Origin of the sequence: Halovenus carboxidivorans, assembly GCF_009831575.1 — an archaeon.
Lineage (GTDB): Archaea > Halobacteriota > Halobacteria > Halobacteriales > Haloarculaceae > Halovenus > Halovenus carboxidivorans.
In genome coordinates this window covers 54,780-109,324 of the sequence record NZ_WUUT01000005.1, presented here as the reverse complement: position 1 = coordinate 109,324, position 54,545 = coordinate 54,780, and the positions used below count along the sequence as shown (strand labels likewise).

The window sequence follows — 54,545 nt, the reverse complement described above, 5'->3', positions numbered from 1 at the left end:
TCCTTTCTGGCCGAGGTACTCGACCATCCCGAACGCCTCGGGCGAGAGCACGCCCGTGTGCGCGAGGACGACCGCACCGATGGCACCGCCCGTGAAGTTTCCAAGCGCGACGACGGTCCAGTTGCGAAAGAGCGCGGGGAAGGACGCGAGTCGTTCGAGCGTGAGCGCGACCGGGGGCAGCGTGTTCTCGGTGTACAGCTGGTAGCCGCCGATGATGATGTAGATGAAGCCGATCGGATAGAGCAACGCCGAGAGGACCGGGGCAGCGTCGCCGAACTTCCCGGTCGGGGACGTTCTGGCCAGCAGGGACGCGTAGATGAGCAGCGTGATCGTAATTGCGAACCCGCCGGCGACGGCACTGAAGAACAACTCCCGTCGCCCCTCGGTGATCTCCTCCTCCGCCGCGGCGATGATCCGCTGGAAGATTTCGTCCGAGGAGAACCGGTCACGGACGACCGATCCCTCCGACGGCGCGGCCGGTCGCTGTGGGTCGGGATCGGCGGCTGCACTCTGCTCTCCGGTCTCTGGTGGGCCGTCGTTCGACATTCGTTCGGCCCGATGTTTCCCCGTCGGGGTTGGTAATGCTTTGGGTTATCCTCGTTCAGGGGTCGAGATCGCTGACGGTCCCGACACCTTTCGATTGGCCTTCGCGGAAGACGAATCGCTGGCCCTCCTCGACGAGATACGGGCGGAACTTGAACCGAACCGTCGCCGTCCCGCTGTCACCGGGCAGTAGCTGTCCGTCGTCGGGATAGATCGCCGCCGCCTCGCTGACCGTTTCGAGGTGGATCACCGGCTCGTACCCTTCTCCGATGGTCGTCGGATGGTTGAGTACCATTATCTCGGCCTCGAACTCTCGAACCGGTTCGGGGTCGGCCTCCCTCGGAAGCAGCGCCATCCCGCGTTCGATCTCCTCCTCGTCGACGCCTTTCAGCGCGATTCCGACGATTCGGCCGGCCGTCGCCTCCTCGACGCGGTGGTAGTGCATCTCGATACTGCGGACTTCGACGTCCCGAAAGGTTCCGTCGGGCATCGGTCCGAGGCTGAGTTTGTCGCCCGTTTCGACGGTCCCGGTGCGGATGGTTCCGGAGGCGACCGCACCCACGCCGGTGACGTTGTACGTCCGGTCGACGTACATCTGAAACGATTCCGTTTCGGGCGTCTCTCCGGTCTTCGGCAACTGCTCGAAGAGCGTGTCTAACGTCTCTAATCCCCGCTGTGTGACGGCGCTGGTCGTGACGATTGGGACGACCGTCTCGCTGATCTCGTCGATGGCCGCCTCCACCCCGTGTCGCTCGATCCGCAGCGGCGAGCGGTCGGCGTCCCGAAGCAGGCGTTCGATCTCGCGTTCGACCTCGGCGAGTCGGTCGTCGTCGACCAGATCGGCCTTCGTGATCGCGACAATCGTCGGGAGTTCGGTCGCGAGCAGGATTCCGAGATGCTCTCGCGTGGTTTTGGTCGGCCCGTCGTCGGCCGCGACGGTCAACAGCCCGTAATCGAGTTTCTGGCCGACCAGCCCGCGGATCGTCGTTCGGAGCCACGGCTCGTGACCCACCGTGTCGACGAACGAAACCAGCCTGTCGGCCTCCTCGACGATCCGCGCGCGGTCGCCCTTGCGGTGCGGGTTGTCCATCCGGACGGCACCCTCGTCGTCGAAGCCGTAGACCCCGTAGGAGAGGTCCGCCGAGAGGCCGCGTTCGATCTCGTGTGGTCGGACGTCGAGAAAGCCCCGGGTTCCGCCCTGGCCGTCGTCGGCATCGCCGGTGACGAGGGAACCGACCAGCGTCGATTTCCCGTGGTCGACGTGGCCGGCCGTGCCGATGACGATGTGCTCGTCGTCCTCCATGACTGCGCCTTCCTCGATGGTCGCCAGGCCGACCAGTCGCGTCTCGTCGCCGTCTCCGTCGCGCCAGTCGACGCCCCAGGTCTCGACGTCGGCGATGTGTGCATCGGCTTTCTCGGCGAGCAACGACAGCACGTCCATCGACTCCGAGAAGGTCTCCTGTTCGATCCCGGTGATCGTCCCGTCGTCGCTGACGCCGATGACGTACGTTGCGGTCCCGTCGCCGGACAGTACGCGGTGGCGTAGCTGTGCAACGAGGCTGTCTAACCGATCATCCGAGAGATGAAGATCCTTCGTGAGCCGTTCTTTGAACTCGACGCTGCCACCCTCGCGTTCGCCACGCTCGACGACGCGTTCGAGCGCGGCGGGTTGCGGGCCCATGGGGTGGGGTTACATGCCACTGTAAATAAGCCTTCCCCGGCCGTGAGAGCTGCTACCAAGCCACTGTGGTCGCCCGCCGGCAAACACCTTTATATTTAGGAGCATCCTACCGCCGACAATGCGGTTTCTCTCGGACAGCAGGGCTCAATCGGTCCAGATCGGAGCCGTGTTGCTGTTCGGGATTCTCATCATCCTCCTCTCGACGTGGCAGGCGTTCGTGATTCCGAACCAGAACCAGGAGGTCGAGTTCAATCACAACGAGCGAGTCCAGCAGCAGATGACCGACCTCCGAAGCACCGTCATCTCGATGCCGGGTGCGGATACGCCCCAGTCGGTCACGGTCGATCTGGGGCTCCGGTATCCCTCCCGAACGATCTTCAGGAATCCGCCGCCAGTGAGCGGCACGATACAGACACTCGACACGACGAACGAGTCGTTCAACGTCACGATTCGAAACGCCGAGGCACAGAACGACGACTTCGGTCAACTCTGGGCGCGCGACGGCGCGACCTACAACACCGGCGCGATCGAGTACCGCCCTTCCTACAACGAGTACGAGAGTGCGCCCCGAACCATCTACTCGGGGACGGTGCTGTACAACGCTTTCGACCGGGAGAACCAGCAGTTGCCGGTCAGCGGACAGTCGCTGGTCCGGGGCAATCGGATCTCGGTCGTCGCGCTGAACGGCTCGCTGAGCGAGAACGGCGTCCGGAGCCGATCACTCGACTTCGAGCCGCTCAGCACGCAAACCCGCGAGGTCGAGATCGAGCCGGAACCGGGCGAACGGATCGTACTCGAACTCCCGACTCGGCTGGGGGTGAACCGCTGGCGGACGCTTTTCGAGAGCGAACCGAACGTCAACAGTTCGGCGGTCACGCTCGATCAGTCCGCCTTCGGTGACGAGGGAGTCGGTCTGCTCCGCGTTCCGCTACGTCCCGACCCCGTGGGCAGTCAGGACTTCTATCGGCTACAGCTCGCGAAAGTCGGCATCGGGACCGGTACGACGACACCGAACGCGGCGTATCTGACTCCCGTCGAGGGGAACGGCACCGAGATCCAGCGCAGCGAGTCGGTCGAACTGACGCTCGAAGTGCGGGACGCGTACAACCGGCCGGTGAGCGGCCAGCGGGTGTTCGCCGACGCTGAGGCGGGTACGATCACCAACAGCGAACCGACGGACACCAGCGGGCAGGCGACGTTCACCTACCAGACGGACAGCACTACCTCGACCGGGACGACCCGGATCAACTTCAGCATCGACGGGCCGATCGGGGCCGGCTACGACAGGAATTCGCCGACGAACGTGACGATGGAGGTGGCGGTGACGAGTTCGCAGAACGGCGGGGGCGGCAACAGTGCCTACTCGACGACCTGGCAATCGCCATCCGGAACTGGCGACAATACCGGGAGCAGCCTCACGAACTGCGACGCCGAGGATTGCACGTGGGATGTCGGGGCGAGTGGAGACGACACGCTGACCCTCCGCGCAGCAACTAGCCCGACCATCGAGGGTGCAAGCCTCGATTTCTCGGTCGACAACAGCACGGTCGGCAGCATCACGCCCGGAGAGAATACGACGACGGCCGCGGGCGAAGCCACGACCGAGTTGACGGCGAAGGAGAACGGGACCGTTGGTATCTACACGGCGAGTGGTGGGTCGAGTGACGTGATCAACGTCACCGTCGAGAATGTCACTGCTGCTGCCACGACGGACATCGCCATGCGGGTCGACGACCTCACCAACCGGCGGGCGAACGAGCCCAGGTTCTACGTCTCGTACGACGTTGGCGTCTCCCACGACAATGTCGAGATCATCGCCGAGAGCACGGAGAGTTCTGCAAGCGCCCAGGCGACCGGTGCGGTGGGCCGTGACGGTCGTCTGCTCGCTCCCGGATTCGGGAACGGGGAAGAGTTTGAGATTACCGTTCGAGCTTTGGAAAGCGGTAGCACTGTTGCAGAACGGACCTTCGTGACAAACGCAGATACTCAGAACCCCGCCGAAAACGACGACCTGAGTCGCTCGTCCAGTGCACAACTCCTCTCCTCCGATATCGTTGACCGGTCGAAGCCTAACCAGAACGAGGTCATCTACCGATTCGATTGGGACGTCTCCAGCGGAGACTTCTCCGAAGTCGAACTGCTGGTCCTTAACCGGAACGGAAACGGGGCATCGACGACGCAGACCACGAATGTCCGACAGAACCAGAACGTCGACGTGGAGCCCGGCGATGGCACCAACACAGTATACAAGGTCGGACTCCTCGTCCGTGACTCCGACGGCGTCGTCGTCGACAGCCGAACCGTCGAAGACACGGCCGAAGGGAACGGCCCGTGACGCAGTTCGACAATTGACGAACTGACAGTCGACAGAGACTTATAGCTATTCACCGACAGTAGGTGTATGACAGAAGTGGGAATCGACGGCATCGAAATCTGGGCAGGAAAGCTCGAACTGGATCTCGCGGAGACGTTCGCGCCCGCGCAGGACGACGACCCCGGGAAATACACCAAGGGGCTCGGCCTCTATTCGTCCTCGCTGCCGGACGTCTACGAGGATATCGTGACGATGGCGGCGAACGCCTCGAAACGACTGCTCGAACGGAAAGGCCTCACGCCGGACGACATCGGCCGGATCGACGTGGCCACGGAGAGTTCCTTCGACAAATCGAAGCCGATTTCGACGTACGTCGCTGGCTGTCTCGAACAGACCTTCGAGGGGGACTTCCATCACGCGAACAAGGGCGAGCGGAAGTTCGCGTGTGTGTCGGGGACGCAGGCGCTCGACGACGCGTACAACTGGATTCGAGCGGGCCGGAACCGCGGCCGGAAGGCGCTCGTGATCGCGACCGACACGGCGCTGTACGAGCGTGACGACCCCGGCGAGGCGACTCAGGGTGCCGGTGCCGTCGCGATGCTGATCGACGAGGATCCGGACGTGACCGCACTGAGTGACGCACAGGGCTTCGGCAGCGCCGACGAGACGGACTTCCTCAAGCCGAACCAGCAGTTCCCGAGCGTCGACGGCAAGCGCTCGATGCAGGTGTATCTCGCCCGGATGCGCGAAGCGATGATGGACTTCGAGCGCAACGGCGGCGACACCCACCCGGACAACTTCGAGCTGATCCCCTTCCACACGCCGTTCCCGGGGATGGTCCGGAAGGCGGCCGTCCTCGGCTACCGACACTGTATCCGCGACACCGAGATCGAGGACGAACTCGCCGAGGAGATCGGCCGCCAGCCCCGCCCCGAGGCGTTCGACGACGAGGAGGAGTATCTGGACGCGGTCAAAGAGTACACTGAAGCCCTTGGCGAGACCGACGCCTACGCCGACTGGTACGAACGGACGGTCCAGCCGACGCTCGCCATCTCGGAACAGGTCGGCAACTGGTACACCGGCTCCGTCCACATCGCCCGGGCCGCCGGACTCGCGGAGGCGCTCGAAGAAGGGCGTGAGCTGAGCGGACGGGATCTACTGGTCGCTTCCTACGGCAGCGGTGCCCAGGCGGAGATCCACGCCGAGACGGTCCAGCCCGGCTGGGAGGACGAAATCGCGCAACTGAACATCCAGGAGCAGATCGAGAGCCGCGAACCCATCGACTTCGAGCAGTACGAAGCGATTCACGACGTGCACAACCACGACGCCGAGACGGACATGGAACCGCTGACGACGCCCGAAGGCGAGTTCGTCTTCGACGGCTGGGGCCGGATGGGTGAGCGCAAGTACACCTACGTCGAATGAAAACCTCCGCGCGAACGGAGTGAGCGCGGTTCACTCTGCCGGAGCGTAGCGACGGCAGAGACCGTTTTTCAAGTTTTTGCGAGGAGTGGTGCGCGAAGCGCACTCGACGAAATAAAAAGTGGTGGGTCAGGGCAGATCCTGGTGGCGTTCGAGCATCGTTTCTAAATCGAGATTCGTGACGGCGAGTGAGAACCCGTCGACGCGGGCCAGGTCGGCCGCGTGCTCCCACACGTCGCTCTCTTCGAGACCGTGTAAGACGACCGCGTGCGGCGTCGGCTTGACGACTCGCAGAGCCACGAGTGGGGATTCGCCGCGCGTGACGTTCGTAAAGACCAGCGCGCGATTCGTGCTCTGCCCGTAGAGATTGTAGAACTCGTCACTGGAGAGTCTGCGAATCGCCTCGATGCTGTCGATGATCGTGTGTCCCGCGATGGTGTCGCGGCTCCCCCGTACTAGCTCGGTCGCCCCGATGGCCTCGTAGTACCGATCCAGCGGGATGTTCGCCGGATACTCTCTGAGGTCGTGGACGACGGCGCTGTCGAACCCGGCGGAGAGGACGCGTGCGAACTGGCGGATGTGTCGGCCGCCGCTGCGTTCGTCGATCTCCAGGAGGGCTTGCACCGCCCGACGAACGATCCCGATCCCCGGATTGTCCCGGCGGCCGCTCTCGTAGTCCGAGACGACCGACGGGGAGACACCGAGTTCGTCGGCCAGATCGGTCTGTGCGACCTCGAAATCGGTACGCCACTTCCGCAGTGTCGCCCCCGGATCGTCGCTCAGCGTGATCTCACCCGCCATCTTCTCGGCGAGTCTGTTCCGATCCTCCCGAGCCATATGCTGTCACGGAGAGGATCTGAAATAAGCCTGCCGGATGGCTCAGCGCAACGCCGACGGCTCGGGGAGGTGCTCGGTGAGAGCCGTCGCGTCCCTCGGCACTTCCAGTTCGACTGTCGGCACCGTCCAGACCGGACACGAACACATCCGTTCGAGTTCGTCCGGGTTCGTCCGCTCCGCGACGGTCTCGCCGTCGTACTGATTCAACACGACCCCCTCGACCGGAACGTCTCGCCTCCGGAGTGCCTCGACAGTCAGGGCGGTGTGATTCAGCGTTCCGAGCCCGGAGCGGGCCACGACCACCGCCGAGACCGAGAGGTCGGCTACCAGATCGACAATCTCGCGGCGGGGCTCGTTTGACAGCGGAACGCGAAGCCCGCCCGCGCCCTCGACGATCCCGACCTCGCTTTCGGCCAGTGCTTCCCGCGTGTCCGCGAGCAGTGACTCGTAGCTGATCGGGTCGTCGGCCCGCCGGGCGGCGACCGCGGGAGCGAGCGGTTCCGGTCTGGATCGGAGCCGGACCGCCGCCGACTCCTCGCCGCAGGCCGCCGCGACGTAGGCCGCGTCGTCGTCCTCGGGAAAGGCCGTCTGGGCGGGCTTGATCGCCCGGGCGTCGTATCCCGACTCCCGGAACGACGAGACGAGTCCGGCCGTGACGACAGTTTTCCCGATGCCGGTGTCCGTGCCGACGACGGCGAGACTCACAGCAGACCGACCTCCTCGCCGGCGGCCTCGAAGGCCGCCAGACAGCGTTCGATCTCCCGGTGGGTGTGTGTCGCCTGCGGCGCGACCCGGATCCGACTCGTCCCCTCCGGAACGGTCGGGGGTCGGATCGCCGGGGCGACGATACCCGCCTCTCGAAGCCGGTCGTCCAGCGCGACGGCGTCCTCGCGCGTCCCGACCAGTACCGGGAGGATGTGTGTCTCCCCGTAGACCTCGTAACCCATCGATTCCAGTCCGTCCCGGAGCAGTTCGACGTTGGCCCACAGATCGTCACGCTGTGCAGGTGCGCGTTCGAGCGCGCACTCGGCCGCTGCCGCGGCGGGCGGGGCGAGTCCCGTCGAGAAGACGAACGAGCGGGCGGCGTTGAGCACCCACTCGATCAGCGTCTCGTCGCCCGCGATGAACCCCCCCTGCGCGCCCAGCGCCTTCGAGAGGGTCCCGAGTTGCACGTCGATCCGATCTTCGAGCCCTCGCTCACCGACGATGCCCCCGTCGTAGACGCCTGTCGCGTGGGCCTCGTCCGCCATCACCCACGCTCCGTACTCCTCGGCAACTTCACAGATTTCGGCCAGGGGAGCCACGTCGCCGTCCATCGAGAACACGGAGTCGGTGACGACCAGCCAGGACTCCCCGGGCGCGGCAGTCACTGCTCGCTCGGCCATCGCGTCGGCGAGCGCGCTCGCGTCGCAGTGGTCGTACACCTCGACATCGGCCGCGGAGAGCCGTGCCCCGTCGATGATGCTCGCGTGGTTCAGTTCGTCCGAGAAGATCACGTCCGGATCGAGCGCGGTCAGCGTTCCGACGTTCGCGGCGTAACCCGAGGAGAAGACCAGCGCACGCTCGGAGCCTTTCCGCTCGGCCAGCGCACGCTCCAGGGACCGATGCGCGGGCGTGTCGCCGACGACGAGACGCGACGCGCCCGCACCCGTTCCGATCTCTCGGGCCGTCTCGGCGGCGGCTCGGATCACCTGTTCGTCTCCGGCCAGTCCGAGGTAGTTGTTCGCGGCGAAAATCGTCCGTCGGTCGCCGAAGGCCGGTTCGTCGCCGCCAGGATCGGCGGCGACGCGGCTGGTGGCGGCGACGGAATCGACTGGCGTGAGATCCCGCCGTAGCCCGTCGGCTTCCCGTTGCTGAAGCCGCTCGTCGAGCCCGAATCCGAACCCGGTTTGTAGCGACATCTCAGAAGCCGGGCATCAGCTCCGCCGGCCCGAAGACGCCGTACTCGCCGGCGCGGTTCCGCCGGACGCCGGTTTTCAGATAGCCCAGCGCCGGACCGTTGACGTTCGCCTCCATACTCGTCGCGTCGTCGAGTTCGAAAGTGTTGGTCCCGCGTTCGCCATCGAAGGTCCGACCCGTGACCCGGACGGTCGTCGTCGTCGGCTTCTCGTCGGAGCGCACGTCGAGGATTCCGCCGACGGTCACGTCCTCGGCGTCACAGATCCCGGCGCGTTCGAGGAGGACGTCGTCAGCGTGTTCCATGTCGTTGAACTCGATGACGCCGTCGTGGTCGTCGACGATCGCTTCGATCTCCTCGTCGGTGAGATCTCTGGCCGTCTCGATGTCGTAGCCGTCGAGGTGAGCGATGTCTTCCCGGACGGTGCCGCGGTTGTCCTCGTAGCCGGACTTGAGTCCGACGCCCCACCAGATCTCGACCTCCTCGATTTCGACGAAGGACTGTGCGGCCAGCGCGGCCGCTCCCGTGAGGAACCCGGGCGTCGCGCCCGCGCCACAGATGAAGGTGATGCCGCTGTCTTCGAGCATCTCCGCCCGGTCGTCGAGCATCCCGATCACACGTGATCGTTTGAGGACGTCGACGAGAACCCCCTCGTAGTCGGCCTCGGCAAATCGCTCGGCGACCCGCGGGATGAAATCGTGTTCGAGATTCGGCAGTGCGATCAACACGGCGTCGATGGCGTCTGACTCGGCGATGATGTCGTCGATGGGCGTCTCCGTCGGTGTAGCCTGTGCCGAGGCGACGACGCCCTGCTGTTCGCCGGTCTGTTTGACTGCGGTCGCGCCGCCGTCGGAGGCGATGTTGCCCTCCGTCGCCGCGAGCAGTTCGTCTCCGTCGAGACCCTCGTGATCGATGGCCACGCCGTCGCGGTCGCAGGCCGCGACTGGAACGAGGTGGTCTTTCGAGCTCGAGTATTCGATTGCGCGTCGGCCGATACCTCCGGTGCCAAGTACCGCAAAGTGTATGTCGTCCATTGTCAGTCGTCGATGTTTGTCGCGTTGCTCGTGGCCGTTCCCGCGGCCTTGCCGGGGTTCGGTTCACGGTGTCGGTCCTTCACCGCCTTCGGATCGAACGAGTTCGACGAGCGGTTCGGTTCGAGTCCCGCCCGCTGAATGATCTCGATGTCGTCGCCGGGGTCCTGGCCCTCCGTGGTCAGGTAATCGCCGGTCAACAGCCCGTCGGCACCCGCCTCGAAGGGCAGGTGTTGGTCCTCTGGCGCGAGGTTCGCCTCCCGCCCACCGGTCAGTCGCACCCGCACGTCGGGGTGGAGGAACCGGTAGACGGCGATCGTCTTCATGATCTCGGATCTGGTGATGTCGGCGTGGTCCTGGTCGCCCAGCGGCGTCCCGGCCACCGGGTTCAGGATGTTCACCGGCAGCGAGGAGACGCCGATGTCCTGCAACTCGACGGCGGCGTCGATCCGATCAGTCGGTGACTCGCCCATGCCGAGAATGACGCCGGCACAGAGATCCATCCCGGCGGCCTTCGCCCGACGGAGCGTCACCAGTCGGTCCTCGAAGTCGTGGGTGTTGACGATTTCGTCGAAGTAGCGCCGGGAGGTCTCGATGTTGTGGTTGTAGTGGTTGAGGCCGATGTCTGCGAGTTCCTCTGCCTCCTCCTCGGTGAGCAGACCGAGCGAGGCGTCGGCCTCGACGTCGGTCTCGTCGCGGATGAGTCGGATCGACTCACAGATCTCCGCCCACTCCTCCGGGCGGTTCTCCTTGGAAACGCCCTTCTCGGCGACGACGATGCCGAACCGCTGGGCACCGTCTGCCTCCGCTCGTTTCGCGGCATCGAGGACCTTCTCCGGGCCGAGAAAGTCGTAGGTGTCGATACCGGTGTCGAAATGAACTGACTGTGCACAGAACCCGCAGTCCTCCGCGCAGTTGCCGGCTTTGGCGTTGACGATACTACAGGCGTCGACGGTCCCGTCGGAAAACTGCTGGCGGACGAGATCCGCGCCGGCGGCGAGTTCCTCGACTGGCTGTGCGTACAGCGCCAGTCCATCGGTCCGGTCGAGCTGCTCGCCGTCGAGCACTCGCCGGACCGCGTCGTCGATTGTCTGGTTCCCCGTCTCGTAAACCACGTCCACAGTAGCGGTTGACAACATCATAAAGGTAAGGGGTCGGCGCCGGTGGCGGCCTCGGGCCGAACCCGGCATTTTCGGGCTCTCTGCCTTTCCTCTGCAGTCGGAGTCAGTCGGACGCGATACCCGTCGAGACCAGCGTCGTCGCAACTCCGCCGAGTAGCAGGACGAACCAGTAGGTACAGAGCCGGACACAGAAAGCAGTCATAGCAGCAGTGGCGACCTCGACGCCCGCGAACACGACGAGCAATACCGTTATCGCGACCTCGACGCCGCCGATCCCGCCGGGGATCGGGAGCACGTTGAGCAGATCACTCGCTGGCATCACGACGCACGCGACGCCGAGCGGAACTGCGACTCCCAGCGCGGCCCCGGTGGTAACCAACGCCGCCGAGAGCAACACCCAGGCCACGATAGACCAGACGACCGCGGCGACGATGCGACCCGGACTCTCCCGAATCAGCCGTCTCGCGTCCCCGAACCTCGCGAGCCACTCCGAAACGGGTTCGCGAGCCGTCGCCCGCGCGACGGTCGCGGAGACGCGCCCGAGACTCCGGTTGAGAGCCGTCGCGATCCACGCTACCGTCCGGTCGATGCCGAACCCGGCGACGAGCGCCCCGAGTACGACGACCCAGGCGATGCAGACGAGCGCGAGCGCACCGACTACGGGGAGTAGAGCGCGATGCCCGCGGCCGAGGAGGAGCACGGAACCAGCGAGTGCGACGAGGCTCAGTCCGAGAAAGCTCACGGCCTGCGAGATGAGCGCCGCGGGGAGCCCCTCCTCGGTCGAGAGTCCGGTCGATCGCCGCATCGAGTAGACGATCAACACCGGTCCGGCGACGCTTCCGGCGGGCAGGAGCTGTCTGGCGTAGACCCCGCGGAGATACGCTAACCCGGAATCCGAAGCGGGGGGAATATCCAGCAGTACGAGCAACCCCCGATACTGTGCGAAAAGCGCACCACTCACCGCCAGAAAGCCGAGGCTGTACGGACCGAGTCGGAGTTCGGACAGTGCCGCCAGTATCTGTCCCGGGCCGACGAACCAACCGAACAGAGCCAGTGCCACTGCACCCGCGAGAAATCCGGCCGCGATACTGGCTCGTCCGCTCGTCCGTGACACGTGGGTTAGGTGTCCCGGTCGGACAATAAATGCGCAGGCAGATACCGGAGCAACCGATTCGGCAGGAGCGGTTCGAGCACTCGCTGGACGACCTGCTGGCCGAGCGTGGGGAGGCGCCGCCGGACGGCGGTGTAGACGACGGCGACGACGACAGACGCGACGACGGGCCACCGCAACGCTCCGTCGACGACTGTCCACAGCACCGCGCCGAGCAGCAGCGTCAGCACCAGTCCTTCGGGGGAGCCGTCGTAGCGCACCCACCGCTTGGGTGCGTACCAGTGCTGGCGGTAGTGATCGTAGACGGCGCGGTCGGACGTGGCTTCCCACGGCCGAAGTGAGAGCCCTCCGCCGAGGATATCCATGACGCTGTGGACGGCCGCGCCGACGAGGGCCGCCATCGCGGCTACCGTCAGCGCCGTCGGAACGAGGAGGGCAAGGACGACCGATCCGCCGGCCAGCACGGAGTAGTAGGTCGGGAAATGGAGCGTTTTCCGGTGTGCAACGACCATATCGAGGTCGGGGACCACCCCGCCGACCAGTCCGCCCCAGAGCGCAACACCGGCGAACTCCGGCGCGACGGCGCCGACGGGGATCATGAGTACCATGCCGACGAGGGCATGGACCGGAAGCATCATCGTATCGACGGAGGACGCCCAGGCGTTTGAGGATATCGGCTCGACAGTTCACCCGTTGACACCAACTACTAAGAGACGGACTCACATACCACTACGTATGGATTTTGCGACCGAGGAGACCCACAGCCTGATCCAGTCGACTGCGACCGAGATTGCGGGGGAGTACGGACCGGAGTACTGGCGAGAGAAAGAGCAGAAAGGGGAGTTCGCGGCCGACTTCTGGGACGAACTCGCGGCGGCCGACTTCCACGGGCTGCTCGTTCCCGAGGAGTACGACGGTGCCGGTATGGGGATGCAGGAGATGGGGGTGGCGATGGAGACGCTCTGTGCCGAGGGCTGCGGGATGGCCGGCACGTGGTATCTCGTCCTCACCGGGGGGATGGCGGCGCTCGGCATCCGCGATTACGGCACTCCAGAACAGCGGGAGCGCTACCTGCCGGACATCGCCGCCGGCAACCGGAACTTCTCGATCGGAATCACGGAACCGGAGGCCGGAACGAACACGCTCAACGTGGCAACGCACGCAGAGCGCGACGGCGACGAGTTCGTCCTCAACGGCGAGAAGGCGTGGATCACCTTCTCCGACATCGCTGACAACATGATTCTCGTCACCCGCACGACGCCGAAATCCGAGGTCGAGCGCGGGACCGACGGCATCTCGCTGTTCGTCGTCGACATGGACGACCCCGGTATCGAGACCTCGCCAATCGAGAAACACGGGATCAACTACTCGAACTCCTGTGAGGTGTTCATCGACGACGTGCGCGTACCCGAGGAGAACTTGCTGGGGGAAGAAGATGGTGGGTGGGAGCCGCTGGTCCACATGATCAACCCCGAGCGGATCGGGTTCGCCGCCGCGGGAACCGGAATCGGAACACTGGCGGCCGACGCCGCAATCGAGTACGCGAACGACCGCGAGGTGTTCGGCCGTCCCGTCGGCGAACACCAGGGCGTCTCGTTCCCGATAACGAAAGCATACGCGCGCATGGAGACGGCGTCGGTGATGCGAGAGAAGGCTGCCTGGAAGTTCGACAACGGCGAGGACTGTGCGTACGAGACCAACGTCGCCAAGGCCACCGCCGTCGAGGCGGGGATCGAGGCGGTCAAACAGTCGATGCAGGCCTTCGGCGGGTGGGGCTACGCAAAGGAGTACGATGTCGAGCGGTGGTGGCGCGAGATCAACCTCACCCGCCTCGCCCCCGTGACCCAGCAGATGGCGTACAACCACATCAGCCAGCAGATCGGCTTCCCCAAGTCCTACTGATGAAGATACGCGTACAGCCGGAGACGACCGAGCAGGACGCACAGATCATCGCAAAGGCGCTCGCACAGCACCTCGAAGACGACATCGAGGTGTACGCCCGCGGCGGGGACACTCCGCTGGCGACCGTCGAACGGGCGAGCACGAACGGGGCCAGCGCCCCCGAGACCGACGACCTCGGCCCGACCGACCGCGAGCGGAACCTGTGGAAGGAGATCGAAGACATCGAACGGGGCGGTCCGGAGAAGTACCGAAAACGGCTCGAAGAGCAGGGTAAACTGTTCGTCCGAGACCGTCTGGACCTGTGGTTCGGGGAAGACGGACTCGCCTTCGAGGACGGCAAGTTCGCGGAGTTCGACGCCGAGGAGCGACTGCCCGCGGACGGCCTGATCACCGGCGCGGCGGAGTTCGAGGGGCGGGACGTTCACTTCATGGCCAACGACTTCTCGGTCAAAGCCGGCTCGATGGCCGAGAAAGGCGTCGAGAAGTTTCTCCGGATGCAACACCGCGCGCTCAAGACCGGCCGTCCGGTGCTGTATCTGATGGACTCCTCCGGCGGGCGAATCGACCAGCAGACCGGCTTTTTCGCCAACCGCGAGGGGATCGGCAAGTACTACTACAACCACTCGATGCTCTCCGGTCGAGTCCCGCAGATCTGTGTCCTCTACGGCCCCTGTATCGCCGGGGCCGCCTACACGCCGATTTTCGCCGACTTCACGATCATGGTGCGGGACGTGAGCGCGATGGCGATCGCCTCCCCGCGGATGGTGGAGATGGTCACCGGCGAGGAGATCGATATGCAGGAGCTAGGCGGGGCGGAGATGCACACCAGCGTCTCGGGAAGCGCCGACCTGATCGCCGAGGACGAGGAGCACGCTCGGGAACTGGTCGCGCAGTTGCTGAGCTATCTGCCTCGGAACAGCGACCACGCGCCACCCCGGAGCGACCCCGTCGGGCCGGCGAAGTCCCCGGACGGAATCGACTCGGTCGTTCCGCAGTCCCCGAACAAGGGCTACGACATGCGCGACGTGATCGAGCGAGTCGTCGACGCCGACTCGGTGCTCGAACTCCGGCCGGAGTACGGCAGCGAGATCATCACCGCGTTCGCGCGGATCGACGGCCGACCGGTCGGGATCGTCGCCAATCAGCCGGCCAACCGTGCGGGTGCGATCTTCCCCGACGCGGCCGAGAAGGCCGCGCAGTTCATCTGGACCTGTGACGCCTACAACGTCCCGCTGTTGTATCTCTGTGACACGCCCGGGTTCATGGCTGGCTCCGCCGTCGAGAAGGAGGGCATTCTCGAACAGGGCAAACGGATGATCTACGCCACCTCCTCTGCGACAGTTCCGATCCAGTCCGTGATCGTCCGGAAGGCCTACGGCGCGGGTGTCTACGCGATGGCAGGCCCCGCCTACCAGCCCGAGTCGACGATTGCGCTGCCCTCCGGCGAGATAGCCATCATGGGACCGGAGGCGGCGATCAACGCGGTGTACGCGAACAAACTCGCAGAGATCGACGATCCCGACGAGCGCGAGCGGAAAGAGCAACAACTCCGCGAGGAGTACCGCGAGGACATCGACGTACACCGGATGGCCAGCGAGGTTGTCATCGACGAGATTGTCCCGCCGAGCACGCTCCGAACCGAACTGACCAACCGATTCGCGTTCTACGAGGACGTCGACAAGGACCTGCCCGACAAGAAACACGGGACCGTTCTGTAGCGATTTTTCGTTACCTATCGAAGTTATACACTTTTTCGGTGACGAGATCTCGAACTGTACACTATTTCGCCCTTAGAATCTTGGTTCGTATTCGATTTTCAGACTTTTGTGATTGTACAGGCAATTTCTAGGGCGACACCTATCTGTTTATCCATTTGTCGCGTACGAGAGAGCACGAATGCTCAGACAGATCATCATCGTCGGTGGTGGGCGCGTCGGCCGACACAGCGCCGCGAAACTCATGGACGACGGCTTCATGGTAACGGTCATCGAGAAAGACGAGGAGATGTGCGAACGGTTTCCGGATCCGCTCGCCGGCCGGATCATCGAGGGAGACGGGACGGACATGGAGGTGCTGCAGGAAGCAAACTCGGAGACGGCAGACATCGTTGCGGCGCTGACCGACGACGTGGAGACGAACCTCCTCGTCTGTGAGTTGGCCCGGGAACTCGCGCCGCAGGCCGAGACCCACCTTCGAATCGACGACGACGGTCAGGAAGCGTACGCTCACCTCAACCACGTCGACCACGTCGTCTATCCGGCGGCGCTGGCCGCGGAGCGGACGGTCGAGCAGATATCCGAACCGATTAGCTGATCTCAGCCCCCGCGCTCCTGCTTGGCGATCAGCACTCGCGTTCCGTCTTCCCGTGCGAACACCGAGGGCGTCCCGTCGGTTCGTTCGGTCTCGAAACTGAGCGACCCGACGCGGGCCGAGTCGTTTACCGCCGGGATTGCTGTCGTGCCGAGAACGGTATCTCCGCGCGTCACGTTCAACCTGAACTGCCCGTCGCCGGGTTCGACGGCGACGGTCTTGTTCGCAATCTCCGCGCGGGCCGTCGACCGCCCGGAGCGGAACGCCTGGACCGTCTCGTCGCCGTGGCTCACTTCCACGGTGTACGCGGAGTCGTTCCCGACGACGTTCCAGCCTCGTCGCGTCGCGGTGACGGTCTCGCGCCACCCGATCCCGCCGACCGGAACGGTCACTGTCCCGCTGTTTTTGAGGTCGCTCTTGCCGGCGGCGGCGATCCATATCTGGCGCTGTTCGTTGACGACGATGAGGCCGCTCTCCTCTGTCCCGATCCGTCCGTGTCTCGTTCCCTCAGCGTAGGTGACCTCGTATCCGTCGACCGTGATGCTCTCGCCGTCCGGGACCGGATCCTCGGCCATCCGCGCGTTGTTGGTGACGATGCTCGGGAGGGCGACTACCGCGACGACGAAGGCGAGCGAGAACACGAACAGGTCGCGTCGGGTGAGTTGGGTTCCGATCCGGGACGGCCGGTGCGACGGAAAGAACGGATAGAGCAGCAGTATCAAAAGCACCGGGATTGTTCCGATCCCGAACGGGGGTACTGATCCCCTGCTGAACGTCCCCGACCAGGCCGCCCAGATCAACACCGCGACCGATCCGATCCAGAGCACCGACACCAGTCGCATCCTCGGCACCCAGGAAATCTCGCTCACGCGGTCCGGGAGCGGCGATTCGTCGGCCGCCACCGCCGCCGTGACGAGTACGCTCAGCCCGAGCACGAAGATGACACCGACCCCCCGTAACTGGAGAAAAACGTCCTCCTCGGGCGAATCTGCGAAGACGTATAGCTGCCGAGAGAGACCGAACAGCAGTGTCGCGAAGAAGACGAGCGCGGGACGACGCGACTCGTTTCGACGGTGCAACAACACGAGCGCGAGGAGGACGCCGAGCAGGAATCCGAGCAGGTGTGCCTGGACGTTGACCCCCCACCAGGACGGCGGGCCACCCGACCCCGCTTCGGCGGTCGCCCTGACTACTGGATCGAGCAGCGTGTTGACGAGGACTGCGGTGCCGGTGAACCCGACCATCGCGATGACCGCCGCGACGGGGAAGTAGACGACCGCGAACCCGCCGAAGGCGTAGACCGTCCCGGAAAACCCGAGCGACCAGCCGAAGGCCAGCACTGAGGTCACCAGCGAGACGACGGCGACGATAGCGGGAAAGATCACCAGCGCCCGGACCCAGGGGGTGTGCCATCGCGACACGGTCCCCGGCGACGAGTCTCGTGGGCCGTCAATCTCGGCCGGCGGCGGATACTCGTACTCGTCGTTCGAGTCCTGCGGGGGGTAGTGTCCCCACGCGTACTCGACAATCGGGGCGAGGACGAGCGTTCCGATCATGTTTCCCATCAAGTGTCCTGGACCGGCGTGTGCGAACCCCGAGGTGAGAAGCCCCAGCGGATACAGATAGGACCAACTACGAAACGGGAGCGTTACAGGGGAGTTCCAGTGTGTGAACCCGCTCTGTGCGCTCAGATAGAACCCGACGACGCCGGCGATACAGAGCACAGTCCCCCACGGCACGCCGAAGATGAACCGTTCGGAGAGTCGGTCGTACCAGACTCCGCGGCCGGAGAGCAGCCAGAGATAGCCGAACGCGACGAACAGCGCCGTGACGATTCCGATCCGGACCGGGCCGACGCCGGCGAGCATACTGACACATCGTCGTCATTCCTTGTGAGTGGTTCGGTCCCGGCGACCCGAGATACTTTTTCGCCTCGAACACGTTCGTTCGGATATGACACCAGAAGAAGTCGAAGAGGTCATCGAATCGAACATTCCTGACGCGACCGCGGAGGTCGGCCAGCCCCGCGGCGTCGACGACGACGACCATCTCGCCGCGACTGTCGTCTCCCCGGCGTTCGAGGGGAAGTCACTCGTCGACCAGCACGACATGGTCTACGAGGCCCTCGACGACCACATGACGACGGATATCCACGCCGTGGAACTGACGACCCGGACGCCCGAGGAGTAACCGTTTCGCTCTTTTCGTTTCATTGACCCCAAAGAGTTACGTGACGGGGTGCGAACAGGTTGGGTACGTATGAGTAATGACGGAGAATCACAGGCTGGTGACCTCACAGCTCCCGAACAGGCCGACGACACACCTGACACGGAGGAGGATACGGCGGCCGACGAGACCGTCCAACCCGAGTCGGAGACGACCGAGGGACCGGACGAACCGTCGGCCGAAAGCGAGCAACGGGAGGAGGCACCGGAGGAGAGCACGCCCCAGACCCGTGAAGAGGAACTCGCGACGCGAGAGCGACGGCTCGACGAGCGAGAGCGGGGGCTCGACCAGTTGCGGTCCGAACTCGACCAGCGCGAGGCCGATCTCGACGAACGCGAGGAGGAACTCCGGGAGTTCGAGGAACGCCTCCAGGGACGGCAGGCCGACCTCGACGAGTGGGAGGCCGAACTCGAACAGCGGGCCGCCGACCTCGACGAGCGAGAGACGGCCATCGAACAGGAGGAAAGCGCCCTCGAACGGCGGGCGAGCGAACTCGAAGACAAGGAGCAGGTGCTCGAAACCTACGTCGACGACCGGGTCGCGGAGTCGCTGGACGGCCGCGTCGACCGTATCGAGAAGGTCGTCGGCGAGCGGATCCAGGCGCTCGAAAACAACGTCAGCGATACCGTCGAGAGCCAGTTCGAGGTCGCGCTGCAAAAGCAGGAGACGACCGGGCGATTCGGCGTCATCGGGGGAACACTGCTCGGAGTCGGCGGCATCCTCTTCGTCACCCTCGGCGTGCTCGTCGCCCTCTCGGGGCAGGTGAGCGCGTATCCCGTCATCGTCTCCGAGACGGCGAGTGTCGGAATCGGTGCCGTCCTGTTCGTGCTCGGAGCGGCACTGAGCCTCGGCACCGCCGCCGACCGGCTCTGAGCCGCCCGTGTTGCGAACTTCCAGCCCTGTGATAATAAGATTCTACTACCGCGGGGCCGGGAGTTAATATATGACAGTTGTCAGTGTCTCGATGCCGGACGAGCTGTTAGAACGGCTAGATACCTTCGCCGAGGAACACGGCTACACCGGGCGAAGCGAAGTCGTCCGGGAGGCCTCGCGGAACCTGCTGACGGAGTTCGAGGACAAACAGCTCGAGGACCGGGATCTGATGGGCGTCGTGACGGTACTGTTCGACTTCGAGTCGACGGATGTCGAACAGAAGATGATGCATCTCCGCCACGAGTACGACCACCTCGTCACCTCTCACGTCCACAACCACGTCGGCAACCACTACTGCATGGAGTTGTTCATCCTGGAAGGGACTCTCGACAACATCTCTACGTTCGTCGGGAAGATCCGTGCCACCCAGGACACGCTGTCGATCGATTACTCGGTGATGCCGGTCGACCGGATCGGCAGCGTAGTCTGAGCACTCGGGACAGGCGGCTGTCGGTCAGCGCACCGGGAGCGATACATAAAAGCGTAAACAGGCCGAACTGACCCGTAGATAACCACAAACAATGAGTTACGGACAACAGATGCGACCGCTGCTCCGCGCCAAGCTCCCGACATCGTCGTCGATGGCTGCCGTCCTGCTCGGGGATCTGCTCGTCCTGTTCGCGTTCATCGCGACGGGACAGATCTCCCACGGCTACGTCTTCTGGGAGGCACCGGCCCGGACCGTCCTGATCACGATGCCAGCCGTCGTCGGATGGCTGGTGGTAGCGGTCCCAGCGGGGTTGTTCGTCCCGAGTACGGTCCGGAATCTCAAGCGACTGGTCCCAACGGTGCTCGTCGTCTGGACGGGAGCGGCACTGATCGCCGGGCTGATCCGCTCGACGAGCCTCGTCCCCGGCAACGCACCGCTGACCTTCCTGCTCGTGAACATCGTCTTCGGCGCGGTGTTCATCACTCCCTGGCGGGTGGCCGCCGGCTGGTGGCTGGGCCGGTAGGGCAATCGCATTCGTTAAGTACCGACCGCGAAAAGCACCGATATGGCAGAGACGACGCAGAGTTCCGATCTCGGCAAAGGACTCGTGTTAACGTTCGGTGCAATCGGTGCCCTCGGCGCGATTGCCATGGCCGGTAGCTCGTACATGTCGTTCGCGGAGCACGACGAGACACTGCAACTGCTCTCCGGAGTCTTCCTCACGGTCGCGCTGTTGGCCTCCGGCATCGCCGTCGCCGCCGTCCATCTCTACGACTGATCGCCCGCGCAAGAACCGTTCGTAACTGCAAATTTAAGACGCTCGCACACGTAGGTTCGTCTAATGACAGAACTCGGTGAGACGGATCGAGAGATCCTCGATTATCTGCGGGAGAGCGTCTCCCGGGGCGAACAGTATATCCGCTCGAAGACGATTGCGAACCAGCTCGGACTGTCCTCGAAGCAGGTCGGCGCACGCCTACCGAAACTGGACGAACAGTCCGACGACGTCGAGATCGAGAAGTGGGGCCGCGCCCGGTCGACGACCTGGCGAGTCACCCGGAGCTAGGCTTTTATTCGCGTACCCGTAACGGGTGGTATGGTTGTTCGCGCGGAGCGAGTTGTGGAGATTCCGGCCTCACGAGAGCGCGTTTGGGAGTTCATCGACGACCCGGAGAAGCGAGCACGGCCCATCAGCGTCGTCCAGGATTTCGAGTTGCTCGAAGACGGCCGCGCCGTCTGGCACGTCTCGCTCCCCATCCCGCTCAGTGACCGGACGATCCGCATCGAGACAGAAGAGCGAACGCGAACCCCGCCGGAGTACGTCGAGTTCGTCGGCAACTCCAAGGCCTTCCGCGTCGTCGGAGAACACGAACTCGAGGAGGTCGACGGAGTCACCGAACTCCGGAACTCCTTCAGCGTGGACGGGCGGGTTCCGGGGGTGGAGCGATTTTTCAAAAAGAATATTGATTCGGAACTGAAGAACCTCGAAACAGCGATCAAGGAGGACATCGGCGTCGATACCGACATAAATTGACGGGTTCCAATTTTCACTACTGATAATGGATCGGTAGGTACAAACCACCGGCAACAAACTGTTCAGGTATGGGAGCTGCAGAGGATGACACGACCGTACTGGTCGTGGACGACGAAACAGCCGTCGCGGACGCGTACACAGCACAACTCCAGCGGGAGTACGATGTCCGTACGGCCTACGGCGGCGAGGAGGCGCTCGATGCCGTCGATTCGTCTGTCGACGTGGTGTTGCTAGACCGGCGGATGCCGGTCATCTCGGGCGACGAAGTGCTCGATGAGATCAGAGAGCGCGAACTCGACTGCCGAGTTATCATGGTGACGGCGGTGGATCCCGACTTCGACATCGTCGAGATGCCGTTCGAGGACTACCTCCAGAAACCGGTCGACAGAGACGACCTTCACGACGCGATCCAGAACCAACTCGCCGCCAGCGAATACGACGAACAGGTCGACGAGTTTCTCGAACTCAACACCAAAATCGGGCTGCTCGAAGAGGAAAAGCCGACCCAGGAACTCGAAGAGTCCGAGGAGGTCCAACAGATCAAAGAACGCGCGGAGTCGCTCAAGGACGACCTCGACGAGACCGTGATGGAGTTCGACGAACCGGCCGAGGCCTTCCAGAACCTCGTCTAACCCCGAACTCGTGACGCCGTACCTGTGTAGAGGTTCACCGCCAGCGCTCGCTCTCGAAGACGATTTCGGAGAGCCGCGAGGCCAGTTCCCGCGCCTCGGTCTCCGTGTCGGCGTGTAACTCCCCCGAGACGGGTCCGGCCTCGCCGCCGACGCCCTCGGCCGCCGAGATCGGATCCGTCCCCGCCGGGTAGGAGTCGGTCGAACCGGTCGGATACGTCCGCTGGGCGCGGGTTCGGGCTCTGAGATCCCGGAGCGCGGACCGGGAGAGTTCGGCATCGAGATGCTGGAGATCGTACCGGACGATGTAACCGCGACGGGCATCACGGATTCCGACGACCGGCCGATCCTCGTTCGCACACTCCTCCCAGAGTGAGCGCCGCTGTGATCCGCTCTCGTAGATCGGAACGTGCTGGGGTGCGAGTCGATCCATACCCCTAGTTGGATCGGAGGAGTATTGTTCTGTCGGACCCGGGACTCACCGAACGGCCTCGGTCGCCTCGGCCATGATTTCGAGCGCCTCCTTGATCGTCTCGATGTCGGTCGCGTACGAGATGCGCGCGTAGCCTTCCCCGTGGTCACCGAACGCCTCACCGGGGACGACGACGACCCCGCGGTCGATCACTTCGTCGACCCATCCGTCCGGCACTTTCGGCATCGCGTAGAACGCCCCGGAGGGACGCGGGCAGTCGATGCCCATCGAATCCAGTCCGTCGAGCAGCACGTCCCGGCGCTGCTCGAAGGCCGAGCGCATCTCCTCGACCACGTCCTGCGGGCCGGTCAGCGCGGCTTCGGCCGCGTACTGCGCGGGCGCGCTCGCACAGGCCTGTCCGTACTGGTGGACCCGAAGCATCCGCTCGATCCGGTCGGTCGAGGCGGTGATCCAGCCGAGTCGCCAGCCGGTCATCGAGTAGGCCTTCGAGCAGGCGTTGACGACGGCGACGTTGCCCCCGTCGGTGAACTCGGCCGGCGAGCGGTGTTCCCCCTCGAAGATCTGGTACTCGTAGACCTCGTCGGAGAGACAGAGCACGTCGTGTTCGTCCGCGATCCGTGCGAACTCCCGCATGTCGTCGGTCGACTGGACCGCACCGGTGGGGTTCGCGGGGCTGTTGACGACGAACGCGGCGGTGTCGTCGGTGATCGCCTCCTCGACGGTCGCCGGGTCCAGGGTGAGGTCGTCTCGGAGCGGAACCGGCCGGGGCGTGCCACCTGCGATGTGTGTCAGCGCCTCGTAGGAGACGAAACCAGGATCGGGGAAGACGACCTCCTCGCCGGGGTCGACGTGTGCTTCGAGAGCGATGTGCAGCGCCTCGCTACCCCCCGCGGTGGCGATGATGTCCTCCGGATCGACATCGAGGTCGTTGTCGCGGGCGTGTTTCTCGGCAATCGCTTCCCGGAGGGATTCGGTCCCCTTGTTCGAGGTGTAGGCGTCGGCTTTCCCCTCCCGAATCGCCTCGACAGCAGCCTCCCGGGCGTGGTCGGGCGTGGGGAAATCCGGCTGGCCGAGACCGAGGTTGATGGCGTCCTCGCCGGCCGCCTCGAACACCTCGCGGATGCCGCTGATCGAGACCTGTTCGACACGATGTGAGAACGATGGCATACCCTAATGAGACCACGCCGTGCGCATAACTTTTCATGTCCGGAACGGAGGGATTCTTGATGCGGGAACTCCGAGCACCGATATGCTCGCGCTCGTCCCGTCCGGTATGGTCGGTACTACCGTCTTCGCATTTCTCCTCATCTGGGCGATCATCCTGATCCACGAACTCGGACACTACTACGCCGGTCGGCGGATCACTGGCATCCCGCGCGACGAGATCAAACTGGTAACGCCGTACCTGCCCCGGTACGTCGCGCTCCGGGACGGCGAGGAGTGGGTCGGACCGACGCGCCTCCAGCAGTACCGGTCGGCGTATCGCCGCCACGATCCCGACCGCGAACACGAACGGCGGTTCGCCGCCGCGGGCGATCTCATCCAGGCCGGCGTCGTCGCCCCGATCGGACTCGCAGTCGGCATCGTTGTCGACCCCGATGTTGGGGTGACGATTCTGTCCGCGTCCCTTCTCGTCTTCGTCGTCTACGCGGCAATCGACGCCGTTGGGACGCTGTACCGGGGGAACCCGTCGGGTGACTACTCGCTGCTCTGGACCTCGACGCCCGCGTTACCGATCACCCTCGCCCTCGCGTTTTCGAGCCTGCACATCGTCGCGCTCACGCTGCTCATCTGACCCTCGCCGCGGGTCGGCACCCCTTTGATCGTCCGCGCACAACCAAAGCGTATGGGCGCACTCTCGGGAGTGACGGTCCACGACCTGGCTATCTCCGTCGGCGACACGCTCGTCGTCGCCGACCTCCACGTCGGCAGAGGGGCGGCCTCGAACGTCGAACTCCCCGTCGGTGAGGGCGAGGAGATGGTCGAGCGGTTCGAGTCGCTGTGTGCCGACCTCGACCCGGAGGAGGTCGTCGTCGCCGGCGATCTGTTACACTCCTTCGAGACCGTCCCCGGTCCGGTCAGAGACACGCTCTCGGGGCTGAGGCGTGCGGCCCGCGACGTCGGCGCACGTATCGTCGTCACCCCGGGGAACCACGACACACTTCTGGACGCCGTCTGGTCCGGCCCGGTCGAGGAGGAGTACCGCCTCGGAGACACGGTCGTCTGCCACGGCCACGTCGAACCGGAGGCCGAGGCCGACCGGTACATCGTCGGCCACGACCACCCGACAATCGACATCGAGGGGAGACGGCGAGCCTGTGTACTCGCCGGTGAAGAGATCTATCGGGGCGCGGACCTGGTGATGCTCCCGTCGTTCAACAAACTGGTCCGGGGCGTCCGGATCAACGACATGTCTGCCGCCGATTTCATGTCTCCGCTCGTGACCGACGCCGACGCGCTCGCGCCGGTCGTCCGAGACGCCGACGCCGGTGAGACGCTCACCTTCCCGACCCTCGGGGCGTTTCGTCACCGGCTCTGAGCTTCACTTTCACTTTCACTCCGGGGCTGGCTCGGTTTAACGTATCCTCCGCCGGAACCGACGAGTATGCTCAGAGACCTCTCACAGACCTGTGGCGGCGACGGCTGCTCGAACGCGCTTTCGGACCCGTTGATCGTCTACGAGACACCGGCGGGAGAGCGGCGGGCGTACGAGTGTTGCTGTGGCGCGGTGACGATCACCGTCGCGAAGTGACGGGCCTCAGACGACCTCGAAGGCGACGACGAACCACTTCCCGTCTTCGGTGGCAGTGAGATACGTGTTCTCGACGGCCACCCGACCGCTGACCGTCTCTCCGCCGCCGTCCGTCTCCGGCGGTTCGGCCTCGTAGGCCGCATCGACCAGCGCGTTCTCTCGGTCGGCAATCGCGCTGATCGTCTCCTCGGGCAACCGCATATCGAGTGACGCGATCCGCTCCCGGGAGAGATTCCTCGCCTCGACGAGTATCTCGTCGATCTGCAGCGATCGCTGTTCGATCTCGGTGTCGCCGGCAGTCGGATCGAGCGGGGATGCGCTGTGTAGCAGGTCGGCCATCGCCCCGGCATCGCCGTCGTGTTCGGCTTCGAGATACGCGCGGACGACCGACCGCGGACTGTTGGTCTCGGAACCGCCGAAACAGCCAGCCAGGGCGCTGAGGGCCACTCCCGCGGCGGCCCCGAGATACCGTCGTCGCCGCATAGCAGAACAGAGCGCAGGACGATCAATGAATGTGTTGTTGCCGAACCGGCAAGCGTAAATCCGCCAGCCGGCAATACTCGGTATGACTGGCGACGCCTGGGTGAGTCTGTTTTCAGGCGGGAAAGACTCCTCGTGGGCGCTCTATCGTGCACTCGAGGAGGGGTTGCCCGTCGAGCGACTGCTCACTGTCCACCCGGACGGCGACTCGTACATGTACCACGTTCCGGCGACCGAACTCGCCTCGCTGGCCGCCGAGAGCATCGGGATCGAACTCGTCGACGTTCGGCCCGACGACTTCAACGCGGCGGAGACAGCCGACGCGAGCGAACAGGGAGACGCCGAGTTGGCGGTCCTGGAGGAGGCGCTGACCGATCTTGACGACGACCTTCCGGGCGGCGTCGGCGGCGTCACCGTCGGGGCCGTCGAAAGCGAGTTTCAGAACTCCCGGGTCGAGGCGATGAGCGAGCGACTGGGTATCGAGACCTTCGCGCCGCTGTGGGGACGAGACCCGAAACAGATCGCCGCCGACATGCTGACCGCGGGGTTCGAGATCACGATCATCCGGGTCGCGGCGGGCGGACTCGACGAGTCCTGGCTCGGTCGCACGCTCGATGCCGACGCGATTGCCGATCTCGTCGAACTCAGCGAGGAGTACGGTGTACACCCCCTCGGAGAGGGCGGCGAGTTCGAGACGCTCGTTCAGGACGGGCCGCACATGGACCGACGGATCGAACTCGACTACGAGACCGAGTTCGACGGAACCCGCGGTACGCTCCAGATCGAGGACGCCTGGCTCGCCTGACCGCTGTCACAACAAACTTAACGCATCCACAAGTACATCCGGGTATGATATCGCTTGACGAAGCGGTGACGGCACGACTCGAATCCCACGGGGAGCGGTTCGAGGTGCTCGTCGACCCGGACGCCGCCCTGGCAATCAAACGCGGCGAGTTCGACGGCGACCTGGAGGATGTCATCGCGGCGGAGGACGTCTTCGAGGACGCCTCGCGAGGCGATCGACCGGCGGAGAACGCTCTGGAGGAGGTCTTCGGCACGACTGATCCGCTGGAGATCATCCCGGAGGTGGTCAGGGAGGGGGAGATCCAGATCACCGCCGAGCAGCGCAAGGAGATGAAAGAACAGAAGCGCAGACAGCTCATCAACCGGATCGCGCGCAACGCGGTCAACCCACAGATGGACGACGCTCCCCACCCCCCGGATCGGATCGAGTCGGCGCTGGAGGAGACCGACTTCCGGATCGATCCGATGGAACCGGTCGAGTCACAGGTAGACGACGCGCTCGACGCGTTGCGGCCCGTGATCCCCATCCGCTTCGACACGATCACCGTCGCGGCGAACCTGCCTGCGGACTACGCCGGCAGCGGCCAGGCGAAGATCCGCGAGTTCGGCGACCTCCAGCGCGAGGAGTGGCAGCCTGACGGCTCCTGGATCGGCGTCGTCGAGTTCCCCGCCGGGATGCAAAACGAGTTCTACGATCTGGTCAACGAGGTCTCGAGCGGCGAGGCCGAGACGCAGATCATCAAGGACGAAGACGACCTCGACACTCGGTAACGCCCGAGGGGTGGACTTTGGGTTTATATGTGATCACGACATACGTGTGAGCAAGTGACAGGAACGCCAGAACGGACAGTCGTCGCGAAGCGTGTCGACGCGGGGGAAGCCGACACCGACGAGATCACCGAGTTAGCGCGCGCGGCCGGCTACGCCGTCGAGGATGTCGTCACGCAGACGCGAACAGAGGATCCGGCATTTCACTTCGGAGAGGGAAAAGTCGAGAGCATCGCCGAGCGGGTCGTGCAGGCGGACGCGACGGCACTCATCGTCGACAACGAACTCGGTCCGTACCAGACGTTCAACATCGGCAACAAACTCCCCGAGGGAGTCCGCGTCATCGACCGCTTCCGGCTCATTCTGGAGATTTTCGCACAGCGGGCACAGACTCGAAAGGCACAGCTACAGGTAGAACTCGCACAACTCCGCTACGAACTGCCGCGCGCGGAGGCGAAGGCGAGTCTGGCCAAGCGCGACGAGCGGCCCGGCTTCATGGGCCTCGGTGAGTACGACGAGAGCCGCGAGCGCGACATCAAAGCCCAGATCGCGCGGATCCGCGAGGAACTCGACCAGATCGAACAGACCGACCAGCACCGCCGCGAACAGCGCCGGGAGTCGGGTTTCGATCTGGTCGCGCTCGCCGGCTACACGAACGCCGGCAAGTCGACGCTGCTGCGCCGACTCGCGGCCGATCTCTCCGTCGACGAGAACGAAGACATCCACCCGGATCTGGACACGACCGCCGAGTCCGAGGATCGGCTGTTCACGACCCTGGGGACGACGACCCGCCAGGCCGATTTCGACCGCCGGGACGTGCTCGTCACCGACACCGTGGGGTTCATCTCCGATCTCCCACACTGGCTCGTCGAATCGTTCAAATCGACGCTCGATGCCGTCTACCGCGCGGATCTCGTGTTATTAGTCGTCGACGTGAGCGAACCGATCGAGGAGATCCGCGAGAAGATCGTGACGAGCCACGACACGCTGTACGAGCGCAACGAGGCCCCTATCGTCACCGTTCTCAACAAGTGCGACAAGGTCGACGACGAGGAGATCCGGGAGACGAAAGCGGCGCTGTCGGCGCTCGCGCCGAATCCGGTCGTCATCAGCGCCAAGACCGGCGAGAGCATCGACGCGCTTCGCGAGCGAATTCACCGGGAACTCCCGGATCTCGAACGCGAGCGACTCGTGATGCCGATGACTGACGAGACGATGAGCGTCGTCTCCTGGATCCACGACAACGCCCACGTCGACACCGTCGAGTACGGCGACCAGGTGGTCATGGAGTTCGAGGCCCGACCTGCGGTTGTCGAGCAGTCCCGGGCCAAGGCGAAGGCCCTGGTCGAGTCAGGTGCCTCCGTGTAGCCGTCCTACCGGTCCCGGTACGAAGCGTCGGCGATCCCGACCGTCTGACCGACCCCGACGAATGCGATCCCGACCAGTAGCACGCCCTGTTCGCCGGCGAGCAGTCCACCAGTCGCCACCACGGCACCCAGCGCCGACAGCCCCGCCGTCAGGAAGTACAACCGTCGGGCCGGAGCCACCTCTCGGCCGGTGTACGCGAGTCCCCCGGCGGGTAACACCATCCACCCGACGAGGCTCACGCTGAACAGGAGGCGGTCGAACTCCGGGACGAAGAAGCCGGCTAATCCGGCGAGCGTGACAGGAATCCCGACGACCATCACGAGCCGCCAGGCCCGGAAGGCCCCGTCGGACATCGCGGACCAGCCAGTGACGGCGAAGAAGGTGATGAACATCACCATCACCGCGTGGGCGATGAGCATTCCGTCCGAACCGAGCGCGCCGAGCACGCTCGCCGCCGTCGCGGCCCACGCCGCGGGAACCAACACGACCGGACCGAGATCACGGATCCGCTCCAACATATCCGGACGTTCTCTCACCACCAGTATGAGTGTACCGTCACCGAGTCCGTCCATCTGCCGTCGCGCCTCCCACCGTGAAACGCGCCGCCGGGCTTTTTGTGTCCGTTGGAACAAGAAGCGAGTATGACAGTTCTGTCGACGCAGGACGAGGGCAAAGTGCTCATCGATATCGAGGGCGAAGAGATCGGCGTCGTCACGGCGGTCGATCCGGAAGAACAGGTCGCGTTCGTCGATCCGGAGCCGAGCGTCGCGAACTCCGTCATCCAGGGGCTGGGCTTCGGTGACGCCGGCGAGGACGACATCGAGGTGCCGGCCGACAGCGTCGCAACGATCACCGACACGGAGCTGCGAGTCGCTCGGGACCTGTGATCGCTCGCGGCCGCCGGCAGGACTAACTACCGGTAGCCACTGCATACCGTATGGATTTCACCCGCGCGTCCCGCGGCGCCGCGTTTCTGTTGCTGTTTGGGGACATTCTCGTGCTGTCTACCGGCGGCGCGGCCGCCGACTCCTCGCCGGAGGACCCGAAACTGGTCACGGACTCGACGGAGTTCGACACGGAACGGGGTGCGCAGGAGGTGCCCGGAGAGACGACGATCACACTCACGCAGGAACTGGCCCGCCTGCCGGAGCAGCGGGGACAGTATCTCGCCCGACACCGCTACGAGATGCCCACGGAGGCGGCGCTACTGCGCGTGACGCTGCCGGCGTCGTCGGTCGTTCGCTCCGCTGACGGGTTCGTCCGGGAGGACGATCACACGTATCGCTGGGACGGCACGACGCGGCGACCGACGCTCGCCTACGCGGTCCAGGCGAACGAGTCGCTCGACAGGACCGGACCCATCGCGGGACCGGGACGGCTCGTCTACGCCGACGTCGGTGCCTGGGGAGTCGTCTCCCAACCCGCGACCGGACACAGTTGGGGCTGGCGGGAGCCCGACAGCGTCGGATTCGAGCGCGAGACGGTCGTCGACGGACCCGGTGCCGCGGGTGACGTGATGGCGTATCTCGGCGCGTACGAGGAGTTCACTCACAACGCCCACGGCCAGCGGTTCAGGCTCATCGTCCCCGCGGCAGCGAGCCTGTCCGAATCCCCCGCTGCGCTGTTCGATTCGCTGTCGGCGGCGTCCGACGAACTCCGGGTCGGTGACCGGGACGAGACGGTGTTCGTGATCGCCACGCCGTCGGACAACATCGACTGGGGGGTTCGAGGGCTCCAGACCGGTCCGGCGGATATGTGGGTTCGTGACAGGGAGCGACTCGCCGACGCGGACAACGTCTGGCTCCACGAGTACGTCCACACCCGCCAGAACTGGGCGGCGGCGAGCGACCTGGGCTGGCTGACCGAGGGCGGGGCGACTTACTACGCGGCACTGCTCTCTCTCGATCAGGGATCGATCAGTTTCGAGCGCTTCCGGCGCCGACTGGCGGTCGGGACGAGCGAGCAGTTCGGCGGGTCGATCCTGGCCGATCCGGCGACCTGGCAGGGCACCGCGCAGTACCACGTCGGGGCGCTGGTCGCGGGCGAACTCGACAGGCGCATTCGTCGCCAAACTGCCAGTAACAAGTCCCTCCAGGCCGTCTTTCGACGGTTCAACGGCCGCGCGACCGTCCTGAATCGGACCGATCTCCAGTCGGTGATCGCCGAGACGGCGGGGGAGACCGTCGCGGCCCGCGCCGAGCGGTGGACGACGACGACGGATCGTCCGGCGATGTGGGATCAGGCGGCCCACGAGACGGCCTTCGCAGAACCGCCCGAGCCCGCCCGTATCACGCTGTCGACGGCGGACGACCGAGTCGACGTCAGCGGTCCGTACAGGGACCGACGGCTGGCGGAGGGAGAACCGGTCGTCCCCGGAGAGACAGTTCGATTCGCCGTCCTCGCGGAGAACTTCGGCGGCCGACCCGGGACGTTTACCGCTCGGTTGTTCGCGGACGGGTCCGTCGTCAGCACGACCACGGGCACGCTCGACGCCGGCGAACAGCGCCGCATCGAGTTCGCGTACACGTTCACGGCCCCCGGCCCCGTACGCCTCGCGGTCGGGGAGCGCGTGCTCGACGTGCAGGTCATCCGGCCGGCGACCCCGACAGTCGAGTCGCTGTCTGTCAACAGGTCGACCATCAGTGCGGGAGCCGCGGTTCGACTCTCGGCGACGGTGACCAACGAAGCGGCCTGGCCGGCGGCGGGGAGCATCGGCTTAACCCGCGACGGACGGCGATTCACCGATTCGAGGGTTCGACTCGACGGAACTGCTACCGAGGAGGTCAGCGTCGTCGTCCGGATCGAAGAGCCCGGCACGTACACCTTCGGCTCGGGGAATACGACCGACACAGTGGCCGTAACTGTCGAGCCGGCGTCCGCGGACGACTCGACGAATCAGTCCTCGGAGCAGTCGAGTGACGACACCAGCGCATCAGCACCCTCGACGGACGACAGCGGGGACGGCAACGCGTTCGGTCCCGTGGCGGTCCCGGTCGTCATGCTCGGTCTGCTCCTCGGCGCTCGCCTCAGTCGACGAAGTAGTAGCTGATGCCGTCCTCGACGCGGGACTGCACCTCTCCTTCGGCCTCCAGGTGTGAGAGTGCACTGTAGACCTCCGGGAGAACGTAGTGGAAGTTCCTGTCGCCGGAGCGCTTCTGTGCGAGTTCGAGAACTGTCGTCCCCCCGTCGGCGACGACCGCTCGCGCGCCGGCCAGCATCTCCTCGATATTCTCACGGGAGCGTGTCGCAGTCTCGTGGAGGCGGTCGTGGGTCGGGCCGTGGCCCGGGAAGACGCGCCGCGGCCCCAGGCTATCGAGGCGATCCAGGGCCGTGAAAAACGCCTCGACGGCGTCCTCGACTCCGGTGTCGAGGCCGGTGTGAATCATCACCGACCGGAACGGCTCCAGCAGGATATCACCGGAAAACAGGATCTGTTCACCGTCGATGTCGACATCGTAACAGAGGTGATCGGCCTGGTGGCCGGGCGTGTGAATCGCCCGAAAGGTGACCCCCCCGACCGGAACCTCGTCGCCGTCTTCGATCCAGACATCGACGGTGTCGGGATCGAGCAACGTCCGGTTTCGTTCCAGAGAGTTGACCGACTGTTCGACGACCGTATCGAGCATCTCGCCGCGAAGTCCCGCGCGGGACGCGTGTCGTCTGACCGTCGCGCCGAGGTCGTCGACATCTCGTGACAGTCGCGCACGCGCACCGACAGGGGCGTACACCGTCGGTGACCCCGCCTCGCGGACGGCGTTGACCTGTCCGATGTGATCGACGTGCGGGTGCGTGAGAACAAGGTGGTCGATGTCCGCGAGCGTGTATCCCGCCTCGGAAAGTCCCGCCTCGAACTCTGTCGCGGATTCCTCGCCGTCCATCCCCGCGTCGACGAGGATCGGTTCGTCGGCGTCGATCAGATACGCGGCGACGTGGCCGGGCGGCCAGTCGACACCGATCTCGATCCGGTGGATCTCCGTCTGTGATTGTGACGTACTCGGGGAGTCCATCCTTCGCCCCGTAATTCAACGATCCTCTTAAGCGTTCAGGATTGACAGAACTCCCGCTGGTGATCGGATCGGACGACCGCCCCGAGAATTGCCAGGCGCGACCGGGACCACAGATTTGGGACGAATCTGAAATATGGTATCGGATGTCGGTAACGAGATTTCGACGCGTAACAAATTCCTATTAACGGATGAAAACTCGTCCAGAATTTATTTTACAATGGAAGTGTAAAGGCCGTATATGTCGTTCGAACTGTCCGACGAGCACCGAATGATTAGAAAGGCGGTGCGCGAGTTTGGTGAAGAGGAGATCAAGCCCGTCGCCCGCGAGTACGACGAGAACCACACGTATCCCGAAGAGATCCGCAAGAAGGCCGCGGAGAACGACTTCGTCGCGCCGAACATCCCCGTCGAGTACGGCGGTGCCGGGATGAATTCGCTGGCCTCCTCCATCGTGACCGAGGAGCTCTGGCGCGCGGACCCCGGTATCGGTAGCGCCGTCGGGAGCGCTGGATTCGGATCCAGCATGATCACGAAGTACGGGAAAGAGTGGATGAAAGAGGAGTGGCTGCCGAAGATCGCGGCCGGTGAGACAGCCTCCTGTTCGATGATCTCCGAGCCGGCACACGGCTCGAACGTCGCCGGGATCGAGACGACCGCCGAGAAGGACGGCGACGAGTACGTCATCAACGGCAACAAGATGTGGATCACCAACGGCACCGTCGCGGACGTCGGTGTCTGTATGACCAAGACCGACCCCGGCGCGGGTCACAAGGGCATCACGGCCTTCCTGGTCGAGATGGACAAAGACGGCGTCGAGACCGAGAAGATCGACAACAAGCTCGGCATCCGAGCCTCCGACCTCGCGGAGGTCATGCTCAACGACGTTCGCGTCTCCGAGGAGCACATCATCGGCGAGGAAGGCAAGGGCTTCTACCAGCTGATGGACTTCTTCGCGTCAGGTCGAACCAGCGTCGCCGCACAGGCGGTCGGTGCCGCCCAGGGCGCGCTGGACGCCGCACTGGAGTACGCCAAAGAGCGCGAGCAGGGCGGCCAGAAGATCAGCGAGTACCAGGCCATCCGGCACAAACTGGCCGACATGGCGGCGACGAACGAAGCCGCTCGCTCGCTCACCTACCGCGCAGCCTCCCAGGTCGAGGCCGGCAACGAGCAGACCGCGACGAAGTTCGCCAGCATGGCGAAGTACTTCGCAAGCGAGAACGCTGTCGAAATTGCCGACGAGGCGATCCAGGTCCACGGTGGTGCCGGCTACGTCACGGATCACCCCGTCGAACGCTACTACCGAGACGCCCGGATCACCAAGATCTACGAGGGTACCAGCGAGATCCAGAAGAACATCATCGCAGACCAGATCATCTAATCCATGGATCACGAACAGTGGTCGGAGGGTCAGGACGAACTGTCGGTCACCGTCGACGGTCACGACCTGACCGCCGCGTACTACGAGTTCGAGGGCGGCGAGGAGCCACCGGTGATCTTCGTCCACGGGATTCCGACGTGGTCGTATCTCTGGCGTGACATCGCCCCCGAGGTCGGCTCCGACCGCCGCGTGATCGTGCCGGATCTGCTCGGGTACGGAAACTCCTCGATGGAGGACGGTTTCGACCGCTCGATCCGTGCCCAGGAGCAGATGCTCGAACAGCTGATCGACGACCTCGTCGACGGCGACGTCGTCCTCGCGGCCCACGACATCGGCGGCGGCGTCGCGTTGCGCTACGCCGCTCACAACTCCGACCGCGTCGCGGGGCTGGTCATGTCGAACGCGGTCTGTTACGACTCCTGGCCGGTCGAGTTCATCAGCGACCTCGGCCTCCCGGAGACCGCAGACGCGCCGGTCGAGCAGATCGAACAACAGGTCGGTGGGGCCTTCGAGGCCGGCGTCTACGAGGACGAGGCCGATCCCGAGTTCGTCGAGGGGATGGTCGCGCCGTGGCTCAGCGAGGAGGGCGTCACGTCGCTGTCCCGCTGTGCGGTCTCGACGAACACGAATCACACGACCGAGCTGGATTACGACGAGATCGACACGGAGTTGCTCTGTCTGTGGGGCGGCGAAGACACGTTCCAGCCCATCGAGTACGGCGAACGCCTGGTCGACGATCTCGGCGGCGAGATGGTCGAACTGGAGGCCTACCACTGGGTGCCGTACGACCGCCCCGAAGAGTACGTCGAGCATCTGGAGGCGTTCCTGACCGAAAACCTTGGGTAGGAAGACACAGTTGGTCAAATCATGAACGACGATGATGCCCCGGACTGGGAATTCAAGGAGCGGGATATTCTGATCCTGCGGGAGCTGTCGCGCGATCCACAGCTCTCCTCGCGGGATCTGGCCCGCATCCTCGAAGAGGACCACGGGATCGATGTCTCGCACGTCACCGTCAGCGAATCGATTCGCGGAATGCGCGAACAGGGCGTCTTCCGGGAAGCGATCATCCCCAACGAGGAGTATTTCATCTTCGGGTTGTTCGAGTTCAAGATCGACCCGACCGCCTTCGAGGACGGCTGGCGGGAGGCGATGGAGGACATCCGCGACGACGAACACACCATCTTCTACTTCCTCTCCGACGGGGAGTACCAGTGGAAGTCGGTGATGATGTTCCCAGACCGGGAAGCGGAGTCGAAGTGGATCCACGACTTCTACAAGGAGCACGGGGAAGTGATCCACAACATCCGCAACTCGGTGGTCCACAACGTCCTCAAGTTCCGAACCGACCCCGAGGTGCTCGAGGACCTCTCGGCGACCGCCGAGGAGTAACCCCGAGTTCGCTTACTGCGATTCTCTGAACAGCCGATAGCTCGCGGACCCTTTGACGACCGCCTTTCGCTCACCGCCGGGCGTCTCACCGAAGACTGTCACGTCGGTGAATCCCATCGATTCCCCCGCGCGGACGACCTCCGCCTCGACGGTGAGGTCGCTCCGCGCCGGTCGGAGATACGTCACGTCGAGATCCGTCGTCGTCAGCGCCGGTGCCGTCGGGTCAGCAAACGTCGTCCGCAGCGCGAACCCGCTCGCGGTGTCGACGAGCGAGGCGGTCACACCGCCGTGGATTGTCCCGCGGGACCCCTCGACGATGTTCGTGAGTTTCTGGTCGTGGGGCATCGACAACACGGCCCGGCCCTCCTCGAACTCCGTGACTTCGACGCCGAGCCAGGAGAGAAAGTCGTGGTCGTCGATCACCGCTTGCACGGAGTCGAGCACGTCTTCATCCATCGATACCCACCTCGATCCGGAGCGTCCGTCGAATCATCCCTGCCGGAGGGACACGCTCCGTCCCCTTAACTCCTCGCTAACTTGTTTCCGCTGTTAACAAAACTACCCGATCTGAGAACAGGAGTTAGCTCAGTTCGGCGGTAGTCGACTGCTGTAAAGCTCAGCTCTCGACGGGACGGGGAGTTCTCGGCTCAGTGGCCGGGGAGAACCGGTTTCGTTTTGGGGCTGGGTCACCTGCCGAGAGATAATGGAGCCGATACGCGTCGCGGTGCCCCGCAAGGGGCGACCGTTGGAGGCGGTCCTCGAACGGGTCGCCCGCAGCGGGTTCGAGGAGACGGCCGACGAGATTATCTCGACGCTCCGGTACGAGAAAGCGATCACGAAGGGAGAGCGGACGGACGAGCGGACCGTCTACGAGCGTCTGGCGTCGTACAGCGACCTCTCGACGCCGGAACAGCCGGAGTTCACGCTCTTTCGGGACGCGCGAAAGGGGATGCCCCGCCGGATCGTCTTCGACAGTATCACGCTCCCGTTCGGGGACCGCCGTCTCCAGTTAGTCGGCAGAGAGGAGCCACTGCGGGCGCTGCGAAAACACGAGTTCGCGCTCGGATTCGACAGCGCGGATCTCGTTCTCGAAGAGATCGTTTCGCTGGCGGACGAACCCCTGCGGAGTCTGCAGGCGGTCAACGAGCGGATCAGCCCGTCGGACACGGACGTTCGGCTCGTCACCGGACTGGGGGATACGGTCCATCACACGCTGCTGGCCCGCCCGAACGTCCTCGACTCGCCCGATCAGCCGCTGGACCGGGCGTTTATTAGCGATTACAGCGGGCCGCTCTGTGTCTCGCCGCGATACGAGCGTCTGGTCGAAGCGACGCTCGGATCGAAGGCCGTCGAGGGCGTCGAGTTCACCTACCCCGAAGAGGGCCAAGAGGAAGAAGCCGCCATTGCCGAGTGCGGACTCGGCGTCTATCTCACGGTGACCGGCTCGACTGCACGCGAACACGGCCTCCTGATCGGTGAGAGACTGTTCCCGAGTGAGACGGTCCTGCTGTCGAACGTCTCGGAGATGAGCGCGGCCGCCGAGTCGTTCGTCGAGCAGTTCCTGGCGACGAGCGAACTCGAAACTGCGATGCCGCCCTCGCAGTGAGGATGGCCTCGCTATCGACCCGTACGACGCCGGCTCGCTTCTGGAAACCCCCGTCGTATCCCGTGCGGCATCTGGGTGGTCGGCGGACGGAGACACAGCCCTCAAGAGGCCGATCACCTAATCGAAACCGATGAGTCAGCAGTTGGGTTCGGTGCTGTTCGGCGACCCCTTCGCGGTCATGAACACGATAGGACTCGTCGCGTTCGCGCTGGTCGGTTCGGCCAAGGCGATCCGCGAGGAGTTCGACCTGTTCGGGGTTGCCGTCGTCGGCCTGGCGACGGCGTTCGTCGGCGGCGTCACGCGGGATCTACTCGTGAATCGAGTGCCACTCGCGCTGCAGTCCCCGATCGAAATCGCGCTGGGACTGCTGGGTGTCGTCCTGGCGGTGGTGTTGAGCGTCGGCCTGTCGGCCCCGGACGAGCACACGATCACGGTCGTCTCCGATGCGATCGGTCTCGCGGCGTTCACGACGACGGGTGCCATCGTCGCGACGGAGGCGGGCGTGTCGGCGTTCGGGGTCGTCGCCATCGGGACGATCAACGCGGTCGGCGGCGGCGCGTTCGCTGACATCCTCCTGGACCGGTCCCCCTTCATTCTGTTCGACGACTTTTACGCGAGTTGTGCGGTCCTCGGCGGAATCTCGTACTGGCTCGTCGACGGCGTCGGTGTCATTCCCAGCGGCGCCGCGGCGGCGTGTGCGGCCGTGACCGTCACACTCCGGTTGATCGCAGCCACGAGAGACTGGTACGTGCCGACGGTCCAGCGGTTACAGTCCGCCCTCGACCCGTGAGCGTCTCACCCGGCGAGGGCGATATCAAGATAGAGCATGATGATGACCCCCGCCATGAGACCGAGCGTCGCGACGCGTTCGTAGCCGCTCCGGTGGGTCTCGGGGATGATCTCGTCGGAGATGACGAACAACATCGCGCCCGCCGCAAAGCCCATCGCGTACGGGAGAAGGGGGTCGACCGCTGCAACGGCCACGGCTCCGAGCACCGCCAGCGGAATCTCGACGACCCCGGCGCGGATGCCGGCGACGGCGGCGTAGAGCCGTCGGTCGAGGCCGGCGTTGATCGCCGCCACGGAGACAGCCAACCCTTCGGGGATGTTCTGTAGGCCGATTGCGAGCATCAGCGACAACGCGGACCCGAGTCGTGCCGGATCCTGTCCGGCCGCGCCGAATCCGACGCCGACGGCCAGCCCCTCGGGCATGTTGTGAAGCGTGATCGCCAGGATAAACAGGACGACCCCGGTCAGTTTGTCCTCGGAGACCCCCAAGTTCTCGCCGGGTTTCGCCGCGTCCGTCCGGCGGCTTCCGGTCAGTAGATAGTGGGCGTGCGGGACGAGTACGTCCGCACGGTCGAGAAACAACGCGCCCAATCCGACCCCGATCAGCGTGGGAACCGGATCGCCGCCCGAGTACTCCTCGATACCCGGGATGATGAGACTCGTAAAGGCCGCTGCGAGCATGACGCCGGCAGCGAACCCCAGCATTCCGTCCAGCGCGCGCTCGGACGGGTCCCGCCAGACGAGGACGAGCGACGCCCCGAAGAGATTCATCAGGGCGATAACTATGCCACCGGCGAGCGCCTGCCAGGGCGGCGATGTCCCGACGATCCGGACGAACGTGTCCGAAAACTCGACTGCCATATCTACCCAAGGAGAAAAGACGGCAATATAGCTGTGGGTTCCACCGATCGAGCCAGCTCCGAACAGTCCGTTTCGACTACAAACAACACGACAGAGAGAGCGTCGAGACGCTCAGAAGAGGTCTTCGACGTGGTCGGCGACCTCGTTCGGCGTGTCTCCGACCGGGACGCCGGCGCTTTCGAGCGCGTTGATCTTGCTCTCCGCGGTGCCGGTGCCGGAACTGGAGACGATTGCGCCGGCGTGACCCATCCGCTTGCCCGGCGGCGCGGTTCGGCCGGCGATGAAGCCGACGACCGGCGTGTCGACGTGTTCGTCGATGTACGCCGCCGCCTCTTCCTCGTCTTCGCCGCCGATCTCACCGCACATCACGATGGCGTCGGTGTCGGGGTCGTCCTCGAAGAGTTCGAGCGCGTCGATGAAGTCCGTCCCGATGATCGGGTCGCCGCCGATGCCGATGGCCGTCGACTGGCCGAGACCGCGCTCGGTCAGGTTGTCGACGACCTGGTAGGTGAGCGTCCCCGACCGGGAGACGAGACCGACGTTGCCGGCCTCGAAGATGTTCCCCGGCAGGATACCGAGTTTCGCCTCCCCGGGGGTGATGACGCCCGGACAGTTCGGGCCGACGAGGTGGGTGTCGGTGTCCTGCAGTTGACGGTAGACTCGACTCATGTCCTGGGTCGGGATGCCTTCCGTGATGGCGACGACGAGATCGAGCGGCGCGTCCAGCGCCTCGAACAGCGCGTCACCGGCAAAGGCCGGCGGGACGAAGACGACTGCGGCGTCGGCGTCTTCCTCGCGGGCCGCGCCCGCGACGGTGTCGTAGACGGGGACGCCGGCGACCTCCTGACCGCCGCGGCCCGGCACTGCGCCGGCGACGACGTTGGTCCCGTACTCTATCATCTGTTCGGTGTGGAACTTCCCTTCGCCACCCGTGATCCCCTGGACCACGACGCGGGTATCGTCGTCGACGAGGACGCTCATGCGGACCACCCCGTGTTGGTCCGCATGAGGTTGTTGAGCGCAGTCTTGCGAGCGATGCGAGCGAGCAAGCGATCAGCAGAACTCATTGTTCCACCTCCGCGGCCGCCTCGACAGCGGCCTGGACGGCGTCTTCGAGTGTCGCTTCGACCTGGACGAGATCTGTGTTGAGAATTTCCATGCCTTCCTCCGCGTTCGTCCCTGCGAGGCGGACGATGACCTGTTTCGGGATTTCGTCGAACTGTTCGAGCGCCTGGTTGATCCCGTTGGCGACCTCGTCGCCTCGGGTGATCCCGCCGAAGATGTTGAAGACGACGGCGTCGACGTTGTCGTCTGAGAAGACCATATCGAGGGCGTTGGCCACCCGCTCGGCTTTCGCGCCGCCGCCGATATCGAGGAAGTTCGCGGGTGCGCCGCCGTAGTAATCCACGAGATCCAGCGTCGTCATCACCAGTCCGGCCCCGTTGCCGATGATGCCGACGTTTCCGGAGAGTCGGACGTAATCGAAGCCGTACTCGTTGGCCTTGGCCTCGAGGTCGTCCTCCGCGGCCTCGTCTTCGAGTTCGGCCAGATCCTGCTGGCGGAACAGGGCGTCGCCGTCGAGGTTGAAGACGGCATCCGCCGCGATCACGTCGTCCTCGGCGGTGACCATCAGCGGGTTGATCTCGGCGTCTGCCCCGTCTCGTTCCTCCCAGAGGTCGTACAGCGTCGAGAGGATACTCGCCACGTCCATGGCGATGTCCCGGTCGACGCCGGCCTCGTAGACGACCTTCCGGGCCTCGTACTCGTGCATCCCGAAGGCGGGATCGATGTGTTCGCGCGCGATGGCGTCGGGGTCCTCCTCGGCGACCTCCTCGATGTTGACGCCGCCGCGGGTCGAGACCATGGCGACTGGTTGGCCCTCGCCGCGGTCCATCGTCACGCCGACGTACAGTTCGTTGACGAAGTCGACGGCCTCTTCGACGAGCACCTTGTCGACCTGGTAGCCTTTGAGATCCATCCCCAGGATCTCGGCGGCGGCCTCGCGTGCCTCCTCGTCGTTCTCGACGAGTTTGATCCCGCCGGCCTTGCCACGCCCGCCGACGTGGACCTGGGCCTTGATCGCGACGGGGTAGCCGATCTCACCCGCGGCCTCGACGGCCTCGTCTACTGTCCGCGCGAGCGTTGCGTCGGGAGTCGGAATCCCTGCATCGGCGAATACTTCTTTCGCCTGATATTCGTGTAATCGCATCCTAGCCACTCTTTCTGCCGAGGGCCTGTTAGTTGTACCGGAACGGAACGAGCCCGATTCACGCAATCGTCAGAATCACCGCCGCCTTCTGCCGAATTTGTTCGCAAACCCGAGCAACAATCACAGAGATGACCTGTTCGGTGCCGAAGGAGTTGACAGATCAACTCGTTAGAGGTGTTCGGCCCGTGCGGCCGTGTTGAGTGACGTCTCCGCGATGTTTCCGCCGTACTCCGCGGTCCGCAGCAGGCTGTCGAGTGTGAGGGCGATCAGGTGGCTCTCCTCGATGTCCCGTTCGTGAAGCTCTCGTTCGGTCTCTTTGAGGTCTGCACTCAGTTCGTCGCGCCGATCTAGGGCGGTGTGTGCTGTCTCCGTCTCGCCGTTGTCGATGATCGTCGCCGCCGCCTGGTCGACGATGTCCCGGGCCGTCCGACCGGCCGTCTCGATACGGTCGGCGAAATCCCCCGGCAGGGGGTGCTCGAACTGCGTCGCCAGTTCCGCAATCTTGACCGCGTGATCGCCGACCCGCTCGAACTGTCTCGCGGTCACCTGATAGTCCGACAGCGCCGTCCGTTCGAGGGCCAGTTCCTCGGTCGTGACCGGATTGTCGAGCGCGCGCTGGAACTGTCGTAGCACCATCGCGTACAGTCGGTCGACCTGGTCGTCGCGCTCGGCGACGCGTTCGGCCCGGTCGGCGTCCTGTTCGAGCAGCGCACCGAGCGCGTCCTCGTGCATCGAGAGCGCGACCTGTTGCATCTGTTTCGTCGACTGCTCGACCGAGACCGTCGTCGAGTTGAGCAGGTTCTTGAGCGTGATCTCCGTCTCCGTCGACCTGATGATTTCGAGACCGATCAGTTTCCGGGTCGTCTCGGCGACGACGCGACGACTGTGGTCGAACCCCGTCGGTTCCGCGAGCGTGATACTACTGAACCCGCTTGTATAAAAGGCGAGAATCGTCCGGCGGATCCGTTCGTCGGAGTAGCCTTCGACCTCGACGGACGCTTCCTTGAGTTCGTCACCCACCTCTGAGGGTTCGATGACTAACTGACTCTCGTGCGGATACAGACGGAGGGTATCGCCCGGCCCGACGTCGATCTCGTTCGCCCACTCTTTTGGCAGTGACACCGTATACGTCGATCCACCAGCCAACTGGATCTTTCGTTCTTTCATTCTGCGGTATCTGTATCTGCTCGGTTTTGTTTATTAACGATTGATATGAGGTGTATAGCGATCACACTCCGGTATGTATTGCTATATATGTCTCTATCCACACACGTTCTCGACACAGCGTTCAGAACCAACTGTGCTGGTCTGTACTATTCTGACTGCTCCATGCCGTTATGAGCAATTTATATAAGTATTATAAAATGTTTTTATAAGGTGTCCGGAAGAGGCAGGTGATGACGCAGGATTCAAAGCGTCTCTCAGGGCGAGTATCACGACGAAAATTCCTCATCGGTGGCAGCACAGTCGGCGCAACGGCCCTGGCTGGGTGTACCCTCGGCAGCGGTGACGAGTCCGAGTCCGAAATCGACACCCTGACCGCGGACGGGTCGTCGACGGTCTATCCGATCGCGAACAGGGCGGCGTCGCTGTGGAACGGGAACCCGCCAGCGGACGACCAGGAATACTGGGGTCCGGGCCAGTACGGCATCGACACGGACCAGAACCTTGCCGACTACTGGGCGGGGCTGTACGGCTTCGAGGCGACAGGAGAACGGAGTGTCCCCCCGTTCCAGACACAGGTGGCACTCAGCCACTCCGGAACCGGCGTCGAGGCGGTGACCAACCAGCGCGTGGACATCGGGAACGCGAGTTCGACGGCCGAGTCGATCCTCGGGTCGGACTCCGAGGATGTCGATAACCTCGTCGACCACGTTGTTGGCGTCGACGGGCAGCCTATCGTCGTGAGCCGGGAGATCTACGATGCGGGTGTCACGCAGCTGACTGGTGATCAGCTCCGGGCCATCTACAAAGGCGAGATCACGAACTGGAGTCAGGTCGGCGGGCCGGACCGGGAGATCTACGCTATCGGTCGTGCGGAGGACTCCGGGACCGACACCGCGTTCCGCGCGAACCTCTACGGCAACCCAGACGAGCCGATCTCCCCGGACACGCGACAGGGCCAGAACCAGCAGGTCGCACAACTCGTCCAGCAAAACAACAACGCTATCGCGTACATCGCCCTGGCGTTCGTGAATCCCGACGGCGGAACGCCGCCGATCGGACTCGAACTCGACGGCACGCTCTACGAGTACGGCAAGAACCTCGGTGCGAAAGGGTACCCGCTGAGCCGGGACCTGCACTGCTACACCTGGCAGGATACCGACGAGCGGGAGAGTGCCTTCATTAACATGATCCTCTCGGAGTTCGGCCAGCAGAACTTCGTCGCGCCGAACAACTACTTCATGCTCCCACCGAGCCGACGCGAGGAGGAACGCGCGAAACTGGCCGATCAGGCCTGACGGGAGTAGACCTCCGCGCTAGCGTACGCTCGGGCGGTCGATATTTTTCCAATCATGAGTAAGACACAGAACTCGGTCGGACGGGCGGGATCGGCTCTCCAGCAGCGGGTGGACTCGTTCGGTCGGACCGTGGTCGAGATGGATCGTACCAGCCTCCTGTTTGCGGTGGTGCAGTTGCTGCTGATCCTCGGGGCGTTCGCGAGTTTCCTCATCCAGTCACCGTGGGCGATGACGCTTTTGTACGCCTTTCTGCTCGTGACGGGCATCGGGTGGGCGAGGCGACAGGAACTGACTGCGAAACTCCTGACGTTCGAGATGACGGCGCTGACGCTGTCGACGCTCGGGCTCATCGCGTTTTTCCTGTTTCTGGAGGCGTTGCCTGCACTCCGTGAGATGGGACTCGGACACGTGCTGTCGCCGTTCGGCTCGAATCAGTGGTCGGTCTCCCAGGGGCAGTTCTCGCTCGTCCCGATGATCCTGGGGACGCTCGTCACGACCGCAGTCGCGATCCTGATCGCGGCCCCGTTCGGTGTCGCTGGCGCGCTGTTCATCAGCGAGATCGCACCAGACTGGCTGCGCGAGATCACGAAACCCGCCGTCGAACTGCTCGCCGGTATCCCCTCGATTGTGTATGGGTTTATCGGCTTCACGATTATCAACAAGTACGTCTCGAACCTGTTTTCGATCACTCCCGGCGGGGCGATGTTCACCATCGGGATCGTCATCGGGTTCATGGCGCTGCCGACGGTCGTTTCCGTGGCCGAGGACGCGCTGTCGGCTGTCCCGGACGCGATGAAAGACGGCTCCGTCGCCATGGGCGCGACGGACTGGCAGACGATGAAAAGCGTCTCGATCCCGACGGCGTTTTCGGGTGTCTCGGCGGCGGTGTTGCTCGGCGTCGGCCGGGCAATCGGTGAGACGATGGCTGCGACGGTGATGATCTCACACAGCCGTCGGATGCTGGAGCCGACCGTGTACAACGTCTTCGACAGCACTGAGACACTGACGACGCTGATCGCATCGGGGTACGGCACTGCACCGCCGGAGTCGACGTACATGAGCGCGCTGTTCGTCGCCGGTGTCCTCCTGCTCGTCATCGTTACCGGCCTCGGGATCGTCTCACAGCTCATCCAACAGCGCATGCAGCGCAAGCTACGGGGTGGACAATGAGCGACAGCTACCGGACGCAGTTGGTCGACACGAAGGGAACGAGCTACGAACAGTTCGCTATCGGAGTCACCGTCGCCTCGTTTGTCGCGTTCGTGCTCGCGGCCGGAACGCTGTTCGGCTGGGTCCCGGTCGCCGGAGAGATCAGCGGCGTTCCCGGGGCGACGTATTTTGGCGTCGGCGTCCTCGGTCTCGGCGTGGCGACGGGAGCGCTCGGCGCGTTCTCGCGGTGGGGCGAGGCACAGACGACCCCCAGCCGATCTGCCGGTCTCGTCGTGGGGGTCGTCCACGCGAGCATCTGGACGGTGGCCGTCGGTCTCTTCCTCCGTTACACCATCGGCATCGGAAGCGTCAGTTGGCTTCTCGCCGTCGCCGTGGGCGTCGGTGTGGGATACTTCGCGCTCGCGTTGCCCGAGGATCTTGGCGCGACCGCTCCCACGGCGGTGTTCGTCGCGTTCCTCGGCTTGCTGTTCGTAACGGGCCTCATCTCGCCGTCCTGGGCCTGGCAACCCAACGGGACGAACGCGACGATTCCGGGGACGCTCGTGATCCCGCTGTTGACCATGGGCGGCGTTCTGATGACGGGGTGGGCGAGCGCGTCGGCCTACGAGGGGTTCGGAACGCGTGGCAGACAGAACGGGGCGTTCGTCCTCATCTCGCTTGTCGTGTTGCTCACCCTCTCGGTGTTGGTCTTCCTGCTGGCGTTCGTCTTCGAGCGAGGGATCATGGTCGTCCTCGAAAACCTCACTCTCAGCGCGGGGACGGTCACCGTCCTGCTTGCGACGGCGCTGTTCGCGTTGCTCCGAACCGCCACGGTTCGGCCGACGGTCGCGAACGGCACCGACAGAGTCGCCGCCTTCGTCAACCTCACCGTCGCGTCCCTTCTCGCACTCGCTACGCTCGGCTTCGTTCTGGTCATCGGGACGAATCTCTCGATTTCCGCCGCCTCGATCACGGTCGAACCCACGGCGGTCGTCGGTGCTGTTCCCGGACTGATCGCGGGCGGGGTCGTCTTTGGACTCACTAGAGAGTCCGGTGAGTGGCGTCCCGAGAGCGGACGCGGCCGGTCGATCAGACGTGCATTCAGGGCCGCGCTGCTGGTCGCCGGCGGAATCGGAGTTCTCGAACTCGTCGCCGGCCTGGAACTCGCCGTCGCCGGGATCGGAGCGGTCTCCGTGCTGCTCGGCGGCGTCGTCGTCGCAGCGCTGTTGGTCGCCGCTGTGCGGCCGACCGACGAGCGAACGGAGTCAGACCAGGTGATTCCGCCCGTTTCCTGGCTCGGGCGGGTCGCGGTGACCGCCTTCCTGCTGGCCTGTCTCCGTGTGTTCGCCACCGGGTTCCCGGTGGGCCTCGATCAGGCGGGCATCGTCGCCAGCGGGACGATCGACTGGCCGTTCATCACGAACCCGTCGCAGGGGCTGGGGATCCAGCCGGGCGTGATGCCCGCAATGTTCGGCACCATCTGGATCGTGATCGGTGCGGTCACGTTTGCGGTCCCGCTGGCCGTCGGCTCGGCGGTCTTCCTGACGGAGTACGCCGAAGACAGCATCTTCACCCGTGCCGTCGACATCGCCACCAACGGTCTGTGGAGTACGCCGAGTATCGTCTTCGGGCTGTTCGGACTCGCGTTTATCGTCCCCCGGTTCGGAAACACGCCGTCGATTCTCGCCGCGCAGTTGGTGCTTGGCTTCATGCTGTTGCCGCTGGTGTTGATCACGAGCCGTGAGGCGATGAAAAGCGTCCCAGACGAGTACCGCGACGCGAGCGCCGCCCTCGGCGTCTCGAAGTGGCAGACGATCCGAAGTGTCGTCGTCCCCGCGTCGATGCCAGGAGTCATCACCGGCGTCATCCTCGGCGTCGGTCGGATCGCGGGCGAGACTGCCCCGCTACTGTTGGTGCTCAACGGCCCGGCGTTCCCGAACTCGGGGCCGAAAGTCCTCTCTAGCTTCCTCGTTCGCATCGGCGCGGATCCGCCCTTTATCCACGTCTCGAACCCGGCCCTGATGGAGCGTGCCAGCGCCCTCCCGTACCAGCTCTATGCGGTCATCACCGCCGGCGTCGGTGCCGAACAGTCGTTCGGCTGGGGGACGGCGCTGGTCCTGCTTGGGGTTGTCCTCGGCTTCTTCCTGTTGAGCATCGCGACAAGACGATACTTCAGACGGAAACTGCACCAATGACAGAGTCAGTCACCACCACGACCGACGGGAGCATCGAATCGGAACAGACGACTGTCGACGAGCGTACGAGCGCCGAAAGCGAGGAGCAGACCAAACCCGAGTGGCGGGAGTACTCCTTCGCGGGCGAGCCGGTGCTGTCAGTCGAGGATCTGAACGTCTGGTACGGCGACGACCACGCGCTGAAAGACATCTCGATCGAGATTCCCGAGCAAAGCGTTACCGCGCTCATCGGCCCCTCCGGCTGCGGGAAGTCGACGTTCCTGCGGTGTCTCAACCGTATGAACGACCGGATCAAGGAGGCCCGGGTCGAGGGGACAGTCGAGTTCAACGGGCAGGATATCTACGCGGACGCGGCGAATCTGGTCGAACTCAGAAAGCGGGTCGGAATGGTGTTCCAGCATCCGAATCCGTTCCCGAAATCGATCCGGGAGAACGTCGCCTACGGACCGCGCAAGCACGGCGATCTGAACCGCGGGCTGGTCGCTCGCCTGCTCGGACAGGACGAGAAGGAGGCCGAGGACGAACTGGTCGAACAGTGTCTCCGGGACGCCGCCCTGTGGGAGGAGGTCAGCGATCGACTCGAAGACAACGCCCTCGGCCTCTCCGGCGGACAGCAGCAACGGCTCTGTATCGCCCGCTGTCTCGCCGTCGACCCCGAAGTGATCCTGATGGACGAACCCGCCTCCGCGCTGGACCCGATCGCGACCGCGAAAATCGAGGATCTGATCGAGTCGCTGGCGGAGGAGTACACGGTCGTGATCGTCACTCACAACATGCAGCAGGCGGCCCGTATCTCCGACCAGACGGCGGTTTTCCTCACGGGCGGCGAACTCGTCGAGTACGGCGACACCGATCAGGTCTTCGAGAACCCACAGAGCCAGCGCGTCGAAGACTACATCACCGGCAAGTTCGGGTGAAGACGATGACAGACGAGGGAGGCCGAGAGTCGCTCGAAGCGCTCCGATCCGACGTGTCCGCGATGGGCAAAGACACCGTCGCGCAACTCGAAAAGGCGCTCGACAGCCTGGAAACGGGGGACGAGACGTTGGCCCGGGAGGTTATCGAGGGCGACGAACGACTGAACGAGACGTATCTCGCGCTCGAGAGTCAGTGCGTCGACCTGTTCGGTCAGCAGGAAGCGTTCGCCGGTGATCTCCGGTTTATTACGGCGTCGTTCAAGATCATCACCGACCTGGAGCGGATCGGCGACCTGGCGACGAACCTCTCGGAGTACGCCTTGGCCGCGAAACACGAACTGATTCCCGACGACGCCGTCGACGAGATCGGTCGAGACGCACTCTCGATGGTCGAGCGGAGCCTCGCGGCCTACGAGGCCAGCGACAGCCAACAGTCCCGCGAGGTCGTCGCCAGCGACGACCAGATCGACGAACTCTGCCGGACGGCCAGCGAGACGGTCACGCGCGATCTGATCGAACGAGAAGCCGAGAGCGACGGTCCGTGGATGGTCGAACAACTGCTCGACGATGTCACACGGGTGTTGTTGACAATCAGAGATATCGAGCGAGTAGGCGACCACGCGGTCAACATCGCCGCGCGGACCTACTACATGGTCGAAAGCGACCCGAAATTCATCTATTGACAATGGAGACAAGAAAGATTCAGTCAGTCGGTGGCGGAACCTACACGGTATCGATCTCCAAGGAGTGGGCGGACGCACAGGGTATCACGACGGGAGATACCGTCGAGTTACACCGACATATCGACGGGATCTTCGCCATCCAGGCGCCCGAACGCGAGCGGACGGCTCCCTCTCGGATCACCATCCACCTCACGCAGGCGGAGACCGACACCATCGAGCGGACGATCCGGGCGGCCTACGCCGCGGGGACGAAACGGCTCGAACTCGAGAACCCGGAGACGTTCACCGCCGAGCAACAGGAGACTCTCAGACGCGTCACGCGGCAGCTAACCGGCGTCTCGATTGTCGAGGACTCCGAGCGGGCCGTGACGGTCAAGACCATGCTGGATACCGACGAGATTTCCGTCCGACAGTCGGTCCGACAACTCCGGTTCGTCGTCCTCTCGCTGCACCGGGACGCGACTGCCAGCCTCGCCGGCGGTCGGGCACCCGCGGAACTCGCCGAGCGCGACGATCAGGCCGATCGACTCGATGCGATGATCACGCGCTCGTTCGCTCGGGCGATCCGTCGCCTCGACGAAGTCGACGCCCTCGGCGTGACGCGGCCGGAACTGTTCGATCTCTGGCAGACCACCCGCGAGCTAGAACGGGTGGGCGACCACGCCGACGGAATCGCGACAGCCGCGGAGGCTCTCGGCGGTGATCTCGATCAGGGTTGCCTCGACACGCTCGAAACCCACGCAGAGACGGCCCGCGACATCGTCTCTGATGCCGTCAGTGTCATCATCGGCGACGCGGGTGCCGAGACGGCACACCGGGCGCTGATACTCCGTGACGACCTCTGTGCCGACATCGACGCGTCCGATGGCGGTCCCGATCTGCTCGCTCATCGGATACGACGCACCGCAGAACACGGCGGTAACATCGCGGAAATCGCCCTCCAGCGGGCAGCCCGAACCGGCAATCTCCAGGACCTGTCCTCGTAGTCTTCGGCCCTCCAGACCGCCCGTATTACTCGTCGAGTGTGACCTCGATTCCCCTGGATCGGAGATCCGCCGCGAACGCCGCTGAATCCGTTTCCAGCGCCCCGAAGGTGTTGTAGTGGATCGGCACGACGAGATCCGGAGCCATCGCCTCGGCGAGATTTGCCGCAGCCTCCCGATCCATCGTGAAAGTACCGCCGATTGGCGGCACGAACACGTCTACGTCGAGTTCGTCGTGGCCGGCCAACACGTCGGTATCGCCGGCCCAGAACACTCGGGTACCGTCGACTCCGAGCAGGAACCCACAGCCTCGGCCTTCCGGGTGAATCGGCGTCCCGTCTGCCCGCGTGTGCGGGCCGTCCGGTTCGTTGTAGGCGGGCACCGTCCAGACCGCCGTCTCTCCGATCATCCGCTGGTCTTCGGTCCCGATCCCGGTCACGTCGTACGGAAGATCGACGAGTCGAGGGAGGTCTCGGCTACTCGTTCGGGTGTTGATCCCGTCGCAGGCGAGCACGGTTCCGTCCTCGTCGAGCACCCGGTCGATCCCGTCGGGGTCGTAGTGGTGGACGTGTGTGAGACAGACCAGATCCCCGTCTTCGGGGCGGTAATCGCTCGGCTCCGGGTGTGCGCGTCCCCGTTCGGAGTCCGGTTCCCACTCGCCGGTCAACACCCCGTACCGCCCGGGATCGAGATAGATCGTCTGCTCGGGGCTCTCGATGCGTACCGTCGCGTATCCCAGCCACTCGATGCTGATGTCCTCGTACTGAACGGTCATACCTCCCGTTGGCACCGAGCGGAAGCCAGTCTTTCGGAGCCGACGGACGAAAGTCGTTTGTCTCCGACAGTCGAATCCGGAGCCATGAGCCTGGACGACCTGACCGAGGATATCGAAGCACAGTACGCCGACCTCGGGGACGAACTCGACATCGAACTGGACCGCGAAACGCGCAACGAACTGGCGATGCTGTCGGTCGCGCTCGAACCAGAGGAGACCGACGAACTGCTCCGGCGGGGGATCCACATGCTCTTTCAGACGGCCGTCGACACCGGTAATCTGGACTTTCATCTGCGCAGCCAGTACGACGTGACCTACGACGAGTATCTCTCGGGGATGACCTTCGAGGAGATGACCGGCGGCCAGTTCCCACAGCCACAGCAAAACGACGACCGCCGCTATCAGTTCTGACCCGACACTGCGCGGACGCTCTCGGCGAACAGGTCGGCACCGAGTTCGATCTCTCGCTCGGTTACGTCGAGCGGCGGGAGTAGCCGCATCGTTCTGGTGCCACAGCCCATGATGAGAAAGCCCCGGGAAAACGCCGCCTCCTGCACGTCGTCGCGGATTCCCTTGCTCTCGAACTCGACGGCGAGCATCAGTCCTTTGCCGCGCACGTCGACGACACCGCCGAGATCCGCGTCCCGGAGCAGTTCTTTCATCTGGCGGCCGCGCTCGGTGGCGTTCGCCAGCAGGTCGTGCTCCTCGATGGCGTCGATAGTGAGCACCCCTTTCGCCGAGGAGAGGATATCACCGGCGCCCCACGTCGAGGACAGCCGGCTCTTTTCCTCCGGGAAGACTTCCTCGCGGGAGAGCGTCGCGCCGACCCGGGCGGACTTTGCGCTCGCGATCACGTCCGGGTCGAACGCGTAGTGGTCGGATCCCCACCACTCGCCCGTCCGTCCGAGGCCGGACTGCACTTCGTCGACGACCAGCGGAATGTCGTACTCCTCGGTGACGGCTGCGACTTCGCCTGCGAACGCCTCCGAGGGAAAGCGATAGCCGCCCTCGCCCTGGATTGGCTCCATCACGAGCGCGGCGACTTCGTCGGGGTTGACGTAGCCCCCCTCCCCGACCATCTTTCGCAGACTCGACGTGTCGTCGAAGAAGAAGCCACAGTCGCAGCTCTCCGGCGAGCAGTTCCGGTCCGAACAGTAGGGCACGTCGTGGACGCTCGGGATTTCCGGGAACTGCCGACGGTAGATTTCCTTCGAGCGATTGAGCGAGAGCGTTCCGAGCGTCCGGCCGTGAAAGGCTCCTTCGCAGGTGATCGCGTACTTGCCGTGGGTGTGATCGTAACTGATCTTCAGGGCGTTTTCGACCGCTTCTGCCCCCGAGTTCGAGAGAAAGACCGTATCCATCTCGTACTGCTCGGAGATAGCGGTCAACCGCTCCATCAGATCGGCCGGCCCGGGGATCCCGGCGTCTTCGAGGGCACCCGTCGCTGGGAGGTAGAAGTCCTGTCCGGCGATTTTCATCGGGTCGACGATGTCGAACTCGGAGAGCGGGTCGAGGATCTTCGGGTTGTTGTAGCCCAGCGGCATCGCGCCGACGTGACCGGTGAAATCGAGCAGGACGTTGCCGTCGACGTCCGTACAGAAGGGACCGATAGCGGGCGCGCTGTGATCCCAGACGAACTCGTAGACGTACGTGCTCGGGGCCGCGCGCTCGTGGTGAAAATCGACGACCCGCCGGGCGCGTTCGCCCGGAAGGTCGCTGACCTGTGGTTCGGCCGTCTCTCGGTTCATGCCGGAGGTTGGTCAGGTGCGGCCAAGTATGTTGGCCCCGCTACCCGAGCACGAAGTCCCGGAACGTCTCGAAGTAGAGGCGGGGAGTCCGCGCCCGCGAACCCGACAGCGCGTCGTCGAGAATCGTCGGTGCGCCCTCGCTCACGCCGGTTCCGTGGCCGACGCGGATACGGCTCGGATCGAACTCGCTCAGGCGACTCGGGGGGAACAGCCGGAGCATCGGATGCACGCCCAGTTGCCGCTCCTCGGTTCTGAAGTAGTCCGTACTACCGACGGATTCGGGGACGACGAGCACGCCCGTCTCCTCGTTGTACAGCGCACCCTCCTGCCAGAAGGAGTTGTCGACCAGTTTGTGCAGACTGAATCCGGACTCGCCGAGCGAGTTCCCGAACCGTTCGACGGGGGCATCGAGGTCGTTTGCGACGCCGCTCATAAACGACGGAACCCAGACGGACACGTCGTGGCGGTTAGCCAGTTTTGCACAGTCCCGTTTGTGCCTGTCCAGCAGGATGACGACCCCCGACACGTCGCCGAACTCCGCGATCAGGTCGTCGAGGTCCGGAACGTCGATGGGATCGACCAGCCAGACGCCGCCGTCGTCGCCACGGATCGCGTGACACGCTCGCTGCATCGCCTCGTCCGGATACGGGATCCAGCCGACACCGTCCTCGGATCGATCGATCTCGCGCCATTCGACCGCCTTGCCGGAGCCTTTCATCGACATATCTCTATCTAGAGGGTTCCTCGGTACAAAAGACCGTCCATCGGTACACACTCCCGTCGTGGCTGTCAGGTCCGGCAACGGCGGAGTGCGAACTGGTCCGGCTATACGTCGATGCTCGTCGAGTCGTCGAGACGCTCGAAGACGACTTCGAGGACACCGTTGTTGTAGGTCGCGCTGGCGGAGTGTTCGTCGACACGACCCGGGAGTGAGATGCGCTCGCTGTAGCGTCGCTCGCCGTTTCCGGCGTCGAGTTGGAGCGTCTCGCCGTCACACTGGAGATCGATCGCCTCCTTTTCGACGCCAGGGATGTCCGCGACGACGCGAATCTCGTCGTCGCGCTCGTGGATGTCGAGGTGCACGTCGTGACCGCCGTGGTCGCTCTCACCCGCCCGCCCGGAGTTGTGCTCGAAGTGGAAGTTCGCGTTCGGCCCCATCATCTCGTTCATCATCCGTTCGATCTCGTCGAAGAACTCGTCGAAGGGGTCGTCGCGGTCGTCGTCTCTCATATGCGTACTGTAGGAGTAGACTACTGAAAAGACTTCGGCAGCGTTTTCACTGCGCGAGCGCGCCGGAGGCCTGGCGGGACACGAGACGACTGTGTGACCCCGACTGTGGCTCGAACAACACCGACGGCTTTTGTACCGGTGTATCCAACTGTTCGTATGGACCAACCCACAGAGCGCGTCGCACTCGCCTGTCCGGCCTGTTCGCCGGACGCCGAGACCGTCCACGAGGTGCTCTCCCCCGGCGGTCAGGCGACGATCCGCTGTACGGAGTGTGACCACGTGCACAAAGAACAGTTACCCGAGGAACAGACGATGACGAAAGATGTCGTCGTCTCGCAGGACGGCGAATCGTTCTCGGCCTCGACCGAAGCGCCGGTCGACGAGACCATCGCCACCGGAGAGGAGTTCCTCCTCGAAACCGACGAGGCGATTCTCACCGTCCGGATCACGAGCCTCGAACTGGCCGAGGGACGGACCGACGAGGCCACCGTCGAAGACGTTCGGACCATCTGGACCCGAGCGGTCGGGAACGTGAAAGTCAACGTGACGGCCCACCCGAAATCCGGCGAACACGACGAGACCCGCAGTTTCTCGCTGCAGGTGCCCGGCGATTACGAGTTCGTCGTCGACGAGACCGAGGAACTCGGCGGCGAGGAGTTCACCGTCGAAGGTATCTACCTCCGGGACGACGCCACCGGATACGAGCACGAGAAGTTGGATTTCGAGGGGGATATGGCGGTCGCGAAAGACATCAAACGGCTCTACGTCCGCGACGAGTCGACCTCCGCGTGGTCGGCGTGGTAGTATGGACTACGAGCAGGCCCGCGACCGACTCGTCGCGGACCTCGTCGAGCGAGCGGATCTGAGCGAGCAAACCGCCGACGCGATGCGTGCCGTCCCGCGCCACGAGTTCGTCCCGGAGTCTCGCCGGAGTGACGCCTACGAGGATCGGCCGCTGCCGATTGGAAACGGCCAGACGATCAGCGCCCCACACATGGTCGGGGTGATGCTCGATCTACTCGCCCCCGACCCGGGTGATCGAATCCTCGAAATCGGAACCGGCTGTGGCTATCACGCCGCCGTGACGGCCGAAGTCGTCGGCCCGGAGGAGGTCTTCAGTGTCGAGTACTACGACGACCTCGCAGCGCGGGCCCGGGAGACGCTCGATAGGCTGGGATACGGTGAGATCAGCGTCAGGGCCGGCGACGGTCGCGACGGGTGGGCTGACCACGCTCCGTACGACGCCGCCTACCTCACCTGTGCGGGCGAATCGTTCCCGCCGGCACTCGTTGAGCAGGTCCGTCCCGGCGGTGTCGTGCTCGGACCGATCGACGACGGCCGACAGCGACTCGTCCGGGGCGTCGTCGGTGAGGACGGTCTGCGTGACCGCGAGGGTCACGGCTACGTGCGGTTCGTTCCCCTGCAGTAGCCGAGCGGTCCATTCATTACTGCTCGGCACAAGGAGAGCACATGGACCCTGCGGTACTCCGCGACGACATGGTCGACAGCCTGGTCCACCCCAGTAAAGGGTGTGTCCAGAGCGACGCCGTTGCAGGCGCGATGCGGACTGTTCCTCGGGACGTCTTCGTCGAAGACGAGCGCGGGGCGTACGCGGACCGGCCGTTCGAGCGGCTG

The 54,545-nt window shown here is 64.5% G+C and carries 60 protein-coding genes (2 of these 60 cut by a window edge); 36 read left to right on the top strand and 24 right to left on the bottom strand.

Annotated elements, in window-relative coordinates; translation table 11 throughout:
• Both GRX03_RS12975 and GRX03_RS12970 read right to left on the bottom strand, forming a co-directional pair.
• Positions 1-546 carry the beginning of a formate/nitrite transporter family protein gene (locus GRX03_RS12975; RefSeq protein ID WP_159764648.1) on the bottom strand. It extends 1,290 nt beyond the left edge of the window, so only the first 546 of its 1,836 coding nucleotides appear in the window; its start codon is at positions 544-546; the stop codon falls past the left edge of the window.
• A gap of 55 nt (positions 547-601) precedes the next feature.
• Entirely contained in the window at positions 602-2,224 is a 1,623-nt protein-coding gene (locus tag GRX03_RS12970; RefSeq protein WP_159764647.1) for a GTPBP1 family GTP-binding protein, read from the bottom strand.
• Between the two features lie 118 nt (positions 2,225-2,342).
• On the opposite strand from GRX03_RS12970, the gene GRX03_RS12965 reads away from it, so the two are divergent.
• Complete coding sequence (locus GRX03_RS12965) at positions 2,343-4,559, top strand: Ig-like domain-containing protein (protein WP_159764646.1); 2,217 nt, start codon at positions 2,343-2,345, stop codon at positions 4,557-4,559.
• Between the two features lie 66 nt (positions 4,560-4,625).
• The gene (hmgB, locus tag GRX03_RS12960; protein WP_159764645.1) at positions 4,626-5,963 is read left to right on the top strand and encodes a hydroxymethylglutaryl-CoA synthase; all 1,338 of its coding nucleotides are present in this window, start codon (positions 4,626-4,628) and stop codon (positions 5,961-5,963) included.
• 126 nt (positions 5,964-6,089) lie between these two features.
• On the opposite strand, the gene GRX03_RS12955 is transcribed toward hmgB, so the two are convergent.
• The 7 genes from GRX03_RS12955 to GRX03_RS12925 all read right to left on the bottom strand — a co-directional run bounded on the left by GRX03_RS12955 (position 6,090) and on the right by GRX03_RS12925 (position 12,595).
• Positions 6,090-6,797 (bottom strand): helix-turn-helix domain-containing protein, encoded by a 708-nt coding sequence (locus GRX03_RS12955; RefSeq protein WP_159764644.1) that lies wholly within the window; start codon positions 6,795-6,797, stop codon positions 6,090-6,092.
• A gap of 42 nt (positions 6,798-6,839) precedes the next feature.
• On the bottom strand, positions 6,840-7,502 hold the full coding sequence (bioD, locus tag GRX03_RS12950; RefSeq protein ID WP_368278431.1) for a dethiobiotin synthase: 663 nt from the start codon (positions 7,500-7,502) through the stop codon (positions 6,840-6,842).
• Positions 7,499-8,698 carry an aminotransferase class I/II-fold pyridoxal phosphate-dependent enzyme gene (locus tag GRX03_RS12945; RefSeq protein ID WP_159764643.1) on the bottom strand — a complete coding sequence of 400 codons (1,200 nt, stop codon included), beginning with the start codon at positions 8,696-8,698 and terminating at the stop codon, positions 7,499-7,501. The genes bioD and GRX03_RS12945 overlap by 4 nt, the downstream gene beginning before the upstream one ends.
• Before the next feature lies 1 nt (position 8,699).
• Positions 8,700-9,728 (bottom strand): transcriptional regulator, encoded by a 1,029-nt coding sequence (locus tag GRX03_RS12940; RefSeq protein WP_159764642.1) that lies wholly within the window; start codon positions 9,726-9,728, stop codon positions 8,700-8,702.
• A gap of 2 nt (positions 9,729-9,730) precedes the next feature.
• Positions 9,731-10,840, bottom strand: a complete 1,110-nt coding sequence (gene bioB, locus GRX03_RS12935) for a biotin synthase BioB (RefSeq protein WP_368278430.1) — start codon at positions 10,838-10,840, stop codon at positions 9,731-9,733.
• A gap of 109 nt (positions 10,841-10,949) precedes the next feature.
• Positions 10,950-11,960, bottom strand: coding sequence for a lysylphosphatidylglycerol synthase transmembrane domain-containing protein (locus tag GRX03_RS12930; RefSeq protein WP_159764641.1), 1,011 nt, complete (start codon positions 11,958-11,960; stop codon positions 10,950-10,952).
• A gap of 5 nt (positions 11,961-11,965) precedes the next feature.
• A complete protein-coding gene (locus tag GRX03_RS12925; RefSeq protein WP_159764640.1) occupies positions 11,966-12,595 on the bottom strand; it encodes a metal-dependent hydrolase in 630 nt (209 codons plus the stop codon).
• Between the two features lie 97 nt (positions 12,596-12,692).
• Between GRX03_RS12925 and GRX03_RS12920 the strand changes: the two genes are divergently transcribed.
• The 3 genes from GRX03_RS12920 (at position 12,693) to GRX03_RS12910 (ending at position 16,172) form a co-directional block, all read left to right on the top strand.
• Positions 12,693-13,859: an acyl-CoA dehydrogenase family protein gene (locus GRX03_RS12920; protein WP_159764639.1), complete on the top strand. Its 1,167-nt coding sequence runs from the start codon at positions 12,693-12,695 to the stop codon at positions 13,857-13,859.
• Positions 13,859-15,577: an acyl-CoA carboxylase subunit beta gene (locus GRX03_RS12915; RefSeq protein WP_159764638.1), complete on the top strand. Its 1,719-nt coding sequence runs from the start codon at positions 13,859-13,861 to the stop codon at positions 15,575-15,577. Before GRX03_RS12920 ends, GRX03_RS12915 begins: the two co-directional genes overlap by 1 nt.
• Before the next feature lie 178 nt (positions 15,578-15,755).
• On the top strand, positions 15,756-16,172 hold the full coding sequence (locus GRX03_RS12910) for a potassium channel family protein (RefSeq protein ID WP_159764637.1): 417 nt from the start codon (positions 15,756-15,758) through the stop codon (positions 16,170-16,172).
• 2 nt (positions 16,173-16,174) lie between these two features.
• Here the strand turns inward: GRX03_RS12910 and GRX03_RS12905 are convergent, their stop codons facing one another.
• Positions 16,175-18,037, bottom strand: a complete 1,863-nt coding sequence (locus GRX03_RS12905; protein ID WP_159764636.1) for a rhomboid family intramembrane serine protease — start codon at positions 18,035-18,037, stop codon at positions 16,175-16,177.
• An 85-nt stretch (positions 18,038-18,122) separates the two neighbouring features.
• Between GRX03_RS12905 and GRX03_RS12900 the strand changes: the two genes are divergently transcribed.
• The 8 genes from GRX03_RS12900 to GRX03_RS12865 all read left to right on the top strand — a co-directional run bounded on the left by GRX03_RS12900 (position 18,123) and on the right by GRX03_RS12865 (position 21,924).
• On the top strand, positions 18,123-18,359 hold the full coding sequence (locus tag GRX03_RS12900) for a BolA family protein (RefSeq protein ID WP_159764635.1): 237 nt from the start codon (positions 18,123-18,125) through the stop codon (positions 18,357-18,359).
• 69 nt (positions 18,360-18,428) lie between these two features.
• Positions 18,429-19,268 carry a hypothetical protein gene (locus GRX03_RS12895; RefSeq protein WP_159764634.1) on the top strand — a complete coding sequence of 280 codons (840 nt, stop codon included), beginning with the start codon at positions 18,429-18,431 and terminating at the stop codon, positions 19,266-19,268.
• A 70-nt stretch (positions 19,269-19,338) separates the two neighbouring features.
• Positions 19,339-19,758, top strand: a complete 420-nt coding sequence (locus GRX03_RS12890; protein ID WP_159764633.1) for a CopG family ribbon-helix-helix protein — start codon at positions 19,339-19,341, stop codon at positions 19,756-19,758.
• Positions 19,759-19,849: 91 nt separating this feature from the next.
• Positions 19,850-20,281 (top strand): DUF3054 domain-containing protein, encoded by a 432-nt coding sequence (locus tag GRX03_RS12885; RefSeq protein ID WP_159764632.1) that lies wholly within the window; start codon positions 19,850-19,852, stop codon positions 20,279-20,281.
• Positions 20,282-20,323: 42 nt separating this feature from the next.
• Entirely contained in the window at positions 20,324-20,536 is a 213-nt protein-coding gene (locus GRX03_RS12880) for a hypothetical protein (RefSeq protein WP_159764631.1), read from the top strand.
• A gap of 63 nt (positions 20,537-20,599) precedes the next feature.
• Entirely contained in the window at positions 20,600-20,824 is a 225-nt protein-coding gene (locus GRX03_RS12875; RefSeq protein WP_159764630.1) for a DUF7123 family protein, read from the top strand.
• A 30-nt stretch (positions 20,825-20,854) separates the two neighbouring features.
• A complete protein-coding gene (locus GRX03_RS12870) occupies positions 20,855-21,292 on the top strand; it encodes an SRPBCC family protein (RefSeq protein WP_159764629.1) in 438 nt (145 codons plus the stop codon).
• A 68-nt stretch (positions 21,293-21,360) separates the two neighbouring features.
• Positions 21,361-21,924, top strand: a complete 564-nt coding sequence (locus tag GRX03_RS12865) for a response regulator (protein WP_159764628.1) — start codon at positions 21,361-21,363, stop codon at positions 21,922-21,924.
• Positions 21,925-21,958: 34 nt separating this feature from the next.
• On the opposite strand, the gene GRX03_RS12860 is transcribed toward GRX03_RS12865, so the two are convergent.
• Both GRX03_RS12860 and GRX03_RS12855 read right to left on the bottom strand, forming a co-directional pair.
• Entirely contained in the window at positions 21,959-22,354 is a 396-nt protein-coding gene (locus GRX03_RS12860) for a hypothetical protein (RefSeq protein ID WP_159764627.1), read from the bottom strand.
• A gap of 45 nt (positions 22,355-22,399) precedes the next feature.
• Positions 22,400-23,521 carry a pyridoxal phosphate-dependent aminotransferase gene (locus GRX03_RS12855; protein WP_159764626.1) on the bottom strand — a complete coding sequence of 374 codons (1,122 nt, stop codon included), beginning with the start codon at positions 23,519-23,521 and terminating at the stop codon, positions 22,400-22,402.
• 82 nt (positions 23,522-23,603) lie between these two features.
• On the opposite strand from GRX03_RS12855, the gene GRX03_RS12850 reads away from it, so the two are divergent.
• From GRX03_RS12850 to GRX03_RS16590, 3 genes are all read left to right on the top strand, one after another.
• The gene (locus GRX03_RS12850) at positions 23,604-24,149 is read left to right on the top strand and encodes a hypothetical protein (protein ID WP_159764625.1); all 546 of its coding nucleotides are present in this window, start codon (positions 23,604-23,606) and stop codon (positions 24,147-24,149) included.
• Between the two features lie 51 nt (positions 24,150-24,200).
• Positions 24,201-24,893: a metallophosphoesterase gene (locus GRX03_RS12845; RefSeq protein WP_159764624.1), complete on the top strand. Its 693-nt coding sequence runs from the start codon at positions 24,201-24,203 to the stop codon at positions 24,891-24,893.
• A gap of 66 nt (positions 24,894-24,959) precedes the next feature.
• Positions 24,960-25,106 (top strand): hypothetical protein, encoded by a 147-nt coding sequence (locus GRX03_RS16590; RefSeq protein WP_201289235.1) that lies wholly within the window; start codon positions 24,960-24,962, stop codon positions 25,104-25,106.
• A gap of 6 nt (positions 25,107-25,112) precedes the next feature.
• On the opposite strand, the gene GRX03_RS12840 is transcribed toward GRX03_RS16590, so the two are convergent.
• Positions 25,113-25,589: a hypothetical protein gene (locus GRX03_RS12840; RefSeq protein WP_159764623.1), complete on the bottom strand. Its 477-nt coding sequence runs from the start codon at positions 25,587-25,589 to the stop codon at positions 25,113-25,115.
• An 82-nt stretch (positions 25,590-25,671) separates the two neighbouring features.
• Between GRX03_RS12840 and GRX03_RS12835 the strand changes: the two genes are divergently transcribed.
• The 3 genes from GRX03_RS12835 to hflX are packed head-to-tail and all read left to right on the top strand — an operon-like array spanning position 25,672 to position 28,526.
• Positions 25,672-26,391 (top strand): diphthine--ammonia ligase, encoded by a 720-nt coding sequence (locus GRX03_RS12835; RefSeq protein ID WP_159764622.1) that lies wholly within the window; start codon positions 25,672-25,674, stop codon positions 26,389-26,391.
• Positions 26,392-26,435: 44 nt separating this feature from the next.
• Positions 26,436-27,161, top strand: coding sequence for a ribosome assembly factor SBDS (locus GRX03_RS12830; protein WP_159764621.1), 726 nt, complete (start codon positions 26,436-26,438; stop codon positions 27,159-27,161).
• Positions 27,162-27,215: 54 nt separating this feature from the next.
• The gene (hflX, locus tag GRX03_RS12825; protein ID WP_368278425.1) at positions 27,216-28,526 is read left to right on the top strand and encodes a GTPase HflX; all 1,311 of its coding nucleotides are present in this window, start codon (positions 27,216-27,218) and stop codon (positions 28,524-28,526) included.
• A gap of 5 nt (positions 28,527-28,531) precedes the next feature.
• On the opposite strand, the gene GRX03_RS12820 is transcribed toward hflX, so the two are convergent.
• Positions 28,532-29,044, bottom strand: a complete 513-nt coding sequence (locus tag GRX03_RS12820) for a hypothetical protein (protein ID WP_159764620.1) — start codon at positions 29,042-29,044, stop codon at positions 28,532-28,534.
• A gap of 123 nt (positions 29,045-29,167) precedes the next feature.
• Between GRX03_RS12820 and GRX03_RS12815 the strand changes: the two genes are divergently transcribed.
• Together GRX03_RS12815 and GRX03_RS12810 are read left to right on the top strand one after the other, a co-directional pair.
• Positions 29,168-29,413 carry a hypothetical protein gene (locus tag GRX03_RS12815; protein ID WP_159764619.1) on the top strand — a complete coding sequence of 82 codons (246 nt, stop codon included), beginning with the start codon at positions 29,168-29,170 and terminating at the stop codon, positions 29,411-29,413.
• A 50-nt stretch (positions 29,414-29,463) separates the two neighbouring features.
• Positions 29,464-31,575, top strand: coding sequence for a hypothetical protein (locus GRX03_RS12810; RefSeq protein WP_159764618.1), 2,112 nt, complete (start codon positions 29,464-29,466; stop codon positions 31,573-31,575).
• Here GRX03_RS12810 and GRX03_RS12805 read toward each other — a convergent pair.
• Positions 31,553-32,533 (bottom strand): MBL fold metallo-hydrolase, encoded by a 981-nt coding sequence (locus tag GRX03_RS12805; protein WP_159764617.1) that lies wholly within the window; start codon positions 32,531-32,533, stop codon positions 31,553-31,555. The genes GRX03_RS12810 and GRX03_RS12805 overlap by 23 nt on opposite strands.
• Before the next feature lie 238 nt (positions 32,534-32,771).
• Here GRX03_RS12805 and GRX03_RS12800 point away from each other — a divergent pair, with 238 nt between their 5' ends.
• The 3 genes from GRX03_RS12800 to GRX03_RS12790 are packed head-to-tail and all read left to right on the top strand — an operon-like array spanning position 32,772 to position 35,303.
• Positions 32,772-33,911: an acyl-CoA dehydrogenase family protein gene (locus GRX03_RS12800; protein WP_159764616.1), complete on the top strand. Its 1,140-nt coding sequence runs from the start codon at positions 32,772-32,774 to the stop codon at positions 33,909-33,911.
• Between the two features lie 3 nt (positions 33,912-33,914).
• Positions 33,915-34,757 (top strand): alpha/beta fold hydrolase, encoded by an 843-nt coding sequence (locus tag GRX03_RS12795; RefSeq protein ID WP_159764615.1) that lies wholly within the window; start codon positions 33,915-33,917, stop codon positions 34,755-34,757.
• A gap of 21 nt (positions 34,758-34,778) precedes the next feature.
• Positions 34,779-35,303 (top strand): Lrp/AsnC family transcriptional regulator, encoded by a 525-nt coding sequence (locus GRX03_RS12790; RefSeq protein WP_159764614.1) that lies wholly within the window; start codon positions 34,779-34,781, stop codon positions 35,301-35,303.
• A gap of 12 nt (positions 35,304-35,315) precedes the next feature.
• Here GRX03_RS12790 and GRX03_RS12785 read toward each other — a convergent pair whose 3' ends face one another.
• A complete protein-coding gene (locus GRX03_RS12785; RefSeq protein WP_159764613.1) occupies positions 35,316-35,759 on the bottom strand; it encodes a PaaI family thioesterase in 444 nt (147 codons plus the stop codon).
• A 247-nt stretch (positions 35,760-36,006) separates the two neighbouring features.
• On the opposite strand from GRX03_RS12785, the gene GRX03_RS12780 reads away from it, so the two are divergent.
• Both GRX03_RS12780 and GRX03_RS12775 read left to right on the top strand, forming a co-directional pair.
• Positions 36,007-36,909 carry a hypothetical protein gene (locus tag GRX03_RS12780; protein WP_159764612.1) on the top strand — a complete coding sequence of 301 codons (903 nt, stop codon included), beginning with the start codon at positions 36,007-36,009 and terminating at the stop codon, positions 36,907-36,909.
• A 130-nt stretch (positions 36,910-37,039) separates the two neighbouring features.
• Positions 37,040-37,699: a trimeric intracellular cation channel family protein gene (locus tag GRX03_RS12775; RefSeq protein ID WP_159764611.1), complete on the top strand. Its 660-nt coding sequence runs from the start codon at positions 37,040-37,042 to the stop codon at positions 37,697-37,699.
• A 5-nt stretch (positions 37,700-37,704) separates the two neighbouring features.
• On the opposite strand, the gene GRX03_RS12770 is transcribed toward GRX03_RS12775, so the two are convergent.
• The 4 genes from GRX03_RS12770 to GRX03_RS12755 all read right to left on the bottom strand — a co-directional run bounded on the left by GRX03_RS12770 (position 37,705) and on the right by GRX03_RS12755 (position 41,935).
• Complete coding sequence (locus GRX03_RS12770; RefSeq protein ID WP_159764610.1) at positions 37,705-38,559, bottom strand: ZIP family metal transporter; 855 nt, start codon at positions 38,557-38,559, stop codon at positions 37,705-37,707.
• Between the two features lie 111 nt (positions 38,560-38,670).
• Entirely contained in the window at positions 38,671-39,540 is an 870-nt protein-coding gene (gene sucD / locus GRX03_RS12765) for a succinate--CoA ligase subunit alpha (RefSeq protein WP_159764609.1), read from the bottom strand.
• An 82-nt stretch (positions 39,541-39,622) separates the two neighbouring features.
• Complete coding sequence (gene sucC / locus GRX03_RS12760) at positions 39,623-40,768, bottom strand: ADP-forming succinate--CoA ligase subunit beta (RefSeq protein ID WP_159764608.1); 1,146 nt, start codon at positions 40,766-40,768, stop codon at positions 39,623-39,625.
• Positions 40,769-40,936: 168 nt separating this feature from the next.
• Positions 40,937-41,935, bottom strand: a complete 999-nt coding sequence (locus GRX03_RS12755) for a phosphate uptake regulator PhoU (protein ID WP_267902780.1) — start codon at positions 41,933-41,935, stop codon at positions 40,937-40,939.
• Positions 41,936-42,165: 230 nt separating this feature from the next.
• On the opposite strand from GRX03_RS12755, the gene GRX03_RS12750 reads away from it, so the two are divergent.
• The 6 genes from GRX03_RS12750 to GRX03_RS12725 are packed head-to-tail and all read left to right on the top strand — an operon-like array spanning position 42,166 to position 49,160.
• Positions 42,166-43,230 carry a PstS family phosphate ABC transporter substrate-binding protein gene (locus GRX03_RS12750; protein ID WP_159764606.1) on the top strand — a complete coding sequence of 355 codons (1,065 nt, stop codon included), beginning with the start codon at positions 42,166-42,168 and terminating at the stop codon, positions 43,228-43,230.
• A gap of 54 nt (positions 43,231-43,284) precedes the next feature.
• A complete protein-coding gene (pstC, locus tag GRX03_RS12745) occupies positions 43,285-44,400 on the top strand; it encodes a phosphate ABC transporter permease subunit PstC (RefSeq protein WP_159764605.1) in 1,116 nt (371 codons plus the stop codon).
• Positions 44,397-46,574 carry a phosphate ABC transporter permease PstA gene (gene pstA, locus GRX03_RS12740; RefSeq protein ID WP_201289234.1) on the top strand — a complete coding sequence of 726 codons (2,178 nt, stop codon included), beginning with the start codon at positions 44,397-44,399 and terminating at the stop codon, positions 46,572-46,574. Before pstC ends, pstA begins: the two co-directional genes overlap by 4 nt.
• Complete coding sequence (gene pstB / locus GRX03_RS12735) at positions 46,571-47,491, top strand: phosphate ABC transporter ATP-binding protein PstB (RefSeq protein WP_159764604.1); 921 nt, start codon at positions 46,571-46,573, stop codon at positions 47,489-47,491. Before pstA ends, pstB begins: the two co-directional genes overlap by 4 nt.
• 5 nt (positions 47,492-47,496) lie before the next feature.
• On the top strand, positions 47,497-48,174 hold the full coding sequence (gene phoU, locus GRX03_RS12730; protein ID WP_159764603.1) for a phosphate signaling complex protein PhoU: 678 nt from the start codon (positions 47,497-47,499) through the stop codon (positions 48,172-48,174).
• A gap of 2 nt (positions 48,175-48,176) precedes the next feature.
• Complete coding sequence (locus tag GRX03_RS12725; protein WP_159764602.1) at positions 48,177-49,160, top strand: phosphate signaling complex PhoU family protein; 984 nt, start codon at positions 48,177-48,179, stop codon at positions 49,158-49,160.
• Positions 49,161-49,185: 25 nt separating this feature from the next.
• On the opposite strand, the gene GRX03_RS12720 is transcribed toward GRX03_RS12725, so the two are convergent.
• On the bottom strand, positions 49,186-49,932 hold the full coding sequence (locus tag GRX03_RS12720; protein ID WP_159764601.1) for an MBL fold metallo-hydrolase: 747 nt from the start codon (positions 49,930-49,932) through the stop codon (positions 49,186-49,188).
• Between the two features lie 84 nt (positions 49,933-50,016).
• Between GRX03_RS12720 and GRX03_RS12715 the strand changes: the two genes are divergently transcribed.
• Positions 50,017-50,343, top strand: a complete 327-nt coding sequence (locus GRX03_RS12715; RefSeq protein WP_159764600.1) for a hypothetical protein — start codon at positions 50,017-50,019, stop codon at positions 50,341-50,343.
• Here GRX03_RS12715 and GRX03_RS12710 read toward each other — a convergent pair.
• The 3 genes from GRX03_RS12710 to GRX03_RS12700 form a co-directional block, all read right to left on the bottom strand.
• Entirely contained in the window at positions 50,334-51,680 is a 1,347-nt protein-coding gene (locus GRX03_RS12710; RefSeq protein WP_159764599.1) for a class-III pyridoxal-phosphate-dependent aminotransferase, read from the bottom strand. The two genes, GRX03_RS12715 and GRX03_RS12710, sit on opposite strands and share 10 nt — an antisense overlap.
• 40 nt (positions 51,681-51,720) lie before the next feature.
• Complete coding sequence (locus GRX03_RS12705; RefSeq protein WP_159764598.1) at positions 51,721-52,404, bottom strand: hypothetical protein; 684 nt, start codon at positions 52,402-52,404, stop codon at positions 51,721-51,723.
• Between the two features lie 101 nt (positions 52,405-52,505).
• The gene (locus GRX03_RS12700) at positions 52,506-52,910 is read right to left on the bottom strand and encodes an Hsp20/alpha crystallin family protein (RefSeq protein ID WP_159764597.1); all 405 of its coding nucleotides are present in this window, start codon (positions 52,908-52,910) and stop codon (positions 52,506-52,508) included.
• 156 nt (positions 52,911-53,066) lie between these two features.
• On the opposite strand from GRX03_RS12700, the gene GRX03_RS12695 reads away from it, so the two are divergent.
• The 3 genes in view from GRX03_RS12695 to GRX03_RS12685 are tightly spaced (at most 41 nt apart) and all read left to right on the top strand, a layout consistent with a single transcriptional unit that may run on beyond the window.
• Entirely contained in the window at positions 53,067-53,714 is a 648-nt protein-coding gene (locus tag GRX03_RS12695; protein ID WP_159764596.1) for an HVO_0476 family zinc finger protein, read from the top strand.
• 1 nt (position 53,715) lies between these two features.
• Positions 53,716-54,339 carry a protein-L-isoaspartate(D-aspartate) O-methyltransferase gene (locus GRX03_RS12690; protein WP_159764595.1) on the top strand — a complete coding sequence of 208 codons (624 nt, stop codon included), beginning with the start codon at positions 53,716-53,718 and terminating at the stop codon, positions 54,337-54,339.
• A 41-nt stretch (positions 54,340-54,380) separates the two neighbouring features.
• A protein-coding gene (locus GRX03_RS12685; RefSeq protein WP_159764594.1) for a protein-L-isoaspartate O-methyltransferase family protein crosses the window boundary here: on the top strand, positions 54,381-54,545 show its beginning. Its footprint extends 567 nt past the window's final position; the window shows 165 of its 732 coding nt (coding positions 1-165); it begins with the start codon at positions 54,381-54,383; its stop codon lies off the right edge, out of view.

Excerpts from the sequence above, each read along its gene's own strand:
- GRX03_RS12970 (WP_159764647.1), bottom strand. The coding sequence starts at position 2,224 with ATGGGCCCGCAACCCGCCGCGCTCGAACGCGTCGTCGAGCGTGGCGAA.
- GRX03_RS12965 (WP_159764646.1), top strand. The coding sequence starts at position 2,343 with ATGCGGTTTCTCTCGGACAGCAGGGCTCAATCGGTCCAGATCGGAGCC.
- hmgB (WP_159764645.1), top strand. The coding sequence starts at position 4,626 with ATGACAGAAGTGGGAATCGACGGCATCGAAATCTGGGCAGGAAAGCTC.
- GRX03_RS12955 (WP_159764644.1), bottom strand. The coding sequence starts at position 6,797 with ATGGCTCGGGAGGATCGGAACAGACTCGCCGAGAAGATGGCGGGTGAG.
- GRX03_RS12945 (WP_159764643.1), bottom strand. The coding sequence starts at position 8,698 with ATGTCGCTACAAACCGGGTTCGGATTCGGGCTCGACGAGCGGCTTCAG.
- GRX03_RS12940 (WP_159764642.1), bottom strand. The coding sequence starts at position 9,728 with ATGGACGACATACACTTTGCGGTACTTGGCACCGGAGGTATCGGCCGA.
- GRX03_RS12925 (WP_159764640.1), bottom strand. The coding sequence starts at position 12,595 with ATGATGCTTCCGGTCCATGCCCTCGTCGGCATGGTACTCATGATCCCC.
- GRX03_RS12920 (WP_159764639.1), top strand. The coding sequence starts at position 12,693 with ATGGATTTTGCGACCGAGGAGACCCACAGCCTGATCCAGTCGACTGCG.
- GRX03_RS12915 (WP_159764638.1), top strand. The coding sequence starts at position 13,859 with ATGAAGATACGCGTACAGCCGGAGACGACCGAGCAGGACGCACAGATC.
- GRX03_RS12910 (WP_159764637.1), top strand. The coding sequence starts at position 15,756 with ATGCTCAGACAGATCATCATCGTCGGTGGTGGGCGCGTCGGCCGACAC.
- GRX03_RS12905 (WP_159764636.1), bottom strand. The coding sequence starts at position 18,037 with ATGCTCGCCGGCGTCGGCCCGGTCCGGATCGGAATCGTCACGGCGCTG.
- GRX03_RS12900 (WP_159764635.1), top strand. The coding sequence starts at position 18,123 with ATGACACCAGAAGAAGTCGAAGAGGTCATCGAATCGAACATTCCTGAC.
- GRX03_RS12895 (WP_159764634.1), top strand. The coding sequence starts at position 18,429 with ATGAGTAATGACGGAGAATCACAGGCTGGTGACCTCACAGCTCCCGAA.
- GRX03_RS12890 (WP_159764633.1), top strand. The coding sequence starts at position 19,339 with ATGACAGTTGTCAGTGTCTCGATGCCGGACGAGCTGTTAGAACGGCTA.
- GRX03_RS12885 (WP_159764632.1), top strand. The coding sequence starts at position 19,850 with ATGAGTTACGGACAACAGATGCGACCGCTGCTCCGCGCCAAGCTCCCG.
- GRX03_RS12880 (WP_159764631.1), top strand. The coding sequence starts at position 20,324 with ATGGCAGAGACGACGCAGAGTTCCGATCTCGGCAAAGGACTCGTGTTA.
- GRX03_RS12875 (WP_159764630.1), top strand. The coding sequence starts at position 20,600 with ATGACAGAACTCGGTGAGACGGATCGAGAGATCCTCGATTATCTGCGG.
- GRX03_RS12870 (WP_159764629.1), top strand. The coding sequence starts at position 20,855 with ATGGTTGTTCGCGCGGAGCGAGTTGTGGAGATTCCGGCCTCACGAGAG.
- GRX03_RS12865 (WP_159764628.1), top strand. The coding sequence starts at position 21,361 with ATGGGAGCTGCAGAGGATGACACGACCGTACTGGTCGTGGACGACGAA.
- GRX03_RS12860 (WP_159764627.1), bottom strand. The coding sequence starts at position 22,354 with ATGGATCGACTCGCACCCCAGCACGTTCCGATCTACGAGAGCGGATCA.
- GRX03_RS12855 (WP_159764626.1), bottom strand. The coding sequence starts at position 23,521 with ATGCCATCGTTCTCACATCGTGTCGAACAGGTCTCGATCAGCGGCATC.
- GRX03_RS12850 (WP_159764625.1), top strand. The coding sequence starts at position 23,604 with ATGCTCGCGCTCGTCCCGTCCGGTATGGTCGGTACTACCGTCTTCGCA.
- GRX03_RS12845 (WP_159764624.1), top strand. The coding sequence starts at position 24,201 with ATGGGCGCACTCTCGGGAGTGACGGTCCACGACCTGGCTATCTCCGTC.
- GRX03_RS16590 (WP_201289235.1), top strand. The coding sequence starts at position 24,960 with ATGCTCAGAGACCTCTCACAGACCTGTGGCGGCGACGGCTGCTCGAAC.
- GRX03_RS12840 (WP_159764623.1), bottom strand. The coding sequence starts at position 25,589 with ATGCGGCGACGACGGTATCTCGGGGCCGCCGCGGGAGTGGCCCTCAGC.
- GRX03_RS12835 (WP_159764622.1), top strand. The coding sequence starts at position 25,672 with ATGACTGGCGACGCCTGGGTGAGTCTGTTTTCAGGCGGGAAAGACTCC.
- GRX03_RS12830 (WP_159764621.1), top strand. The coding sequence starts at position 26,436 with ATGATATCGCTTGACGAAGCGGTGACGGCACGACTCGAATCCCACGGG.
- GRX03_RS12820 (WP_159764620.1), bottom strand. The coding sequence starts at position 29,044 with ATGTTGGAGCGGATCCGTGATCTCGGTCCGGTCGTGTTGGTTCCCGCG.
- GRX03_RS12815 (WP_159764619.1), top strand. The coding sequence starts at position 29,168 with ATGACAGTTCTGTCGACGCAGGACGAGGGCAAAGTGCTCATCGATATC.
- GRX03_RS12810 (WP_159764618.1), top strand. The coding sequence starts at position 29,464 with ATGGATTTCACCCGCGCGTCCCGCGGCGCCGCGTTTCTGTTGCTGTTT.
- GRX03_RS12805 (WP_159764617.1), bottom strand. The coding sequence starts at position 32,533 with ATGGACTCCCCGAGTACGTCACAATCACAGACGGAGATCCACCGGATC.
- GRX03_RS12800 (WP_159764616.1), top strand. The coding sequence starts at position 32,772 with ATGTCGTTCGAACTGTCCGACGAGCACCGAATGATTAGAAAGGCGGTG.
- GRX03_RS12795 (WP_159764615.1), top strand. The coding sequence starts at position 33,915 with ATGGATCACGAACAGTGGTCGGAGGGTCAGGACGAACTGTCGGTCACC.
- GRX03_RS12790 (WP_159764614.1), top strand. The coding sequence starts at position 34,779 with ATGAACGACGATGATGCCCCGGACTGGGAATTCAAGGAGCGGGATATT.
- GRX03_RS12785 (WP_159764613.1), bottom strand. The coding sequence starts at position 35,759 with ATGGATGAAGACGTGCTCGACTCCGTGCAAGCGGTGATCGACGACCAC.
- GRX03_RS12780 (WP_159764612.1), top strand. The coding sequence starts at position 36,007 with ATGGAGCCGATACGCGTCGCGGTGCCCCGCAAGGGGCGACCGTTGGAG.
- GRX03_RS12775 (WP_159764611.1), top strand. The coding sequence starts at position 37,040 with ATGAGTCAGCAGTTGGGTTCGGTGCTGTTCGGCGACCCCTTCGCGGTC.
- GRX03_RS12770 (WP_159764610.1), bottom strand. The coding sequence starts at position 38,559 with ATGGCAGTCGAGTTTTCGGACACGTTCGTCCGGATCGTCGGGACATCG.
- sucD (WP_159764609.1), bottom strand. The coding sequence starts at position 39,540 with ATGAGCGTCCTCGTCGACGACGATACCCGCGTCGTGGTCCAGGGGATC.
- sucC (WP_159764608.1), bottom strand. The coding sequence starts at position 40,768 with ATGCGATTACACGAATATCAGGCGAAAGAAGTATTCGCCGATGCAGGG.
- GRX03_RS12755 (WP_267902780.1), bottom strand. The coding sequence starts at position 41,935 with ATGAAAGAACGAAAGATCCAGTTGGCTGGTGGATCGACGTATACGGTG.
- GRX03_RS12750 (WP_159764606.1), top strand. The coding sequence starts at position 42,166 with ATGACGCAGGATTCAAAGCGTCTCTCAGGGCGAGTATCACGACGAAAA.
- pstC (WP_159764605.1), top strand. The coding sequence starts at position 43,285 with ATGAGTAAGACACAGAACTCGGTCGGACGGGCGGGATCGGCTCTCCAG.
- pstA (WP_201289234.1), top strand. The coding sequence starts at position 44,397 with ATGAGCGACAGCTACCGGACGCAGTTGGTCGACACGAAGGGAACGAGC.
- pstB (WP_159764604.1), top strand. The coding sequence starts at position 46,571 with ATGACAGAGTCAGTCACCACCACGACCGACGGGAGCATCGAATCGGAA.
- phoU (WP_159764603.1), top strand. The coding sequence starts at position 47,497 with ATGACAGACGAGGGAGGCCGAGAGTCGCTCGAAGCGCTCCGATCCGAC.
- GRX03_RS12725 (WP_159764602.1), top strand. The coding sequence starts at position 48,177 with ATGGAGACAAGAAAGATTCAGTCAGTCGGTGGCGGAACCTACACGGTA.
- GRX03_RS12720 (WP_159764601.1), bottom strand. The coding sequence starts at position 49,932 with ATGACCGTTCAGTACGAGGACATCAGCATCGAGTGGCTGGGATACGCG.
- GRX03_RS12715 (WP_159764600.1), top strand. The coding sequence starts at position 50,017 with ATGAGCCTGGACGACCTGACCGAGGATATCGAAGCACAGTACGCCGAC.
- GRX03_RS12710 (WP_159764599.1), bottom strand. The coding sequence starts at position 51,680 with ATGAACCGAGAGACGGCCGAACCACAGGTCAGCGACCTTCCGGGCGAA.
- GRX03_RS12705 (WP_159764598.1), bottom strand. The coding sequence starts at position 52,404 with ATGTCGATGAAAGGCTCCGGCAAGGCGGTCGAATGGCGCGAGATCGAT.
- GRX03_RS12700 (WP_159764597.1), bottom strand. The coding sequence starts at position 52,910 with ATGAGAGACGACGACCGCGACGACCCCTTCGACGAGTTCTTCGACGAG.
- GRX03_RS12695 (WP_159764596.1), top strand. The coding sequence starts at position 53,067 with ATGGACCAACCCACAGAGCGCGTCGCACTCGCCTGTCCGGCCTGTTCG.
- GRX03_RS12690 (WP_159764595.1), top strand. The coding sequence starts at position 53,716 with ATGGACTACGAGCAGGCCCGCGACCGACTCGTCGCGGACCTCGTCGAG.